The 57671-nt window shown below is 70.6% G+C and carries 46 protein-coding genes, 3 tRNA genes and 4 pseudogenes (1 of these 53 only partly in view); 26 read left to right on the top strand and 27 right to left on the bottom strand.

Translation table 11 applies throughout. The annotated features are described in order from the left end of the window. Positions 1-45: 45 nt before the first annotated feature. The 9 genes from ACTMVF_RS01015 to ACTMVF_RS00975 all read right to left on the bottom strand — a co-directional run bounded on the left by ACTMVF_RS01015 (position 46) and on the right by ACTMVF_RS00975 (position 10277). Positions 46-849, bottom strand: coding sequence for an HAD family hydrolase (locus ACTMVF_RS01015; protein ID WP_441269517.1), 804 nt, complete (start codon positions 847-849; stop codon positions 46-48). Between the two features lie 29 nt (positions 850-878). Continuing rightward, on the bottom strand, positions 879-2156 hold the full coding sequence (gene serS, locus ACTMVF_RS01010; RefSeq protein WP_441269032.1) for a serine--tRNA ligase: 1278 nt from the start codon (positions 2154-2156) through the stop codon (positions 879-881). Positions 2157-2745: 589 nt separating this feature from the next. Next, a complete protein-coding gene (gene pheA / locus ACTMVF_RS01005) occupies positions 2746-3678 on the bottom strand; it encodes a prephenate dehydratase (RefSeq protein WP_441269031.1) in 933 nt (310 codons plus the stop codon). 115 nt (positions 3679-3793) lie between these two features. Continuing rightward, positions 3794-5110: an iron uptake transporter deferrochelatase/peroxidase subunit gene (gene efeB, locus ACTMVF_RS01000; RefSeq protein WP_441269030.1), complete on the bottom strand. Its 1317-nt coding sequence runs from the start codon at positions 5108-5110 to the stop codon at positions 3794-3796. An 8-nt stretch (positions 5111-5118) separates the two neighbouring features. Beyond that, on the bottom strand, positions 5119-7233 hold the full coding sequence (locus ACTMVF_RS00995; protein ID WP_441269516.1) for a copper resistance CopC/CopD family protein: 2115 nt from the start codon (positions 7231-7233) through the stop codon (positions 5119-5121). A gap of 46 nt (positions 7234-7279) precedes the next feature. Then, positions 7280-7732 carry a copper chaperone PCu(A)C gene (locus ACTMVF_RS00990; protein WP_441269029.1) on the bottom strand — a complete coding sequence of 151 codons (453 nt, stop codon included), beginning with the start codon at positions 7730-7732 and terminating at the stop codon, positions 7280-7282. Continuing rightward, positions 7729-8385 (bottom strand): SCO family protein, encoded by a 657-nt coding sequence (locus ACTMVF_RS00985; protein ID WP_441269028.1) that lies wholly within the window; start codon positions 8383-8385, stop codon positions 7729-7731. Before ACTMVF_RS00985 ends, ACTMVF_RS00990 begins: the two co-directional genes overlap by 4 nt. A gap of 97 nt (positions 8386-8482) precedes the next feature. After that, the gene (locus tag ACTMVF_RS00980) at positions 8483-9220 is read right to left on the bottom strand and encodes a YcnI family copper-binding membrane protein (RefSeq protein ID WP_441269027.1); all 738 of its coding nucleotides are present in this window, start codon (positions 9218-9220) and stop codon (positions 8483-8485) included. Between the two features lie 199 nt (positions 9221-9419). Then, positions 9420-10277, bottom strand: coding sequence for a hypothetical protein (locus tag ACTMVF_RS00975; RefSeq protein ID WP_441269026.1), 858 nt, complete (start codon positions 10275-10277; stop codon positions 9420-9422). A gap of 259 nt (positions 10278-10536) precedes the next feature. Here ACTMVF_RS00975 and ACTMVF_RS00970 point away from each other — a divergent pair, with 259 nt between their 5' ends. From ACTMVF_RS00970 to ACTMVF_RS00960, 3 genes are all read left to right on the top strand, one after another. Next, positions 10537-10986, top strand: a complete 450-nt coding sequence (locus ACTMVF_RS00970; RefSeq protein WP_441269025.1) for an ATP-binding protein — start codon at positions 10537-10539, stop codon at positions 10984-10986. 345 nt (positions 10987-11331) lie between these two features. After that, positions 11332-12282, top strand: coding sequence for an intradiol ring-cleavage dioxygenase (locus ACTMVF_RS00965; RefSeq protein ID WP_441269024.1), 951 nt, complete (start codon positions 11332-11334; stop codon positions 12280-12282). Positions 12283-12292: 10 nt separating this feature from the next. Continuing rightward, a complete protein-coding gene (locus ACTMVF_RS00960) occupies positions 12293-13126 on the top strand; it encodes a triphosphoribosyl-dephospho-CoA synthase (RefSeq protein ID WP_441269023.1) in 834 nt (277 codons plus the stop codon). Here the strand turns inward: ACTMVF_RS00960 and ACTMVF_RS00955 are convergent. From ACTMVF_RS00955 to ACTMVF_RS00945, 3 genes are all read right to left on the bottom strand, one after another. Then, positions 13101-13481, bottom strand: coding sequence for a hypothetical protein (locus ACTMVF_RS00955; RefSeq protein ID WP_441269022.1), 381 nt, complete (start codon positions 13479-13481; stop codon positions 13101-13103). The two genes, ACTMVF_RS00960 and ACTMVF_RS00955, sit on opposite strands and share 26 nt — an antisense overlap. A gap of 179 nt (positions 13482-13660) precedes the next feature. Next, positions 13661-15127: an aminopeptidase P family protein gene (locus tag ACTMVF_RS00950; RefSeq protein ID WP_441269021.1), complete on the bottom strand. Its 1467-nt coding sequence runs from the start codon at positions 15125-15127 to the stop codon at positions 13661-13663. Positions 15128-15245: 118 nt separating this feature from the next. Then, on the bottom strand, positions 15246-16757 hold the full coding sequence (locus ACTMVF_RS00945; RefSeq protein ID WP_441269020.1) for a PP2C family protein-serine/threonine phosphatase: 1512 nt from the start codon (positions 16755-16757) through the stop codon (positions 15246-15248). Between the two features lie 500 nt (positions 16758-17257). Between ACTMVF_RS00945 and ACTMVF_RS00940 the strand changes: the two genes are divergently transcribed. Next, positions 17258-17917 carry a bifunctional DNA primase/polymerase gene (locus ACTMVF_RS00940; protein WP_441269019.1) on the top strand — a complete coding sequence of 220 codons (660 nt, stop codon included), beginning with the start codon at positions 17258-17260 and terminating at the stop codon, positions 17915-17917. 56 nt (positions 17918-17973) lie between these two features. Then, entirely contained in the window at positions 17974-18642 is a 669-nt protein-coding gene (locus tag ACTMVF_RS00935) for a hypothetical protein (RefSeq protein ID WP_441269018.1), read from the top strand. A gap of 243 nt (positions 18643-18885) precedes the next feature. Here ACTMVF_RS00935 and ACTMVF_RS00930 read toward each other — a convergent pair whose 3' ends face one another. From ACTMVF_RS00930 to ACTMVF_RS00920, 3 genes are all read right to left on the bottom strand, one after another. After that, positions 18886-19851, bottom strand: a complete 966-nt coding sequence (locus ACTMVF_RS00930; protein ID WP_441269017.1) for a DUF5926 family protein — start codon at positions 19849-19851, stop codon at positions 18886-18888. 147 nt (positions 19852-19998) lie between these two features. Next, positions 19999-20637, bottom strand: a complete 639-nt coding sequence (locus ACTMVF_RS00925; RefSeq protein WP_441269016.1) for an ATP-binding protein — start codon at positions 20635-20637, stop codon at positions 19999-20001. 277 nt (positions 20638-20914) lie between these two features. After that, entirely contained in the window at positions 20915-21742 is an 828-nt protein-coding gene (locus ACTMVF_RS00920; protein ID WP_441269015.1) for a glycerophosphodiester phosphodiesterase, read from the bottom strand. A gap of 277 nt (positions 21743-22019) precedes the next feature. On the opposite strand from ACTMVF_RS00920, the gene ACTMVF_RS00915 reads away from it, so the two are divergent. The 3 genes from ACTMVF_RS00915 to ACTMVF_RS00905 all read left to right on the top strand — a co-directional run bounded on the left by ACTMVF_RS00915 (position 22020) and on the right by ACTMVF_RS00905 (position 25771). Then, entirely contained in the window at positions 22020-23615 is a 1596-nt protein-coding gene (locus ACTMVF_RS00915) for a trypsin-like peptidase domain-containing protein (RefSeq protein ID WP_441269014.1), read from the top strand. Between the two features lie 363 nt (positions 23616-23978). After that, positions 23979-25556, top strand: coding sequence for a serine/threonine-protein kinase (locus ACTMVF_RS00910; RefSeq protein WP_441269013.1), 1578 nt, complete (start codon positions 23979-23981; stop codon positions 25554-25556). A gap of 128 nt (positions 25557-25684) precedes the next feature. After that, positions 25685-25771: transfer RNA gene (locus ACTMVF_RS00905), tRNA-Ser, on the top strand. Positions 25772-25945: 174 nt separating this feature from the next. Here ACTMVF_RS00905 and ACTMVF_RS00900 read toward each other — a convergent pair. Further along, positions 25946-26640 (bottom strand): annotated as a pseudogene (locus ACTMVF_RS00900) (GntR family transcriptional regulator). A gap of 528 nt (positions 26641-27168) precedes the next feature. On the opposite strand from ACTMVF_RS00900, the gene ACTMVF_RS00895 reads away from it, so the two are divergent. Continuing rightward, entirely contained in the window at positions 27169-27579 is a 411-nt protein-coding gene (locus ACTMVF_RS00895) for a hypothetical protein (RefSeq protein WP_441269012.1), read from the top strand. 625 nt (positions 27580-28204) lie between these two features. Further along, a pseudogene (locus ACTMVF_RS00890) lies at positions 28205-28438 on the top strand (hypothetical protein); the annotation flags it as partial. Between the two features lie 56 nt (positions 28439-28494). Here ACTMVF_RS00890 and ACTMVF_RS00885 read toward each other — a convergent pair. From ACTMVF_RS00885 to ACTMVF_RS00875, 3 genes are all read right to left on the bottom strand, one after another. Then, positions 28495-29028 (bottom strand): DinB family protein, encoded by a 534-nt coding sequence (locus tag ACTMVF_RS00885; RefSeq protein ID WP_441269011.1) that lies wholly within the window; start codon positions 29026-29028, stop codon positions 28495-28497. 140 nt (positions 29029-29168) lie between these two features. Next, entirely contained in the window at positions 29169-29600 is a 432-nt protein-coding gene (locus tag ACTMVF_RS00880; RefSeq protein ID WP_441269010.1) for a hypothetical protein, read from the bottom strand. Positions 29601-29779: 179 nt separating this feature from the next. Beyond that, positions 29780-30646, bottom strand: a complete 867-nt coding sequence (locus ACTMVF_RS00875; protein WP_441269009.1) for a bifunctional DNA primase/polymerase — start codon at positions 30644-30646, stop codon at positions 29780-29782. Positions 30647-31046: 400 nt separating this feature from the next. On the opposite strand from ACTMVF_RS00875, the gene ACTMVF_RS00870 reads away from it, so the two are divergent. From ACTMVF_RS00870 to ACTMVF_RS00845, 6 genes and pseudogenes are all read left to right on the top strand, one after another. Next, complete coding sequence (locus ACTMVF_RS00870) at positions 31047-31373, top strand: hypothetical protein (protein WP_441269008.1); 327 nt, start codon at positions 31047-31049, stop codon at positions 31371-31373. Positions 31374-31766: 393 nt separating this feature from the next. Next, the gene (locus ACTMVF_RS00865; RefSeq protein WP_441269007.1) at positions 31767-32807 is read left to right on the top strand and encodes a bifunctional MaoC family dehydratase N-terminal/OB-fold nucleic acid binding domain-containing protein; all 1041 of its coding nucleotides are present in this window, start codon (positions 31767-31769) and stop codon (positions 32805-32807) included. Positions 32808-32836: 29 nt separating this feature from the next. Next, a pseudogene (locus tag ACTMVF_RS00860) lies at positions 32837-33223 on the top strand (MaoC family dehydratase); the annotation flags it as partial. A gap of 170 nt (positions 33224-33393) precedes the next feature. Next, on the top strand, positions 33394-34560 hold the full coding sequence (locus ACTMVF_RS00855; protein WP_441269006.1) for a lipid-transfer protein: 1167 nt from the start codon (positions 33394-33396) through the stop codon (positions 34558-34560). Between the two features lie 146 nt (positions 34561-34706). Beyond that, positions 34707-35264, top strand: a complete 558-nt coding sequence (locus ACTMVF_RS00850) for a SigE family RNA polymerase sigma factor (protein ID WP_441269005.1) — start codon at positions 34707-34709, stop codon at positions 35262-35264. Positions 35265-35509: 245 nt separating this feature from the next. After that, complete coding sequence (locus ACTMVF_RS00845; RefSeq protein WP_441269004.1) at positions 35510-37186, top strand: long-chain fatty acid--CoA ligase; 1677 nt, start codon at positions 35510-35512, stop codon at positions 37184-37186. A 172-nt stretch (positions 37187-37358) separates the two neighbouring features. Here the strand turns inward: ACTMVF_RS00845 and ACTMVF_RS00840 are convergent, their stop codons facing one another. Next, positions 37359-38570: an MFS transporter gene (locus ACTMVF_RS00840; protein WP_441269003.1), complete on the bottom strand. Its 1212-nt coding sequence runs from the start codon at positions 38568-38570 to the stop codon at positions 37359-37361. Positions 38571-38698: 128 nt separating this feature from the next. Between ACTMVF_RS00840 and ACTMVF_RS00835 the strand changes: the two genes are divergently transcribed. Further along, positions 38699-39277: a TetR family transcriptional regulator gene (locus tag ACTMVF_RS00835; RefSeq protein WP_441269002.1), complete on the top strand. Its 579-nt coding sequence runs from the start codon at positions 38699-38701 to the stop codon at positions 39275-39277. Between the two features lie 4 nt (positions 39278-39281). Here the strand turns inward: ACTMVF_RS00835 and ACTMVF_RS00830 are convergent, their stop codons facing one another. Next, on the bottom strand, positions 39282-43790 hold the full coding sequence (locus tag ACTMVF_RS00830; RefSeq protein ID WP_441269001.1) for a PAS domain-containing protein: 4509 nt from the start codon (positions 43788-43790) through the stop codon (positions 39282-39284). Between the two features lie 317 nt (positions 43791-44107). Beyond that, complete coding sequence (locus ACTMVF_RS00825; RefSeq protein WP_441269000.1) at positions 44108-44635, bottom strand: SSI family serine proteinase inhibitor; 528 nt, start codon at positions 44633-44635, stop codon at positions 44108-44110. A gap of 189 nt (positions 44636-44824) precedes the next feature. Between ACTMVF_RS00825 and ACTMVF_RS00820 the strand changes: the two genes are divergently transcribed. The 3 genes from ACTMVF_RS00820 (at position 44825) to ACTMVF_RS00810 (ending at position 46032) form a co-directional block, all read left to right on the top strand. After that, positions 44825-44915 (top strand) — tRNA-Ser (locus ACTMVF_RS00820). A gap of 219 nt (positions 44916-45134) precedes the next feature. Further along, a tRNA-Arg gene (locus ACTMVF_RS00815) sits at positions 45135-45207 on the top strand. Positions 45208-45738: 531 nt separating this feature from the next. Then, positions 45739-46032: a hypothetical protein gene (locus tag ACTMVF_RS00810; protein ID WP_441268999.1), complete on the top strand. Its 294-nt coding sequence runs from the start codon at positions 45739-45741 to the stop codon at positions 46030-46032. A 90-nt stretch (positions 46033-46122) separates the two neighbouring features. Here the strand turns inward: ACTMVF_RS00810 and ACTMVF_RS00805 are convergent, their stop codons facing one another. Continuing rightward, positions 46123-47490, bottom strand: coding sequence for a TerD family protein (locus ACTMVF_RS00805; RefSeq protein ID WP_441268998.1), 1368 nt, complete (start codon positions 47488-47490; stop codon positions 46123-46125). A 265-nt stretch (positions 47491-47755) separates the two neighbouring features. On the opposite strand from ACTMVF_RS00805, the gene ACTMVF_RS00800 reads away from it, so the two are divergent. Beyond that, complete coding sequence (locus ACTMVF_RS00800) at positions 47756-49030, top strand: hypothetical protein (protein WP_441268997.1); 1275 nt, start codon at positions 47756-47758, stop codon at positions 49028-49030. Between the two features lie 72 nt (positions 49031-49102). Here ACTMVF_RS00800 and ACTMVF_RS00795 read toward each other — a convergent pair whose 3' ends face one another. After that, entirely contained in the window at positions 49103-52129 is a 3027-nt protein-coding gene (locus ACTMVF_RS00795) for a SpoIIE family protein phosphatase (RefSeq protein ID WP_441268996.1), read from the bottom strand. A 163-nt stretch (positions 52130-52292) separates the two neighbouring features. On the opposite strand from ACTMVF_RS00795, the gene rutA reads away from it, so the two are divergent. Both rutA and ACTMVF_RS00785 read left to right on the top strand, forming a co-directional pair. Continuing rightward, the gene (gene rutA / locus ACTMVF_RS00790) at positions 52293-53360 is read left to right on the top strand and encodes a pyrimidine utilization protein A (protein WP_441268995.1); all 1068 of its coding nucleotides are present in this window, start codon (positions 52293-52295) and stop codon (positions 53358-53360) included. Continuing rightward, positions 53357-54007, top strand: a complete 651-nt coding sequence (locus ACTMVF_RS00785; protein WP_441268994.1) for an isochorismatase family protein — start codon at positions 53357-53359, stop codon at positions 54005-54007. Before rutA ends, ACTMVF_RS00785 begins: the two co-directional genes overlap by 4 nt. A gap of 245 nt (positions 54008-54252) precedes the next feature. Here ACTMVF_RS00785 and ACTMVF_RS00780 read toward each other — a convergent pair. Beyond that, positions 54253-54669, bottom strand: a pseudogene (locus ACTMVF_RS00780) (GtrA family protein); the annotation flags it as partial. Between the two features lie 357 nt (positions 54670-55026). Next, positions 55027-55854: an NAD(P)H-binding protein gene (locus tag ACTMVF_RS00775; protein WP_441269515.1), complete on the bottom strand. Its 828-nt coding sequence runs from the start codon at positions 55852-55854 to the stop codon at positions 55027-55029. 116 nt (positions 55855-55970) lie between these two features. Between ACTMVF_RS00775 and ACTMVF_RS00770 the strand changes: the two genes are divergently transcribed. Beyond that, complete coding sequence (locus tag ACTMVF_RS00770; RefSeq protein ID WP_441269514.1) at positions 55971-56336, top strand: winged helix-turn-helix transcriptional regulator; 366 nt, start codon at positions 55971-55973, stop codon at positions 56334-56336. Here the strand turns inward: ACTMVF_RS00770 and ACTMVF_RS00765 are convergent, their stop codons facing one another. Continuing rightward, positions 56337-56819: a MarR family transcriptional regulator gene (locus tag ACTMVF_RS00765; protein ID WP_441268993.1), complete on the bottom strand. Its 483-nt coding sequence runs from the start codon at positions 56817-56819 to the stop codon at positions 56337-56339. It abuts the gene before it with no gap. 99 nt (positions 56820-56918) lie between these two features. Here ACTMVF_RS00765 and ACTMVF_RS00760 point away from each other — a divergent pair, with 99 nt between their 5' ends. Both ACTMVF_RS00760 and ACTMVF_RS00755 read left to right on the top strand, forming a co-directional pair. Continuing rightward, complete coding sequence (locus tag ACTMVF_RS00760; RefSeq protein WP_441268992.1) at positions 56919-57314, top strand: HGxxPAAW family protein; 396 nt, start codon at positions 56919-56921, stop codon at positions 57312-57314. 73 nt (positions 57315-57387) lie between these two features. Beyond that, positions 57388-57671, top strand: the 5' end (the start) of a protein-coding gene (locus tag ACTMVF_RS00755) for a DUF2797 domain-containing protein (RefSeq protein ID WP_441268991.1). The gene runs 601 nt beyond the window's last position; 284 of the gene's 885 nt are visible here — the first part of the coding sequence; its start codon is at positions 57388-57390; its stop codon lies beyond the right edge, outside the window.

Genomic DNA, 57671 nt, shown 5'->3' with positions numbered 1-57671 from the left:
CCAGCAACCGCCGGCCGGCGCCAGTCCAGCAACCGCCGGCCGCAGTCAGCCCAGCAACCGCTCCAGCACCACCGCGATCCCGTCCTCCTCGTTGGAGGACGTCACCTCGTCCGCCACCGCCCTGAGCTCCTCATGGGCGTTGGCCATCGCCACGCCCCGGGCCGACCACGCGAACATCGGGATGTCGTTCGGCATGTCGCCGAAGGCGATCGTGTCGGCGGCCTTCAGGCCCAAGCGGCGGGTCGCCAGCGACAGGCCCGTGGCCTTGGACAGGCCGAGCGGCAGCAGCTCGACGATGCCCTCGCCCGCCATGGCCACCGTGACGAAGCCGCCGGCAGCCTGGCGGGCGGCCTCTGCCAGCTCGTCGTCCGACAGGTCCGGATGCTGTATGTAGATCTTGTTCAGCGGGGCGGACCACAGATCCGACGCGTCCGTGAACGGAGTCGACGGGAGCGCGCCGGTCACCGCGTAGCCGGGTCCCACCAGGACAGCGCCGTCCAGGCCATCACGGCTCGCCGCCAGGAACAGCGGGCCGACCTCCGCCTCGATCTTGGCCAGCGCCACACCCGCCAGTTGGCGGTCCAGGGTCACCGACGTCAGCAGGCGGTGCTCGCCGGCGTCGTAGACCTGTGCTCCCTGGCCGCACACCGCGAGGCCCCGGTAGCCGAGGTCGTCGAGGATGTGCCGCGTCCACGGAGCCGAGCGGCCCGTCACGACGATGTGCGCGGCACCCGCCGCGGTGGCCGCGGCGAGGGCGTCACGGGTGCGCTGCGAGACCGACTCGTCGGAGCGCAGGAGCGTTCCGTCGAGGTCGGTCGCGATCAGCTTGTACGGGAAGCCCCCGGACACCTCGCCGGAAGCCTCGGGGGCCGCCTCGCTCACTTGGCCACCGGCTCCAGGACTTCCCGGCCGCCCAGGTACGGGCGCAGCACCTCGGGGACCCTGACGGAGCCGTCGGCCTGCTGGTGGTTCTCCAGGATCGCCACGATGGTGCGCGGTACGGCGCACAGCGTGCCGTTGAGCGTCGCCAGCGGCTGCACCTTCTTGCCGTCACGCATGCGGACGGACAGCCGGCGCGCCTGGAAGCCGTCGCAGTTGGAGGCCGAGGTCAGCTCGCGGTACTTGCCCTGGGTCGGGATCCACGCCTCGCAGTCGAACTTGCGGGACGCCGACGCGCCCAGGTCGCCCGAGGCCACGTCGATGACCTGGAAGGGCAGCTCGAGGCCGGTGAGCCACTGCTTCTCCCAGTCCAGGAGCCGCTTGTGCTCGTTCTCCGCGTCCTCGGGGGCGACGTACGAGAACATCTCGACCTTGTCGAACTGGTGCACGCGGAAGATGCCGCGCGTGTCCTTGCCGTACGTGCCGGCCTCGCGGCGGAAGCAGGGCGAGAAGCCGGCGTAGCGCAGCGGCAGCTTCTCGGCGTCGAGGATCTCGTCCATGTGGTACGCGGCGAGCGGGACCTCGGACGTGCCGACCAGGTAGTAGTCGTCCTTCTCCAGGTGGTAGACGTTCTCCGCGGCCTGGCCGAGGAAGCCGGTGCCCTCCATGGCGCGCGGGCGGACCAGCGCCGGGGTGAGCATCGGGATGAAGCCGGCCTCGGTGGCCTGGGCGATCGCCGCGTTGACCAGCGCCAGTTCCAGCAGGGCGCCGACGCCGGTGAGGTAGTAGAAGCGGGAGCCGGACACCTTGGCGCCGCGCTCGACGTCGATGGCGCCCAGCGCCTCGCCGAGCTCCAGGTGGTCCTTGGGCTCGAAGCCCTCGGCGCCGAAGTCGCGGATGGTGCCGTGCGTCTCCAGGACGACGAAGTCCTCCTCGCCGCCGACCGGGACGTCGGGGTGCACGAGGTTGCCGAGCTGGAGCGCGAGACGCTTGGTCTCCTCGTCCGCCTCGGTCTGCTCGGCGTCGGCCGCCTTGACGTCGGCGGCCAGCTGGCTCGCCTTCTTCAACAGCTCGGCCTTCTCGTCGCCGGAGGCCTTGGGGATGAGCTTGCCGAGGTTCTTCTGCTCGGAACGCAGCTCGTCGAAGCGGACGCCGGACGACCTGCGCCGCTCGTCGGCAGACAGGAGGGCGTCGACGAGCGCGACGTCCTCTCCACGGGCGCGCTGCGAGGCGCGCACTCGGTCGGGGTCCTCACGGAGCAGGCGAAGGTCAATCACGCGCTCAAGGCTACCGGGGCGGGGTGACAGCCCACGACTCACTATTCCGGACCACGGCTTACGTTCCGTTGTGAGCGAATTGCGAGCTGTGTCAATAAAAGGCGTCTCACTCCCTGGAACGGGGCAGGCGCGAGGCGGCCGGTTGACCCGATTCCCTTGTGCGGAACGGGATTTGGGCCGCCGTTGTCCACAGGAATCCCCAGCCGGGGAAGAGTTATCCACAGGGTGTGTGGATGGACTGTGGATGTCGGAATCGATCACTCCGCAACGTGCCGAGCGAGTCGAGGATTCCCAGGACAAACTCTATTCATCCGCACTTTCGAGTGGAAAGCGGTCGCTCCAAAGGATTGCCCAAAGGAAAAGAGTGGACGAAGGGTGACTTGCGCAAGGGTGGACGCTCAGGCGCCCCAGGGACCGATTTGTCGACAGGTTCACCCTTGCTTGTCGACTTGTCCCCAGGTCGAGATGAGTACCTGTGGATAACGCCTGTGGATAACGACAATCAGCTGGTAGTACTGGCGTGAACCTGTGCGAGAGCCGTCGGGACCAGCCGCCACCGGGCCGGTCCCAAGCGCTCGTCACGGGTCGCTCAGAATCGCCCGTCCTGGCATCGCGCCACCCAGTCCGCCGCCGACACGAACGCCTCGTCCGACGTCCCCAGGCGCGGCGGCCGCACATCTCCCGGCGTCATGCCCGCGCGCGGATACGAGCCCAGGAACCGCACCTCCAGGCAGATCCGCTTCAGCCCCATCAGTGCCTCGGCCACCCGGCGGTCGGAGATGTGCCCCTCGGCGTCGATGCAGAAGCAGTAGTTGCCGATGCCCGCGCCGGTGGGCCGGGACTGCAGCAGCATCAGGTTGATGCCGCGCGTGGCGAACTCGCCCAGGAGATCGCGCAGACCGCCGGGATGGTCGTCGCGCTGCCACAGCACGACGGAGGTCTTGTCCGCGCCGGTCGGCGCCGCGGGCCGGGCCGGCCGGCCCACCAGCACGAACCGCGTCTGGGCGTTCTCCGCGTCGTGGATCTCGGTCTCCAGGGCCTCCAGGCCGTACCGGGCGGCCGCGAACTCGCCCGCGAAGGCGGCGTCGTACTGGCCCTCCTGGACCAGGCGTGCGGCGTCCGCGTTCGAGGCGGCGGACTCCCAGTGGGCGTCCGGGAGGTTCTTCTGCAGCCAGTTGCGCACCTGTGGCTGGGCGGCCGGGTGTGCGGAGACCGTCTTGATGTCCGACAGCTTGGTGCCGGGCCTGACCAGCAGTGCGAAGGTGATCGACAGCAGCACCTCACGGTAGATCATCAACGGCTTGCCCGCGACCAGCTCGTCGAGCGTGGTCGTGATCCCGCCCTCGACGGAGTTCTCGATCGGTACGAACGCGGCCTCGGCCTCGCCGGCGCGCACCGCGTCGAGCGCGGACTGGACGGATACGTACGGGATCAGCTCCCGGGTCGCGGCCTCGGGAAGCGTGCGCAGGGCGACTTCGGTGAAGGTGCCCTCGGGGCCGAGATAGGCATAGCTCGCTGGCATGACCTCACCCTAATGGGCCTTGCGAAACGCGGCGGACATATCTCACCCGGCCGCACCAAGGGGATCTCCGCCCAGTCCAGGCAACCCAGCAGCCCGGCCTGCCCCGCCCCCGGCGTCATCCCTCCAGCAACCGCTGCCCCACGTACTCGCCCTCCGCCGCCCCGCCCGGCACCGCGAACAGCCCGCTCGCCTCGTGCCGGATGAACTTCGACAGCGCGTCGCCGCGGTCGAGCTTGCGCTGGACGGTGACGAAGCCGCGCAGAGGGTCGGCCTGCCAGCAGATGAACAGCAGCCCCGCGTCGGGCACCCCGTCCGCGTCGATGCCGTCGTGGTACGAGAACGGGCGCCGCAGCATCGCCGCGCCGCCGTTCTGGTCGGGCCGGGTGATGCGTGCGTGGGCGTTGAGGGGAACGACCAGGTTCCCCGCCTTGTCCGTCTTCTCCAGGTCCATCTCGGTGGTCTCGGTACCCCCGGACAGCGGTGCCCCGTCGGACTTGCGGCGCCCGATGACGTCCTCCTGCTCCTTGACCGAGAGCTGCTCCCAGTCGTCGAGGAGCATGCGGATACGGCGTACGACGGCGTAGGAGCCGTTCGCCATCCACGCCGGGTCCTTCGAACCGGACTCCGGCACGAAGACGCGCTGGTCGAAGTCGGCGTCCATCGGCTTCGGATTGCGCGTGCCGTCCATCTGGCCCATCAGGTTGCGCGCCGTCATCGGGTGCGCGGTGGCGCCCGGCGAGCGGTTGAAGCCGTTCATCTGCCACCGCACTTTGGCGGCCTGACCGGCGTCCTTCTGGATCGCGCGCAGGGCGTGGAAGGCGACCAGGGCGTCGTTGGCGCCGATCTGTACCCACAGGTCGCCGTTGCTGCGCGCCTTGTCGAGCTGGTCGGAGGAGAAGTCGGGCAGCGGGTCCAGGGAGACCGGCCGCTGCTTCTCCAGGCCGGTCCGCGCGAAGAAGCTGTACCCGAAGCCGAAGGTGATCGTCAGCGACGACGGCCCGGCGTCCCGGGCCACATCCGTGTCGTCCTGCTTGGCCGCCTCGCCCGCCATCAGCCGCTGTGCCGTCTCCGACCAGCGGCGCAGCAATGCCGCCGCCTCCTTGCGGCCCGCGCCCGCCGTCAGGTCGAAGGCGACGACGTGCCCGCGCGCCTGGAGGGGCTGGAGGATGCCGGGCTGATGTTTCCCGTGAAACATCACCTGATCGGCGCCCAGCGAGGCGAGCGGTGTCGCCTCGGCCGGCCGGGCGGCGTATCCCACGGCGCCGCCGGCCGCACCGAGCACCAGCCCGGTGGCACCGGCGGTCCCGAGCAGCCGACGCCGCGAGATGCCCTCCTTGGGGGAGGCGGCGTCGTCCATAGGGGCGTTTTCCAGAACGCCGTCATTAAGTGCCTTCTCGGGGCTGCGGGCCTCCGGAATGGACTGGTCAGCCATGGTGCGGTTCAGCCGATCTGCGCGTTCTTGGAAACGGTGGTCTGGTCGATGTCGGAGGTCCGCACGGTGACGGCGATCTTCCACTCGCCCGCCATGGGGATCTGCACTCCGTTCGCCGACCAGTGTCCGGTCGTGATGTGGTCGGGGACGACGGGCAGCGGGCCGATGTCCTGGGATTCGAGGGTGAAGGCGACCTTCACCTCGGGGACGTCGAAGGCGCGGCCGTTGGGCCGGTCCACGTAGACGTGCATCTCGTTGCCGCCCACGCGCGCGGGATCGAGGTCGATCCGTACGACGCCCTTGCCGTCCTCGCCACCGGTGTCGAAGGACATGTCCAGGGTCAGCGCCCCGGCCGCCGAGGCATCGGCGGAAGAGGCCGACGTGGCCGCCTTGGCCTCCTCCTCCGTTCGCCCCGGCTCGGTCGACGTCAGCATGGTGGTGACGGCGAGCAGGACGACGGCGACCCCTGCCTCGGCGAGCACCGAGCGGCGCAGTCCGAACCGGTTCGGGTCGGCGTCCCGCTGCTGCTTCTGCCGTGCCGTGTCGATCGCGGCCTGCTGTCGGGCGAGCTGAGCGGCGCGCCGGGAGTCGCCCGTCTTGGATTCGCCGCCCTTCTTGCCGGGGACGGCGGCCGAGGCGCTCTGCTTGTCGGAAGCGGGTGCGGAAGCGGCTGCGGAGGCGGAGGCCCGGTTGTCGGAGGCGGCAGCGGAGGTGGTGGCCCGCGCCGTGGCGTGCTCCCGCTCGCCTTCGACAGCCTCGCCTTCGACAGTCTTGTCCTCGCCCTCGACGCCGTCGACGGTGTCCGCCCCGCCCTCGACCGCTTCCTTCTCGCCCTCAGCCGCGCTCTTCGCCGTCCGCGGCTCCACCACGACTGCCTCGGCCAGCCGCGCCGTCCACCGCCGCGAGATCCACGCGATCCCGACCAGCAGCACCACGAGACCGATCTTGACCAGCAGCAGCTGCCCGTACCGCGTCCCGGTGAACGCCGACCACGACCCGAGCTGCCGCCACGACTGGTAGATGCCGGTCGCGACCAGCGCGAGCACGCTGCCGAAGGCGACGCGCGAGAACCGTCGTACGGCGGAGGCGTCGACCGGTGTGTCCGCGGGCGCCCGGTAGAGCGCCACGAGCAGTGCGCCGAGCCCGCCGAGCCAGCCCGCGACGGCCAGCAGGTGGACGACATCGACCGGCATCGCGATCCCCGCCTGGAGCCCGGTCGAGGCGTGCTCGGACATCGCCCAGCTCGCCGCGAGCCCCGCCGCCACCACGGTGCCGCCGATCGCGAGCCCGAAGGTGAGGTCCCGCTTCTCCTCGTCCTCCCGCTTGTCATACGCCCCGAACAGCACGGCGATGAACAGTGCCGCCGCGGCGAGCAGCAGCAGCCGGGAGACCAGCGCCGCACCCGTCTTGGTCTGCAGCACCTGCCCGAGCAGGTCCAGGTCGAAGATGTCGCCGAGCTTCCCGGTGCTGGTGTACGAGCCGCGCAGGAGCAGCAGACCGAGCGTGGCGGCGGTCAGCGCCAGCCAGCCGGAGACGACGAGCCGCTGCAGCGCCCGCACCCCCGACCCGCGCTGCCAGCAGGCGAGCACGAAGGCGGCGGCGCCGACCATGACGATGAAGCCGGCGTACGACACGTACCGCCCGAACCCGTAGAGCGCGCCGACGATCCCGCCGCCCGCCGTCTGATCGGAGACGGAGACGGTGGTCTGGGAGGGCGCGCCGATGGAGAAGGTGTAGGCGCCGGCGACGGGATGGCTGTCCTCGGACACCACCTGGTAGGTGACGGTGTACGTGCCGTCGGGCAGGCCGCTGTGGAGTTTCACGGCGTACGTCGTGCCGCTGAGGTTGGCCGGGTCGCCGCGGTCGATGCGCTTGCCCTTGGGGTCGAGCACGCGCAGGGAGTCGTCGGAGAGGGCGACCTTCTCCGAGAAGGTCAGCGAGACCTGCGTCGGGGCCTTGTCGACCACCGCCCCCTGCTGGGGGTCGCTGCCGGTCAGCGCGGCGTGCGCGGAGACCGGCCCGGCACCGGCGAGGAGCAGGCCGGTGGCGGCCAGGAACAGCAGCACCAGGGTCCGAACACGCGGGAGCAGCACCAGGGTCCGAACACGGGAGAGCGGCACCATGGTCCGGACACGGGGGGCGGTGGTCTGAGTCAAGGCGGTCTCTCCCTCAGTGTCCGGTCTTCGGGTTGTACGTCGCGGACTTCACCGGTATCTCGACCGTCACCGCGCCGGACTCGGCGAAGTGGAGCTTGACGGTCACCTTCTCGCCCTGCTTCGGCTTCCGCTTCAGGTTCTCGAACATCAGATGGCTGCCGCCGCTCTTGAACACGAGTTGACCGTGCGCGGGGACGTCGATGTCCTTGACCTCCCGCATCGACGAACCGACGGTCTCGTGGGCGGTCACCTCGCCGACGTCACTGGTGACGGAGGTCAACTCGTCCTTCGTACCGCCCTTGTTGGTGACGGTCAGGAAGCCGGCCGCCATGGAGTCGGAAACCGGCTGCGGCATGTAGGCGCCGCTGACGGACAGTTCGGCCTGGGAATCACCCGAGCCGGAGCCGCAGCCCGCCAGGACGAGGGTTCCGGTCAGCACCGCGGTCACCGGGGCGAACCGCCTCACGGCTTCTCCCCCTTGATGAGCTTGGGGAGGTCCTTGATGTAGTCGTCGACCTGGGCGTCCTCGGTGTAGAGGACATACCCGGCGTCGGTCTTCGGCGAGAACGCGACGACCTGGGTGCCGTGGGTGGAGACCATCTTGCCGTTCTTGTCCTTGTGCGGCGGCTCGATGGTGATGCCGAGGGTACGGGCGCCGGCCTGGATGGTGTCGAAGGCGCCGGTCAGCCCGACGACCTGCGGGTCGATGCCCTTGAGCCACTTGCCGAGCGCGGACGGGGTGTCGCGCTCCGGGTCGGTGGTGACGAACACGACGCGCAACTCGTCCTGCTGCGCCTTGGGCAGCTGCTTCTTGGCGACGGCGATGTTGTTCATCGTCAGCGGGCAGACGTCGGGGCAGTTGGTGTAGCCGAAGTAGATCAGCGTCGGCTTGCCCTGGGTCTCCTTGCGGAGGTCGTACTTCTTGCCGTTCGTGTCGGTGAGGACCAGGTCCGGCTTCTCGAACGGCTTGTCGAGGACGATGGCGGCCTTGTCCGAGCCGGTGTCCTCGGAGACCACGGAGACGGGCGAGTCGCCGCTGTCGGAGCCGCTGCCGCAGGCGGAGAGGGTCAGGGTGGCGGCGGCGATCAGTGCGGCCGCGGCGAAGGTCTTCTTACGCATGACGAGTCTTCTTACGCATAGAAAAAATGTCCCAGTTGTGAGAGCTCCGGCGCGCACCGGGGGCGTGCCCCGGCGCGCGCCGTGAACCTGAGGGGCGTCAGGCGTCGGTGCGCCGACGGCCGGCGACCACGCCGTACGCCACGCCCAGCGCGCCGACGACGATGCCGACCACGCCCAGGACGCGGGCGGTGGTGTCGCTGCTGTCGGCGGGCTCGGCGGCGGCGGTCTTCGCGGAGGCGGCCTCGGCGTCGTCGGAGTCGGAGGCCTCGTCGGCCGACGACGAGCCGTGGTGGCCGTCCTCGGCGGCGGACAGTTCGAGCACGGGGGCCGGGTTCTCCGGCTCCTCCTGGCCGTCCTGCGGGACCTCGATCCAGCGCACGACCTCCTTGTTGGAGTACGTCTGGATGGCCTTGAAGACGAGTTCGTCCGTGTCCTCGGGCAGGGTGCCGACGGAGACGGGGAACTTCTGGAAGAAGCCGGGCTCGATGCCCTTGTCGTCGGCGGTCCAGGTGACCTTGGTGACGGCCTCGGTGATCTTCTTGCCGTGCATCTCCAGCGGCTTGTCCAGCGTGGACTTGGTGACCTTGGCCGTCCAGCCGGGAACGGGCTGCGGCATCACGGAGGCCAGCGGGTGGTCGGTCGGGAAGGTGACCTCGAGCTTGGTGGTCGAGGCGTTGTCGCGCTCGTTGGGCACCTTGAAGTCGACGACCGCGTAACCGCCCTTGGCGGCGGTTCCCTCCGGCTGCACGCTGACGTGGGCGAAGGCGGGGACGGACAGGGCGAGCACGGCCGTGCCGGCGAGGGCGCCTGCGGCGGCGATGCGAGAGGCCTTCATTCGGAGCACTCCACTGTGGGTGAGATTCGAGATTCCGGTGGTGAAGAGGAGTACGCGTGTGCAGGGGTGCCCGATCAGGCGGGAAAGCAGCAAAACGGCGGAAAAGGAGCTGTCCCTCGATCGGAAACTCGGGCACACGCGCGTGCCGCACGACGGCGGCCCCTCGCCCCCACCTCAGTGGAGTGGCGGTCGCGTCGTGTCAGGCGGCGAGAACGAGTGCGGCGGCCGGCGGGCCGCGCCTGATCACTGTGTGCTGGAGTGCGAGGGTGCGGGGCTCGGACGGGCCGAACCAGCCGGCGCACTGGATGCGCGGGCCCGCCTCGGGCGCGCCCGGCAGCCCGGCACGCAGGGCGCGCACCAGCGCGAGCGCCCCGCGCAGGGATCGTACGGACGCCCCATCGGCGACCGAGTGCGCCGACAGCGCGGACATCTCGACGATGCGCAGCAGGGCCAGGTCCCCGCGCCGCAGCAGCCACCCCGCGACGACCGCCGCGAGAACATGGGCGAGCACCATGGGCAGGGACGGCAGCAGCGAAGTGCTGGATCCGGTGATGGAGTCGGTGACGGTGGACAAGGCGTCCATCGACGGGTGTGAGGCATGAACCCCGGCGCCCGGGCTGATCCGCGCCTCGGTGAGGAGCCGCTGGGCCTGGGCCGGGCTGATCGCCGCCGCGGCGGTCCCGCAGAGGAGCCGCGCCGCCTGCTCCACGAGCGCGGCGTCGGACACGGAGGCGGACGCGGAGGAGGCCCCGGTGGCCGCAGCCGCCCCGGCACTCGCCCCGTGCTGCCCGAGCCCGAACAGGGTGTGCAGAACGGTCTGGCCGACCGCGAGCAGCACCGCGATCCCGGGCAGCGAACGCTCGCGTCCCGCGAACGGCACCGTGACCAGAAGCACACCGAGGAACCCGGCGCCCAGCGTCCACAGCGGGATCGCGGCGCAGGACCCCAGCACGTGCCCCACCGCGGCCAGCACGACGCAGACCGCGGCGAACACCGCGGCCCGCAGGATCCGGAGATCACTTCCGGAGCGCGCCGTGCGCGGGTGGGGGGCAGTCATGGCGGGGTCATCATCGCACTGGCCTTCTGGCCGCCATACGGCAGGTCCGCAAGATGACGTACGGGCGGTTGACGACGTACGAGGCAATAGGAGCCGTACGACCGAAAGATCAGCCTCTGGTATGGACCGCCCCCACATACACCGATTCCCGTGTGGGCGCATCGACCATATGGGCGGCATCACGTCAATGATGTGCTTACAGCGGGGCACTCGCGGCAATACGTAACGGTATGTCGAGCCGCAGCCAGGAGGCTGGAGCATGAGCATCTGGTGGTCACTCCATCTGCGGCGGGAAGCCGCGAGCGTGCCGCTCGCCCGGCGGTTGCTGATCGGCACCATGGAGACCGCGGGCGTCGACCCCGATGTGTCGTACGACCTCTCCGTCGCCCTCAGCGAGGCCTGCGCGAACGCCGTCGAGCACGGCGGCGACACCGCGCCCGACGGCTCCCCCCAGGCCTACCGCGTCACGGCCTACCTCGACGGCGAGAAGTGCCACATCGAGGTCACGGACTCGGGCCCCGGCTTCACCGCACCGCCACGCGCCCCGCGCCCGGTGGCCACCGACGCCGAACACGGCCGAGGGCTCTGCCTCATCGAGGAACTCGCCGACCACGTCCAGATCGGCAACAACCCGGGGCGGGGCGGGGCGGTGGTGAGTTTCGACAAGATCCTCAAGTGGAGGGAAGACGCTCCGCTGGTGGCGGTGTAGCGCACGCCACCGCGTGCGGCCGCTGGATGCCGGGAGCTGGACCAGTTTGTCGGCGACCTGGCCGCGGGAGCGGAAGAAGCGTGCATCGGGCCGCGGATCCTCGCCCCGGCGGGCGTCGCGTCGATCGGCCGGACGAGCGGTGCGGCACCGGCCGCCGCACTGACCCCTCGAAGCGCGCCGGACTCGGGCGTACAGGCGAGTGGGTCAGATTAATCGGTGAGCTCTGCGGCTGACCGACCCGCCAACCGCCACCCCGCGCCGCCGACTTCAGCGTCCTCAGGACTCACAGCCCCCGCACAGCGCCACCCCATGCTCCTGACGGACGGCGTCCCTAATTTCCTGGTCATGACGGGAAACCACAAGGACAAGTCGATCACCCGGCGCCGCGCGATCGCGGTGACCGGAGGGACGGTCGCGGCGGGCGGTCTCGCCGTCGCCGGTTACCAGGCGGCCTTCGCCGACACCGGCACGACCACGGCCGACGCCGCGACGACGGCCTCCACCACCGCCTCGGAGAGCGCCGGCAGCTGCATGACGCTGATGTCGAGCGTCACCGAAGGCCCCTACTACCTCGATAACGCCCTGGTCAGGAAGGACATCACCGAGGGCAAGAGTGGTGTCCCGCTGACGCTGCGCCTCACCGTCGTCGACGCCACCGACGGCTGCACCCCGGTCCCCGGCGCGGCCGTGGAGATCTGGCACTGCGACGCCTGGGGCTACTACTCCGGCTACACCACGGCCAACCCCGGCGGCTCCGCGCCCGCCGAGAGCGAGGACGGATCGACCGCCAACGACAACACCTATCTGCGCGGCTACCAGATCGCCAACGCCAACGGGGTCGTCAAGTTCGAGACGATCTTCCCGGGCTGGTACACGCCGCGCACCTGCCACATCCACCTCAAGGTGCACACCGGCGGCCAGAAGGAGGACGGCACCTACGAGGGCGGCAAGGTCAACTACACCGGCCAGCTGTTCTTCGCCGACGACATAGCCGAGGAGATCTTCACGCTGGAGCCCTACTCGAAGCACTCCGGCAGCTACACCACCCTCGACAACGACATGGTCTACGACGGCGGCGGCGCCTCCAGCGGCCTGCTCACTCTCAAGGCCGTGCACAAGAAGGACCCGTCCAAGGGCTACAAGGGCTTCCTGACCATCGGCGTCGACCCGGACGCCGAGAACACCGGCGCGGGAAGCGGCGGCGGTGGCGGCGAGGGCGGTACGCCGCCGAGCGGTGCACCGACGGGCGCCCCGCCCAGCGACGCCCCGTCAGCCTCCGCCTCGGCCTCCTCGTAGGGGCACGGCCATGAGCAGCCGCGAGGACGAGGCCCTGGCGCAGGCCGCCGTGACCGCGCTGACCGGGCAGCTGGCCCTGGCCCCCAAGCCGGGCCTGCCCGACCCGCGCGATCTCGGCGCCCGCGCCACCCGCCGCGACCACCGCCTGCTGCGCTGGTCGGCCAAGGCGCTCGCGCCGGGCCTCGCGGCGATGGCCGCCGCGGCCCGGCGCACGGGCGAGCCGACGCCCGCGCTCCGCGGCGAACTGGGCGCGATCGGCCGGTGCACCGAGCACTCGGTGCACCTCGCGGGCGGCGGCCACCGGGGCGCGCTGTGGGCGCTCGGCCTGCTGGTCGCCGCGGCCGCGCTCGACCCCCGGGCCGGGGCGCGGGACGTAGCCGCCACCGCCAAGCGGATCGCCGCGCACACCGACAAGCGCGCCCCGCGCAGGCCCTCCCGGGGCTCCTCGGTGTCCGCGAAGTACGGCGCCGCCGGGGCCCGGGGCGAGGCCCGGGCCGGATTCCCGCACGTACGGCGGGCCCTGGACGCGCTGGCCGGCGCCCGCTCGGCCGGCGCCACGGAGGAGCAGGCCCGCCTGGACGCCCTGCTCACCGTGATGTCCACCCTCCAGGACACCGAACTGCTCTACACCGCGGGCCCCCTTGGCCTACGGCAGGTCCAGGCGGGAGCCCGCGCAGTCCTGGAAGCGGGCGGTACGGCCACCGAGGCCGGCGCGGCGGCCCTGGTCGTCCTCGATGCCGACCTGCACGCGCGCGCGTGGAGTCCGCGGGGGAGCGCGGGGCTGCTCGCGGGGGCGCTGTTCCTGGACGCGCTGCCCGTCACGGCACGAGCACGGGCCGCCTGACGGCCTCTCGCGCCCGGCGACCGGCGGCCCACCGAGCCGCCGGTCCCATCGCGTACGACGCCGCCAGCACGGCCCCGCCCAGCAGCAGCCAGCCCGGCGTCCCCCACTCCACGAGCAGGGCCGTCAGCAGGAGCGGGCCGAGGGTGCGGGCGATCGTGACGCCGGTCCCGAACAGGCCCTGGTACTCCCCGACGCGACTCTCCGGAGCCAGGTCGAACGACAGCTGCCAGGAACCCGCCGACTGCCCCATCTCGGCGACCACTTGAAGCACCGCACCCACCACCAGGAAACCGGCGGCCACCCACAGCGAGGCGCCCGCCGACAGCGCGAACACCACGCACGCGGCGAGCATCACCCAGCCCGCACGCCGTACCGCGCGCGTGGCGGTGGACAGCGGGGCGACATGGGTTCCCGAGCCCTGCCGAGCGCTCAGATACCCTCGGCGACGAGCTGGTCGTAAGGGCGACAGGCCCCCACAACCCGCAGACGCAATGATGGCCGGACACCCTTCGGTATCCGGCCATCAAACAGACGTCAGCCCTTCAGGGACGCCATCCAGCTCTCTACCTCATCCGACCGCCGAGGCAGCGCAGCCGACAGATTCCGGTTCCCATCCTCCGTCACCAGAATGTCGTCCTCGATCCGCACACCGATACCCCGGTACTCCTCCGGCACGGTCAGGTCATCGGCCTGGAAGTACAACCCCGGCTCAACCGTCAGCACCATCCCCGGCTCCAGCACACCCTCCACATACGTCTCCGTCCGCGCCGCAGAGCAGTCATGGACGTCCATGCCGAGCATGTGCCCCGTCCCGTGCAGCGTCCACCGCCGCTGCAGCCCCAGCTCCAACACCCGCTCCACCGGCCCCTCGACGAGCCCCCACTCGACGAGCCGCTCGGTCAGCACCCGCTGGGCCGCGTCATGGAAGTCCCGGTACTTCGCACCCGGCTTCACCGCCGCGATACCGGCCTCCTGGGCCTCGTACACGGCGTCGTAGATCTTCTTCTGGATCTCGCTGTACCGGCCGTTGATCGGCAGCGTCCGCGTGACGTCGGCGGTGTAGTACGTGTGCGTCTCGACGCCCGCGTCGAGCAGCAGCAGATCACCCGACCGCACGGGCCCGTCGTTGCGCACCCAGTGCAGCGTGCAGGCGTGCGGACCGGCCGCGCAGATGGAGCCGTAGCCGACGTCGTTGCCCTCCACGCGCGCGCGGAGGAAGAACGTGCCCTCGATGTAGCGCTCGGAGGTCGCCTCGGCCTTGTCGAGGACCTTCACGACGTCCTCGAAGCCGCGCACGGTCGAGTCGACGGCCTTCTGCAGCTCGCCGATCTCGAAGTCGTCCTTGACCAGCCGCGCCTCGGAGAGGAAGACCCGCAGCTCCTCGTCCCGCTCGGCGGTGACCTTGTCGGTCAGCGCGGCCTCGATGCCGGCGTCGTAGCCACGCACGACGCGCACGGGGCCCGTCGCCTCGCGGAGCTTGTCCGCCAGCTCGCGCACGTCGGCGGCCGGGATGCCGTACAGCTTCTCCGCCTCGGTCAGCGAGTGCCGGCGGCCGACCCACAGCTCGCCCTGGCCGGACAGCCAGAACTCGCCGTTCTCCCGGTCGGAGCGCGGCAGGAGGTAGATCGTCGCCTTGTGACCGTCGGCGACGGGCTCCAGGACGAGGACGCCGTCCTCGGTCTGGTTGCCGGTGAGGTACGCGTACTCGACCGACGCCCGGAAGGCGTACTCGGTGTCGTTCGAGCGGGTCTTCAGGTTGCCCGCGGGAATCACCAGACGCTCACCCGGGAAGCGCGCGGACAGCGCGGCGCGCCGCGTGGCGGTCTCGGCGGCCTGGGGAATCGGCTCCAGGTCGCGCAGCTCCGTGTCGGCCCAGCCGGACTTCATGTTCTCGGCGAGCTCGTCGGACACGCCCGGGTACAGGCCGTTCTTGCGCTGCTTGATGGGTTCCTCTTCGGCAGTCTCCGGGGTCTCCGAGAGCTCTTCTGCCACGGCGGTCATCCTCCTCGATACGGCACTGGACCCCGTCCATCGTACGGTCGTACAGAGGGGAGCCCAGGGTCGAATGACCGTTACGCAGAGGTGCTATGGCCACGGTCCCGGAACCCGTTATGACTGCCTAGTCGAACCGAGCCGCCAGCAGCACCACGTCCTCCTCGCTGTCCGCCCGGTCCAGCCCGTTCGGCAGGACCGTCCGCAGGACGTGGTCGACGACCGCGTCCGGATCGTGCCGCAAGGCCCTCGGCACCCCGGCCGCCGCCGAGTGCAGCCGGGTGAACGCTCGGTCGGTGGGGTCGCCGGTGCGGTGCAGCAGCCCGTCGGTGTAGAGCAGAACCGTCTCTCCGGCTTCCGCCGTCAGCTCCACGCTCGGTGCCTCCCAGCAGGCCAGCATGCCCAGCGGCGCGGACACGGAGGTCTCCACGAACTCCGTGCGCCGATCGCCGATCAGCAGCGGCGGGGTGTGCCCGGCGCCGGCGAGCGTGATCTTGCGCAGGGCGGGCTCGCAGTAGGCGAACAGAGCGGTGGCGCAGCGGGCCGGCTCGGTGAGTCTGAGCAGCAGTTCCAGGTCGGACAGGACCGCGACCGGGTCCTCGCCCTCCATGACGGCGTACGCCCGCAGACTGGCCCTCAGTCGTCCCATCGCGGCGATGGCGCTGGGCCCGGACCCGGTCACCGAGCCGACGGCCAGGCCGAGCGCGGCGTCCGGCAGCGGCAGCGCGTCGTACCAGTCGCCGCCCCCGCGCGGGCCGGTGCGGTGCCGCGCGGCGAGCTGCACGCCGGCCATGCGGGGCAGGCGGGAGGGGAGCAGCTCCTCGGCCATCGTCTTCATGCACGCGCGTGTGCGCTCGACTTCGAGGAGCCGGGCCAGGTGCTCGGTGGCGTAGCGGGCGTACAGGCCGACGAGGTGGCGTTGGCGTTCGGCCGGTTCGGCGGGCTCGTCGTACAGCCACACGGCGGCGCCGAGGCGGCCGGCGGTCTCGGTGGACAGCGGGAGCGCGTAGCTCGCGGCGTAGCCGAGGCGTGCGGCCACCTCGCGATGGCGCGGGTCGAGTCCGTCCGCGGCGAACAGGTCGGGCTCGGCGATCTCGCCGTCACCGCCCGGGAGGCCGTCGAGGATCCTGCCGAACGACAGGGAACTGCGCGGGACGGTCTCGAGGTGGCCGAGGTCGGCGCGGGCGAGGCCCAGTCCGATCGTCTTGTCCGGGCCCAGCCCGTCAGCCGGTTCCAGCACGACGAGGCCGCGCCGGGCACCCACGAGGGCGGCTCCGGCGCGCAGCAGTTCCTGGAGGGCTTCGGCGAGTGCGTCCGTGCGGGCCAGGCGCTCGGTGAGTTCGTGGAGTGTCGTGAGGTCCGAGACCCAGCCGGCGAGACGGTCCTGAAGCAGCGCCCCTGGTGCGTGGGGTGGGGGGACCGCTGAGGTTCCCGAGGCCACGGGCGCGGGCGCGACAGTGTGTGCGGGCGAGGGAACCGTTGAATCGATTCCGGCCACTTTCGGAGGGTGAGGGGCGTTCATGGCGTCCGGCTTTCCAGCCGGTGCGTATTGCTCAAAAGCATCGCAAACCCCCATGTCATTCTGCGCCGGTAGCAGTGTCTCCACATGTACACGCACTCGTGAGGGGATGTCCAGCATTGTCCTGCCGGGATTCCTGGTGTCCGTGGGTAACCAGAGCACTCGGCGTACACCTCTTGCATAAAGGCAAAGTTGGCCTAAAACTGCCTCAGGGAACGGGGTATTGCGGTCGACTGGTTTCGCTCCACAGAGCGTCACAGCGGTCGTGATGGGTACGTACTCGGTGAAGACCAGGGGTGGTTGACAACCACCCGGAACCTGGTGACGGACCCGGGCGTCTTAGCCACCGACGGCCGGCCCCATCCTCCCGCGGCGGAGGCGAAGAGAAATACGCGCGACGCTAAACGCCAGACTTCGCCACCCCACGCCACGCCCATGCTTTTGATAGACGCAGTACGGGCGAGGTCGCCGCGGAAGCAGTCAACGTTCGGCCCATAGGGGTTTCCCCTGCCCAAGGCAGGGGTGTGATGCGCCAACAGGTACGCACAGTGAAGTGATCGACACATGGTGTGATGTGACCACGGTGTTGCCAGCGGTGCAACGGAAAGGAACGAGCGCTCATGCGCGAGATCCTCGGAAGGCGACGCAGGCTCCTGCGCGGCGACGGGAGGCCTGAATTGATCAGCGCGGCCCTGTCCTTCGCGACGGAATGGCGCTGGCCGGTACTCCCAGGCGTGACGACGCACCCGCAGGGGCATTCCCGCTGCGGCTGCCCCGACCCGGAGTGCACGGTGCCCGGCGCCCACCCCTTCGACCCCGGCCTCCTCGCGGCCACCACCGACGAGCGCATGGTGCGCTGGTGGTGGACCAACCGGCCGACGGCGCCGATCATCCTCGCCACCGGCGGCACGGCACCCTGCGCGGTCAGCCTCCCCGCCCTGCCGGCCGCTCACGCACTCACCGCACTCGACCGCATGGGCATGCGCCTCGGCCCGGTCGTCGCCTCGCCCGCCCGCTGGGCGATCCTGGTGAAGCCGTACTCCATGGAGCAACTGGGCGAACTGCTCTACGCCAAGGACTTCGTCCCCGGCTCCCTCCGCTTCCACGGCGAGGGCGGCTACCTCGCCCTTCCCCCGTCCGAGACGGGTCAGGGCCCCATCACCTGGCAGCGCGCCCCACTGCCCGGCTCGGCCTCCCCGTGGGTGCCGGACGTGGAGGCGGTGGTGGACGCCGTGGTTGAGGCCCTCACTCGTACGGGTGTGAGCGCGCCCGAGTTGTAGGGCCGAACGGCGCGCGCGGAACGGCACATGCCCGAGCGGTCGTTACATTCCGCTGTATGCCGCGTCAAAGCAGGGGAAATAGGGCACCGTCGTCGCATCGCCGCGGGCCGAGTCGTAGAAGAATCCGTCTGATCGCCTTCGCGTCCGTCGCGGCGGCCGCGGTCGCCCTGCCGCTGGCCTGGGCGGCCGCCGGCCAGGTCGTCGACGCGAGCCGGGCCGCCGGACGCACGTCCGCGCGTGAGGCCGTACGGCCCTCACCCCATGCTCCGAAGGACGGTGCCGTACGCCCGTCCCGCCCCGCCGACGCCAAGGCGCCCGCCGCCGAGTCCGTCGACTCCTCGCTGCTGCTCGGCCTGGGCCTTGCCACCGCCGCCCGCTGCGGTCCCGAACTCACCTCCCCCGAAGGCGTCGAGGCGCAGACCTGCGTCCTCACGCAGGGCGACGAGACCTGGGCGCGCACCTACTTCCGCAACGCGACCGGCGGCGCGCTGGACTCCGTGCTGAGTCTCATGGGGCCCGGTGGGCGCACGGTGCAGATGCGCTGCGCCGGGGGCGCCGAGGACGAGCCGGGGACGTGCGAGACGCCCCGGGAGCGCACTCGGGGGAATCTGGACGCCTACACGGCGGTCGCGGAGTTCGCGTCCCGGGCCGGGAGCGGTCCGCTGCTGCTGCGCTCCGCGAGTAACTCCTCGCCGGACAATTCCGGGACCGCTGCGGGCGGTTGACAGGCGGCGCCATTCCGTAAAGGAGTGCGCACATGGAAAGACCCGGTTGCTGGCGACGGGGGATGCACCAGCAACCGGGCTACTGGAACGGTAACAAGAGATCGGCGGTTCGCAAATTCGATCCGGGCTTTCCAGTCACGGATTCCCTTGCTCCGCATGGGAGTTGTGAGGGGACTCACCCTTCCCGGGCGGACCGGTTCGGCTGAACGGCCGTTCAGCCGAACCCGATCTCCGCACTGCTCGTCAGCTGAGCGTGACCTGCCGGTTGGTCAGGCCGCCACGCGCGCGACGTTCGTCCGCGGTGAGCGGCGCGTCGGTGGCCAGGGCCGCGGCGAGGCGCTCGGCGAACTCCGCCGCCGGCTTCTCCACGTCCTCCGCGCCGACGCCGCTGGGCAGGTCCCAGACCGGCACGGTGAGGCCGTGAGCGCGGAAGGAGCCCACGAGACGGGTGCCTTCGCCGAGGTTCGACTTCCCTGCCGCGTGCAGCCGCGCGAGGGCGTCCAGAAGTTGCTCCTCGGGGTGCGGCATGACCCAGCGCAGGTGGTTCTTGTCCGGCGTCTCGCACCAGTAGGCGGAGTCCACGCCGTTCAGTCGCACGGTCGGGATGGCCGCGGCGTTGGCCCGCTCCAGGGAGGCGGTCACCTCCGGAGTGGCGTTTTCCGCGTCCGGCACCCAGAACTCGAAGCCCGTGTGCACAACTGGCTCGAACGCGCCTTCGGGGTCGAGCAGATCCTGCAGCCGCGGACCGTCGACCGGGGCACGGCGTCCCTGCACCGGGGTGCCGGGCGGCGCGGTGAGGGCCTGCTGGAGTGTGTCGGCGAGGTCGCGGCTGATGTCGCCCGATGCCGTGTCGTTCTGTAGGCCGAGCAGGACCGAGCCGTCGTCGCGGCGCAGGGCCGGCCAGGCCATCGGCAGGACGGTGGCCAGGGTGACGGACGGGACGCCCTCGGGGAGGCCGCCCTTCAGGGTCAGCTCGACCGTGGCGGCCGGCACCAGTTCGCGCAGTGCCACCCAGTCGCACTCGCTCGGCAGCCCCTCGAACGGGCGGTGCACCAGCTCGGTCACCGCGTGCGCGGCGGCCCGGCCGTGGCAGGCCTTGTAGCGACGGCCGCTGCCGCAGGGGCACGGCTCGCGTGCGCCGACTACCGGGATCTCTCCATCGTTGAGCTGCGGGCGCTTGGCCTTGGTCTGGGGTCGCTTCTTGGCCATCGTGGGTGTCTCCCGGTTACGGCTCGTCTCGTACGGCGCGAGCCTAGCCGTTCACGCCATGCGGGACGGGAGCCTGTGGACAACCCACCGGGTCGTGCCGGAAGCAGCGCCTCTGGCGGAGCAGCGCCTTCGCCGGAACCCGTGCCGTCAGTCCAGGTCGTCGAAGGCGTCTGCGAAGTCGAGGCCGGATATCGCGCCCACCGTCGGCGCTGCGACGCGCGTAGCGAAGTCGTCGCGGCGGTGCCCGGCATCCGGATCATGAATGGCGTCGTGGACCACGACCCAGACCGTGACCTCTCCCCGGGCGTCGTCCCGCACGCCCCAGTCGTCGGCAAGGGCGGTGATGATGTTCAGCCCGCGGCCGCCGTGTGCGGTGACCGAGGGCGTGGCCGGAGCGGGGCGGGTGGGCCCGCCGCCGTCCGTCACCTCCACGGTGAGCCTGCCGCCCGCGTCCACGCGCCAGGCGGCCCGCACATCACCGTCCCCGGACAGTGCGTCACCGAGCGGCCGGCCGTGTTTGCAGGCGTTGCTCAAGAGTTCGGAAAGAATCAGTACGGCATCGTCGATGACCGATTCCGACACCCCGCCCCTGCGCAACTGAGAGCGCATACGGTGTCTCGCTTTCCCCACGCCCGCAGGGCCATGGGGTACGGCCATGCTCGACGACGTGGGCACCTCCTGTGCCACCACCAACGCCACCCCCGAGACCTCCTTTGCCCCACGCCACGGTGTGGATGCCCCATTGGCCTGTACCGGAAACCGGCCAATCAACGTCCGGTGACGCACTCGCAACGATCGAATACGGACCGAACGCGCCGGAGCACTCCCTGTAATCGAGATGGCTGGAATTCGACGGTGTGACCGGGAGTGGAGGATGGGGCTCAAGGGGCTGCGGGGTCAAGAGGTTGTGCAGGGATTGATGAGGTTTTAGGGGTTTCCGGGTGTGCGGTTTGCTGGGGCCACTTGCTCCCGGCCGTGCGTCGACCGTGCTCCGGCCCGTGCGTCGACCGTGCTCCGGCCCGTATGCCGACCATGCTTTGGCCGCGTCGGCCACGCGCGCGTGTCAGCGGCCGAGCTGGCTCAGCACCGCGCGGGGGCGGTTGGTGATGATGGCGTCGACGCCCAGTTCGACACAGAGGTCGACGTCCTCGGGCTCGTTCACGGTCCAGACGTGCACCTGGTGGCCGGCCCGCTTCAGGCGCTCCACATACGCCGGGTGACTGCGCACGATCCGGATCGAGGGGCCGGCGATGCCGACGCCCGCAGGCAGCCGTCCGTCCCGGAGCCTGGGTGAGACGAACTGCATCAGATAGACGGTCGGCAGCGTCGGCGAGGCGGCACGCACGCGATGCAGTGAGCGCGCCGAGAAGCTCATGACGCGCACTGGGGACTCGTCGGCCGAGGCGGGCGCGTCGAGCCCGAACCGCTTCAGCAGGACCAGCAGCCGCTCCTCGACCTGCCCCGCCCACCGGGTCGGGTGCTTGGTCTCGATCGCCATCTCCACGCGCCGCCCCGCGTCGGCGACGAGCTCCAGCAGCCGCTCCAGGGTGAGTACGGAGGTGTCCTCGGGGTCCTCCGGCCGGAACTCCCAGTCGGGCTCCTCGGTCCGGTTCTTCCACGAGTCGCGGTTCTTGCGGGAGCCGAAGTCCAGGGCGGCGAGCTCGGCGAGCTCCAGGGCGGAGACCGCGCCGCGGCCGTTGGACGTACGGTTGACGCGGCGGTCGTGGACACAGACGAGATGACCGTCCGCGGTGAGGCGTACATCGCACTCGAGGGCGTCCGCGCCGTCCTCGATCGCCTTCTTGTACGCGGCCAGGGTGTGCTCGGGAGCGTCTTCGGAGGCTCCGCGATGGGCGACGACTTGGATCTGCTGCTGCCGTGCGTGGGTCACCGCGTCATGGTCCCACCGCAGGCGGGTAGACGTGCGGCCGGAGCGGTCTTGAGGATGCTGGGATTGCGCCTGTTTAGTCGTAAGTGCCCTATATAAAGAGTGGCCGTGGACCCACAGCCACCGCTTATGGTGCTCTGACGGCTTGTGGGAAAAGCTGACGGCATACAAAAAGACATGCACAGCTGAAGCGCACCCACCGCCGACGAATACTGGTCGGCGTGAACGGGCGTGACCGAGTGCGACCGAAAACTACAGCCGTGGATCGAGGAGAGAAGCTGTGAGCACCGAGAACGAGGGCGCCGCGGTACCCCCGGCCCCGTCCGCACCTCCCGTGCCGGTGGATGCTCCTGCTGCTCCGGCATCCCAGGAGCGCCCGGCGTCCGAGGGCGATGCCGCCCCGACCGCTCCGCTCCCGCCGGTGCCGAACGGCGCCCCGGCGAACTCGAACGGCACTCAGCCGTACGCCGCCGAGGCTGCCGCGAACGGGTCCCAGCCGTACGCCGCCGAAGGGGCTTCGAACGGCGCCCAGCCGCCCGCCGCCCCGGCCGCCTCGAACGGCCCCCAGCCGCCCGCCTCTCAGGGCTCGGCCCCCGACGCCTCCTGGCCGCCTCCGCCGCCGCCCACCCCGCCGTACGCCGACAGCGGCGCCGTCGCAGGGGGTGCCGGTGCCGGTGCCGGTGCCGGTGCCGGTTCTGGTGCTGGTGACGGTGCGGGCTCCGGCTGGGGTGCCACCTACCAGCAGCCGGCGCCGAAGTCCGGCCGTGGGCGCGGCGGACTGCTCGCCGCGGTCCTCATCGCCGCGCTGGTCGCGGGAGGACTCGGCGGCGGCCTCGGCTACACCCTGGCCAAGAACGACGACAACAGCTCCTCGACGACCGTCTCCGCCGCCGACAGCGGTGGCGACATCAAGCGTGACCCGGGCACGGTCGCGTCCGTGACCGCCAGGGCACTGCCGAGCACCGTCACCATCGAGGCCGAGAGCAGCAGCGGCGAGGGCGGCACCGGCACCGGCTTCGTCTTCGACACCGAGGGCCACATCGTCACCAACAACCACGTGGTGGCCGACGCGGTGGACGGCGGCAAGCTCACGGCGACGTTCCCGAGCGGCAAGAAGTACGACGCCGAGGTCGTCGGTCACGCGCAGGGCTACGACGTGGCGGTGATCAAGCTCAAGAACGCCCCGTCGGACCTCAAGCCGCTGACGCTGGGCAACTCCGACGACGTGGCGGTCGGCGACTCGACGATCGCGATCGGCGCCCCCTTCGGCCTCTCCAACACGGTCACGACGGGCATCATCAGCGCCAAGAACCGCCCGGTGGCCTCCAGCGACGGCACCGGCAGCAACGCCTCCTACATGAGCGCCCTGCAGACGGACGCCTCGATCAACCCCGGCAACTCCGGCGGCCCGCTGCTGGACGCGCAGGGCAACGTCATCGGCATCAACTCCGCGATCCAGTCCGCCGCCAACGGCCTGGGCGGCACCAGCCAGTCCGGCTCGATCGGCCTCGGCTTCGCCATCCCGATCAACCAGGCCAAGTACGTCGCGCAGCAGCTGATCAAGACCGGCAAGCCGGTGTACGCCAAGATCGGCGCCTCCGTCTCCCTGGAGGACACCACCGACGGCGCCAAGATCACCGAACAGGGCGCCAGCGGCTCGGACGCCGTAGAGGCGGGCGGCCCCGCCGCCAAGGCCGGCCTCAAGCCCGGCGACGTCATCACCAAGCTCGACGACAGGGTGATCGACTCCGGCCCCACCCTGATCGGCGAGATCTGGACGCACAAGCCCGGCGACAAGGTCACGATCACCTACGAACGCGGTGGCCAGTCCCACACGGTCGAACTCACCCTGGGCTCCCGCACGGGCGACAGCTGACGCCACGGCCACGCGCGCGTGTACGTCCGGCTCCGACCAGAGCCGACGGCACGCGCGCGTGTTCGTCTGTTGATCCTGTTTGCTGCCCTTGCTCTGGGGAGGGGCGGGCGTATTCGGGATCGGCGGGAACCAGGACGCGACGCACCGGCGTCCTCGCCGCCGGGAGGGCGCCCGCCGCACTGTCGTTCGCCGAGGTGATGGCCCGGCCGGACGGCCAGGGAGCTGCTCGCCGGCCGGCAACGGGTGTGGATGGCGTTGCGCGCACGGGGAGTTGCCGTTCGAGGGCGACCGTGTCCATATGTTCGGATGGGCTATGGTGCCTTCTCGACCTCGACTGTTCGCGAATGGGAAGCGGAGCCGCGAATGGTGATCAGACAAGGGGGCGGTCTCGCGGTGTCCGATCTCGGGCGGCTCGTCGCCGGCAGGTATCTGCTGGTGGAGCGGGTGGGCAGCGGCGGTATGGGTACCGTCTGGCGTGCCGAGGACAAACTGCTCGGCCGCCACGTCGCCGTGAAGAAGCTGCACATCCCGCCCCACCTGCAGGACGACGAGATCCGCACGCTCCACGAGCGCACCCGCCGCGAGGCCCGCAGCGCCGCCCGGATCACCCACCCCAACGTGATCGTGGTGCACGACGTCGTCGATGACGAGGGCCTGCCGTGCATCGTCATGGAGTACATCCCCTCGGTCACGCTGAGCGACGTACTGGATCGGCGCGGTGCGTTGCCACCCGAGGAGGCCGCCCGGATCGGCAGGGCCATGGTCGCCGCCCTGCGCGCCGCCCATGACGCCGGGGTCCTGCACCGGGACGTCAAACCCGCCAACGTTCTGCTCGGTGACGACGGGCGGATCGTCCTCACCGACTTCGGGATCGCCATGGAGTCGGGTACGTCCTCGCTGACCAAGCCTGGCGAGTTGATCGGCTCCATCTGCTACCTGGCCCCCGAACGACTCAGGGGCGCGCATCCCGAGACCGGTCCCGCCAGTGATCTGTGGGCCTTGGGTGCGACGCTGTACCAGGCGGTCGAGGGGCGGGACCCGTTCCGCCGCGACACCCCGATCGAGACGGCGTACGCCATCGCCACCGATCCGTACGAGCCCTCGCGCAGGGCCGGGGAGCTGACTCCGGTGATCGAGGGTCTGCTCGTCAAGGATCCCGAACAGCGCATGGACGTACACGAGGTCGAACGCCGCCTGGGCGAGGTGACCGGTCCCCGGACCGCCCGCCTCGATTCACCCACGCGACCGGACCGTGCCGAGGGTCTCGCGCCTCCCGGCGACAAGGGCGTGGGCAAGGGCAAGGGCAACCGCCGCCGTACGGTGATGCGGTCGGTCCTGGCGGTGACACTCGCCGCCTGTCTGGCGGGCGGCGCGCTGTGGTGGCTCAAGGGCAGCGCCGACGATCCGAGCACGCATGCGTCCGGCTCCGGGGCGTCCACTCCCTCCCCCACCGTCAGCCCCCGTCCCAGTCCCAGCCTCACCGTGCCGCCGGTGCCGGCCGGGTACCACCTCAAGGAGCCGGACACCGGCATCTCCGTGCCCGTGCGGGACGGCTGGACCCGCAAGACGTTGCCCGGCGGCGAAGTCGGCTACATAGACCCGTCGGAACTGGTGGGCCTGCGGGTGAACGTCGTCGAGTTCGCGGGCACCGATCCGCTGCGGCACTGGCGTGAGACGGAAGAGGAACAGACCGCCCGCGACAATCCCGGCTACGAACGGGTGAGGATGGCCGAGACGACCTTCCGGGGACGGCCTGCCGGGTACTGGGAGTTCACCTTCGACGGCAGAGCACGCAAGTACCGCGCGGCGGAGCTGGCCTTCGCGAGTTCCGACGGCACCCAGTACGTGATCTACCTCTCCGCGCCGGACGAGCAATGGCACGAGTACCGGCCGGTCTTCGACACCGCCGTCAAGGGAGTCCGCCTGAGCGACGACACCTGACGGCGAGCCCTTGCGTCCCGCCCAGGCCCCCGGCACTGAAGCAACCGCACCCCATACGGACCATGTACCCCGCGACACGCTCACGGCCGGTACGCTGTACCCGCTCCGCCCCTGGTGGGCCGGGGCGAGGTGGGTTGCCCGAGCGGCCTAAGGGAACGGTCTTGAAAACCGTCGTGGCAGCGATGTCACCGTGGGTTCAAATCCCACACCCACCGCGCGATGAGCAGTGAGAACGGCCCCTGACCAGGTCATATGGTTGGGGGCCGTGGTTCTGTGCGGTGCCCGCTCGTAGCCGTGTCTGCCCGTGGTTTCCCGTGCGATCGGGCACGGATGGGGCACGGACAGGGGCACGGATGAGCCGCGAGATGACCACGGCATGAGTTGGCCGGCTAACGGTTGATCGGAATCTCGTAGACGATCTCGCAGTGAGCAGCGGGCACCACGATGTCCGCCGTCTCCACGGGGCGCCCCTGGTCGCTGTAGTAGCTCCGGCGGATGTGCGTGACCAGGGCGGCCTTCTGGATGCCGAGAAGCGATGCTTCCTCGGCGGTCGCTTGCCGCGGTTCCGGCTGCTCTACGGCGTGGCTGACGGCGACCCCGATCTCCGCCATCCGGTTCACGACGCCGGCTCCGGCGTGCGGCCCTCCCTCGGGCAGGACGACGAGAGTGCCGGCGGTGAGGTCGTACGGTTCCCAACTCGTCGACAGCTGCACCGGCCTGCCCTCGGCGAGGAACTCGTACTCGGTACGGACGCACAGGTCGCCCTCGGCGATACCGAGACGAGCCGCGATTTCTGCCGGCGCCGGGACCTTGTCATCGGTCCGGCTCTCCCAGTCCCCCTGCCTGCCCACAGCCTTCATGTCCGCGCGAAACGGGGAGCTCTCGGGCCGCTCGCGCGCCGATGAACGGACGACCCGCACACGCTGCCGGGGCTCAGCGACGTAAGTGCCGGACCCTGCCCGACGCTCCAGTACGCCCTGGGAAATCAGCAGCACCGACGACCGTGACGGCTGCATGTCCCGCCTGGCGGACAACATTGAGTCGGTCCAACTCGGGATGACAGCCGAACTCCTGGAGCATGCACAGGAAGTACTCGGCGACGAGACCGTGAAGTTGGGGGAGCTGCGACCTCTGACGAGACAGCTGACGAAGCCTTGCAGGACGTGCTCCGTGTCGCGACGAGCCGTGGGCTCCTCTTGGCAGTGAGCGATTCTCACCACTCGTGAAGCGGCCCTTCCACTCTCGATCTGATGCGCTTGTGGTGCGAGGTGTGGTGTGGTGCAGTGTGCCACCACACCCTGCGCCCTTCTGATCCGTAGCTCCACAGAGATCGGTCAGTGAAGCTCATACAGGTCGTCTCACGGTCTGGGACAGGCGTTGCTGGACCGGGGCGGTTGATGTGGTCGCTGTACTTCGCTGCTGTACCACCACAGATGCCAGGCGTGCCACAACGGCGGTCCGTTGGAACACCCGACGCCTTTGACCTTTCCTCGGCCCAAGAAGATCACGATGTCGCGCCGGCGGCTGTGGTGTAGGGCGGCTGACGCCGTACGACAGCATGCGAGGCGCCACGGACGGGATAGTTCCGCCAACGGAGGGGCAAGGAGCTCCCATGGGGGATTCAACCGCCGGGCCAGACGAAGAACAGGCAGCGGCCAACCGACTGTGGCAGCACTGGCTCCATGAAGACAACGTCCGCTACCAGCAGGGGAACCTGTTCTTGGTGGCGCAGTCCCTCTTGGCCGTGGCCTACGGCACCATCCTGACCGCTGGTGACACAAACCTCCCTTCAGCTCGCGTGATCGCGGCGTTCGGAATCGTGTTCACACTGACCTGGCTGTATGTCGCACACCGCCACTTCAGGTACTTCCGAGCGATCCAACGCCGCGCAACCGCGATGTTCGCTGAGTACGCGGAGACCCTGACGTGCCGACCACCAGGTTGGAGCTCTCTGCCGCTGATCGTTTACGCACTACCCTCATTTGCCGCCCTGATGTGGCTGGTGTTGCTAGTGATCACATAGCCGATCGTGCGCTGCCTCCTGGTTTCCAGCGCGCCGCCCTCAGCTTGGGAAGCTGCGATCACTCGTGGTCAGATTGAGTGCTGACCTGGGAAAACGGCTGAGCGCCGGTGTTGGCTGCGGCGCCTGTGTTCCCAGTGATTCCCCGCTGTTCCCCGCTCGATCTGGCGCGGTTGGGGTGCGCGGCCGACCGGCTGCACCGAACGGTCGATCAGCGTAGGGTCCGCTGTCAGTGCCTGCGGCTATGGTCTCGAACGCGCGGTCGGCTTCCGGGGGTTCCAGCTCTGAAGGGAATGGTTGCATCCCTGGCCTGTCTGGGGGCGGCCCGGAGACTCGTCCGGGACCTAACCGACGGCTGGGCTTCGTTGATGGCCAAGCGATGACCTGCCAGCGCCGACCGCGCACCACCTCTCGCCAGGGCCGACGGCAGGAGCACGCTTTCCAACTGTGGTGGTGGTCCTGTGGGTCTCGGACGGGGCCTTCACCTGCGTTCATGGGCGGCCGTCCGCCTGAGCGGATACCGCCTTGGGCCTCGCCTGAACGGCCGTGAACGGCGCTGAATGAGACGGAAACTGAGACGGACGGCGGGGCCAGGCCCGCTAGCATCTCCGCTGTTGAAGCGGGAGTCATGGCACTGGTCCGCAAGGGATCACGACTGATCGTTGTCGACGGCACGGCCTACCGATGGCGGCTGCGAGGCAGGCCTACGTACTTCCAGGGGCTGGCCTGGTCGCCGTGCACGTTCGCGGTCGAGCATGCAGACACCCCGGGGGCAACGCTGGTGGTCACCACCGACCAGCCGCATCCGAGCAACTGGATCGGTCGCGAGGCTGAGCCTGTACTGCCGTCCGGTGTTGCCGCCGGATTTCCGGGCGCCCCTTCTCGCAGATCATGAGGACGGCCGGCCCTTGGCGCGTCTCACGAGTTCTTCTTCTCCGGCGCCCGTAGCAGCCTCAACTGCCCGATCTCCGCGACGTTCTTCATGAGTTCGGCGTTCACCCAGCCGATCATGTGGGCGACGGTGTACTGCGCGTCGTTCGGCCAGGGGAACGCCGCCGGGGCGTCCAGGTCCGTGTCGTCGAGCCGTTCCAGCGCGGCCAGCCAGTCCGCGCGCAGGTCCCGCAGCCAGGTGACGGTCGCCATCCCGTCGCCGGGCCAGGTGATGTCGGTCCGCTCCCGGGGCGGGCGGCCCCCGAGATGGTCCGTGGCCACGCTCCACCACCAGCCGATGTGCCAGCTCACCCACGCGATGGTCGGCACGGGGACGGGATCGGGTTCGGTGTCCGCCCAGTCCGGTACCCAGGTGCCGTCTGCGGCCGGGCGCACCGTCCAGCAGTGCGGCCCCGGTTCCCACAGGAAGTCCTCGGGGCGGAGCCGTTCGAGGTGGTACTCGAACAATGCCCAGGTGAGATCGAACTGCCAGCGCACCAGGTCACGTCGGGAAGTGCTCATCGGCCGACCCTGGCAGACGGGGACCCCTTCGGGGCAAGTCGATTTCTCCGCCACGGCTGTCGTTGGAGGGACGTGGGGCCAGAGTTCGTGGTCCCGTTCCAGGCCGTAGGCCCGTTCTGGAGCTCGTAGCCGTGGTCCGGCTAGAGCTCGTAGTCCCGCGCCAGCCCCTCCCAGTCGACCTCCCGCAGTGCCTCCTCCGCGTCGCAGCCGGACGGCACGCGCGCGGTGGGCTGGAACCAGATGATCGTGAGGGCGGAGCGATACAGGACCGGGTCGTGGTCGCGGTCGAGGGCCGTGGAGTGGAAGGCGCCCACGCAGGCCACCGACGGCAGTACCTCGACCGGGCCGAACGCGCCCGCGTACTGGTCGGGATACTCGCGCCGCGGCGGGACGAGGTGCACCGGCACGGCGGGGTGGGCGTGCTCCGCGGCGCGGAAGAGGCCCTTGATCGTCATGTCGTTGACCGGCTTGCACGGGTAGCCCTCCAGCATTCCGCCGTACGTCGAGGAGAGCCGCAGCTCGGAGAGGTCGAGCGAGCGGCCGGATGCGAGGACGACGCGGGTCAGCGACATGGTCGGCACTCTAGGGCGGTGGTGCATCGAGCTCCCATGAATTTCAAGGTGCAGGTGCCTGTCAGGCGCCTGCGGGCACCGGACGTCCAGTCGGGCGCCTGCGGGCACCGGACGTCCAGTCAGGCGCCTGAGGGCACCGGGACGCCTCGTCGGGCGCGCGCCGAGGCCCGCGCGCGCCGTCAGGGCCGGTGCCCCGTCATCCGGGCAGCCGACGCGATCGTCGCGCGGGCCTCGCGTTCGGTCAGGCCGGTGTTGAGGGCCGCCTCGACGAGGGGGTCGGCGAGGGCGGGGCCGATGCCGTCCTCGTAGGCGCGGCAGGCGGCCCAGAACAGGCGGGTGTTGCGCTGGCCCTCGTGGGCGGCGAGCACGAACTGGACGAGTCCCTGCCCGTGACCGCCGGTCGACGGGGGCGTGGGGTGGTGTGTGCGGGGCGGAGGGAGCAGAAGGCGCAGGAGGGCGCGCGGACAGGGCGCGGGGGCGATGTGGGAAGTGCCGGGGGCGGTGCTGTAGACGCCGTGGTCGGTGCGGGAGCCGGGGCCGACCAGGTAGCCGCCGGCGCCGCGGATGTCGATGCCGGGTGCGAGGCGGCCCGCCGAGTTGGGTACGACGACGTCGGGCGGGCCGGTCAGCCAGAGGTGGCGGCCGCCGCTGGGGGTCAGGACGACCACCGTGGGCGGAATCGTGAACAGGTGACGCAGCGCCAGTTCGCGCAGGGCGGTAGAGGAGTCCGTACCGGATTTGGTGTCGAGGTCGATGCCGATCAGGTGGTGCGGGGGCAGGCCGCATGCGATGCCGTAGCCCGTGGCCCAGGGGGCGGCCGCGAAGAGTTCGCGGATGCGGGCGGGGTCGGTGGAGGCGTCATAGACGCCGTGTCCGAGGCGGCCGCATTCGCCGTGGCAGGGGGCCGGGCCGGGGTCGTCGCGGTGCGGGGAGCGCAGGGCCGGGAGCTTCGTCCGGGACAGGGGGATGACGGCCAGTCCGCGTTCGGCGGCTGACAGGGCGTGTGCGAGGGCCAGCGTCGTGGCCTGCCGGTCGGTGGTGGCCATGACTCCATGTTCGTACGAATGTTCGAAAAAGGGAAGGGGGGAGGGGTGTGACCCCCGGCGACTCGCCGGGCGACTCGCCGGGCGGCTCGCCGGTCGGGGGAGGTTTCATCGGCGACCGTCTGGAGCCTTTCGTCCCTGGTGGGGCTTGAGGTGGAGCTGTCCGTACCACCCCGTCTTGGATGGCTAGAAGTGACGAAAGGGGTTTATCGACTTGTCATCACGCTTCAGGGCGAATAGCGGCTTCCGGGGTGGTTCGCCGGGGATTCGGTGGGCAACTCTGATCTCGCGACGTCGTGCACGGCTCCAGGGTGGTCGGCCAACTGCCTTGGAACGAGCAGTACTTCTGCACCACCTATGCGTCCGGCGGGGAGCCTGGGCGCACCTGTTCTGGAGGAACAACATGGCAAGCATCCGTACCGCCCGCGTCATCGCAGCCGTCTCCGCACTCCCGCTCGCCGCCGTACTGTTCACCGGCGTCGCGACGGCGGACAGCGGCGCCTTCGCGGACGACGGATCCAGCGCGGCCGTCACGAACGCCGCCCAGGGCCTCATCGGCAGCGGGGTCGGCGGCGACAACTACGGCACCTCGTCCACCACACAGCAGCAGGCGACCGGCTCCGGTGCCTCGAACCAGAGCAACACGGCCCAGGTCAACGGCTCCGCGTTCACGGCCGTCAACCAGGGCAACGACAACACGTCCGTCAACTTCACTCCGCTCTGGTGGTGAGCTGAGGGGGCCGGCGCCCCGGTGCTCACGCGCCGGCCCTCTCGGATCTGTGGGGTGTGCTGTGGGGTGCAACGCGTCTGCGCGGCGGTACTTCGGTGCCGCCGCGCAGGCGTTTTTCCGTGTTCCTGCTGGATTTTCCACGGCCTTCGGGTGGCCTTTGGCGGCTTTCCGGTGGCCTTCGACGGCCTTCTGGTGGCCTTCGGCGGCCCATGGCAGCCTTGACAGTGATGCATATCTGACGGACAGTCAGAAACCTTCGTGGGGGGCCTGGGACCCGGGACGCCCGGTGCCTCGTGAAGTTCCCAAAAACTCGTGGGAACCGGATCGGCGGTCGCGGTGTACCAGAAGTGTCAGTGCGATGCGCCGTGGGGCGATGAGGACGAGGGGGCGACGGTGAGCTACGAGCCCGTGGTGAGCCATGAGGCGGAAGCACGCGAGGAGTTCGAGACGCGGCTGAATGCCTACGAGGGGCAGCGCGCCGCTGTGTCGCGCGTGGGCAAGGACCCCGTCAACGCGCCCATGATCCGGCACTGGTGCGAGGCCATGGGCGACACCAACCCGGCGTACTCGGGACCCGACGCCATCGCTCCGCCCACCATGCTCCAGGCGTGGACCATGAGCGGCCTCTCCGGCCATACGGGACGCGCGCACGCGTACGAGGAGCTGCTCGGCCTGCTCGACGAGGCGGGCTACACCTCGGTGGTCGCCACCGACTGCGAGCAGGAGTATCTACGGCCACTGCGGCTCGGGGACGAGATCACCTTCGACTCGGTGATCGAGTCGGTGTCGGAGAGGAAGACGACGAAGCTCGGCACGGGGTACTTCGTCACGACCCGCATGGACATCCGCGTCGGCACCGACCTGGCGGGCACCCACCGATTCCGCATCCTCAAGTACGCACCCATACGCCAGGGCGGCCAGTTACGTCAGGCCGGTCAGTCACGTCAGGCCGGTCAGTCACGTCAGGCCGGTCAGTCACGTCAGGCCGGTCAGTCGGGGCCACGCAAGCAGCCTGCTCGCCCCCGCCCCGTGGTCAACCGTGACAACGCCGCCTTCTGGGAGGGCGTCCAGCGGCACAGCCTGCTCATCCAGCGCTGCACCGGCTGCGGCACCCTGCGGCACCCCTGGCTGCCCGGCTGCAACGCCTGCGGCGGCCTGGACTGGGACAAGGTCGAGGCGAGTGGCGAGGGGACGGTCTATTCGTACGTCGTGATGCACCACCCACCGTTCCCCGCCTTCGACCCGCCCTACGCGGTCGGCCTGATCGAACTGGCCGAGGGCGTGCGGATGATCGGCAACGTGGTGGGAGTGCCGTACGACAAGGTGCGGATCGGGCTGCCGGTGCGGCTCGAATTCCAGGAGTACGACGAGGGGTTGGCGCTGCCGGTCTGGCGCGCTCAGGAGTCTCAGCACATTCGGGAGGTCGTCGCATGAGGGCCGGTGAGGGCGTGGCGGGGAAGCGCATCAAGGCCGGTGACGAACTGCCGCCGCTGGAGGTCCCGATCACCCGCACCCTGATCGTGGCCGGGGCCATCGCCTCGCGCGACTACCAGGACGTGCACCACGACGCGGAGTCGGCCCGCCAGAAGGGCTCTCCCGACATCTTCATGAACATCCTCACGACCAATGGCCTGGTCGGCCGCTACATCACCGACCACTTCGGACCGACGGCCGTGCTGCGCACGGTGGCCATACGACTCGGGGCGCCCAACTACCCCGGAGACACGATGGTGTTGAGAGGCGCGGTCGAGAAGGTCGACGGCGACACGGCGACGGTACGGGTGGTCGGCGCGAACGGCATCGGCAGACACGTGACCGGCACGGTGACGGTGACCGTCCCGGCTGGGGCTGCGGGCACCGTCCCGGTGGGGGCGGCGGACAGTGCGCCGGTGGGGCCAGCGGACAGCGTGCCGACGGGGGCGGCGGACAGCATGCCGGTGGAGGCGGCGAGTGTGGCGGTGGGGGCGGCGGGCAGCGCGCCGACGAGGGCCACGGTCACCGCATCGTCGGAGGGCCCGGCATGAGCGTTCACGCGCGGGACGCCCTTGCCGGTCGGGCGGCGATTGTCGGTGTCGGGGCCACCGAGTTTTCCAAGGACTCGGGCCGCAGTGAGCTCCGGCTGGCCGTGGAGGCGGTGCGGGCCGCGCTGGACGACGCGGGGCTGACGCCCGGGGACGTGGACGGGATGGTGACGTTCACGATGGACACCAGCCCGGAGATCACCGTGGCCCAGGCCTGCGGAATGGGTGAGCTGTCCTTCTTCTCCCGGGTCCACTACGGCGGCGGCGCGGCCTGCGCGACCATCCAGCAGGCGGCGCTCGCGGTGGCGACGGGGGTCGCGGAGGTGGTGGTCTGCTACCGGGCGTTCAACGAGCGGTCGGGGCGGCGCTTCGGGTCGGGGGTGCAGCACCGGGAGCCGTCGGCGGAGGGCGCGGCGCTCGGCTGGTCGCTGCCGTTCGGGCTGCTCACGCCGGCCTCCTGGGTGGCGATGGCGGCCCAGCGATATCTGCACACGTACGGGCTGACGCCGGAGGTGTTCGGGCATGTGGCCGTCGTCGACCGCAAGTACGCGGCGACCAACCCGGCCGCGTACTTCCACGGCAGACCCATCACCCTCGCCGACCACGCGGCCTCGCGCTGGATCGTCGAGCCACTGCGGCTGCTGGACTGCTGCCAGGAGACGGACGGCGGCCAAGCGCTCGTCGTCACGTCCGTCGAGCGGGCCCGTGACCTGCCCCGTCCGCCGGCCGTCATAGCGGCGGCGGCCCAGGGCGCCGGCCGAGGGCAGGAGCAGATGACGAGCTTCTACCGGGACGACCTCACCGGTCTGCCGGAGATGGCCGTGGTGGCGCGGCAGCTGTGGCGGACGGCGGGGCTGGGGCCGGGGGAGATCGACGTGGGGATCCTGTACGACCACTTCACTCCTTTCGTGCTGATGCAGTTGGAGGAGTTCGGGTTCTGCGGAAAGGGGGAGGCCGGGGACCTCGTCGCCGAGGAGCGGCTGCCGCTCAACACGCACGGGGGCCAGCTGGGGGAGGCGTATCTGCACGGGATGAACGGCATCGCGGAGGGGGTGAGGCAGGTGCGGGGGACGTCCGTGAACCAGATACCCGGGGCGGAGCGGGTGCTGGTGACGGCGGGTACGGGCGTGCCGACGTCGGGGCTGGTCCTTGCCGCCGACGGATGACCCCCAGGGGTAATCCCGCAGTATGTGTCCCTCGCTCGTCCACCTTCAGGAGGTGGAGTCAGCCCCAGCCCTACAACCTGAGGCGGACGTTGCTTCGGCACCTGCGGCCGATCCGCTGGAGCAGGGGCCGCTCATAGCGTGGAGCCATGACCACACCCGTCTGCACCAGCGCTTCCGACGCCGCGACGCGGTCCCGGCCGAATGCGACGTATCCCTCCTTCACGTCGTACGTGCGGGCCCGCCAGCCGGTGCTGCTGCGTACCGCCCGCTCGCTGACCGCGAACCCGAGCGACGCGGAGGACCTGCTGCAGACAGCGCTCACCAAGACGTACGTCGCCTGGGAGCGCATCGAGGACCATCGCGCGCTCGACGGCTATGTGCGCAGGGCGCTGCTGAACACGCGGACGTCGCAGTGGCGCAAGCGCAAGGTCGACGAGTTCGCCTGCGACGAGCTGCCCGAGCCGGAGCCCACCCCCGGCCACGACGACCCGGCGGAGAAGCAGGCGCTGCACGACGCGATGTGGCGCGCGATCATGCGGCTGCCGGCCCGGCAGCGGGCGATGGTCGTCCTGCGGTACTACGAGGACCTCAGTGAGGTCCAGACGGCCGAGGTGCTCGGGGTCTCCGTCGGCACGGTGAAGTCGGCGGTGTCACGAGCGCTCGGGAAGCTGCGCGAGGACGCTGAGCTGGGGCTGGTCCGCTAGTACCGGCGCAGGGCTGACGGCGAGGTCCTGAGACCGGGGCCCCTGTCGACCACCGCGCCGGCCCTGTAACCCACCTTCATCCCCGTTGCCTCCACCCCGTCCCCCGACTCAGCCCGATCGAACCCGCCTCCCCGTTATCGTCACGCCACCATGAACGCAACGTGACATGATCGATCACTCTCCCCTAGTGACATACCGCGCGGTATGCGCGCAGAATCTCCGCAACCCTTACTACCGCGTAGGCAATGTCGCCCCGGGAGGACGCCGTGCTGAGCACCATGCAGGACGTACCGCTGCTGATCTCGAGGATCCTGACCCACGGGTCGACGATCCACGGCTCATCGCAGGTCATCACCTGGACCGGAGAGGCCGAGCCACACCGCCGTTCCTTCGCGGAGGTCGGTGCGCGTGCGGCGCAGCTGGCGCACGCCCTGCGTGAGGACCTGGGCGTGGCCGGTGACGAGCGGGTCGCGACCCTGATGTGGAACAACGCCGAGCACGTCGAGGCGTACTTCGCGATCCCCTCCATGGGCGCGATCCTGCACACCCTCAACCTCCGCCTCCCGGCCGAGCAGTTGGCCTGGATCGTCAACCACGCGGCCGACCGTGTGGTCATCGCCAACGGTTCGCTCCTCCCCCTGCTCGCCCCGCTGCTGCCGCACCTCAAGACGGTGGAGCATGTGGTGGTGTCGGGGCCGGGTGACCGTTCCGCGCTGGCGGGCGCGTCCGTGCAGGTGCACGAGTACGAGGAGCTGATCGCCGGCAAGCCGACCACGTACGACTGGCCGGAGCTGGACGAGCGTCAGGCCGCCTCCATGTGCTACACCTCCGGCACGACCGGGGACCCGAAGGGCGTCGTCTACTCCCACCGCTCGGTCTACCTGCACTCCATGCAGGTCAACATGACCCAGTCGATGGGCCTGACGGACCAGGACACCTCGCTGATCGTGGTGCCGCAGTTCCACGTCAACGCCTGGGGACTGCCGCACGCCACCTTCATGACCGGCGTCAACATGCTGATGCCGGACCGCTTCCTGCAGCCCGCGCCCCTCGCCGAGATGATCGAGGGCGAGAAGCCGACCCACGCGGCCGCCGTGCCCACCATCTGGCAGGGCCTGCTCGCCGAGCTCACCGCGAAGCCCCGGGACGTCTCCACCCTGGGCCAGGTCACCATCGGTGGCTCGGCCTGCCCGCCCTCGCTCATGGAGGCGTTCGACAAGCTGGGCATGCGGGTCTGCCATGCCTGGGGCATGACGGAGACCTCCCCGCTCGGCACGGTCGCCCGGCCGCCGGCGCATGCGGTCGGCACGGCGGAGGAGTTCGCGTACCGGCTGACCCAGGGCCGTTTCCCGACGAGCGTCGAGGCCCGCCTCACCGGCCCCGGCGGCGAGCGCATCCCCTGGGACGGCGAGTCGGCCGGTGAGCTGGAGGTGCGCGGCCCCTGGATCGCCGGCGCCTACTACAACGGCCCGGACGCCGACCCCCTGCGCCCCGCCGACAAGTTCAGCGAGGACGGCTGGCTGAAGACCGGTGACGTCGGCACCATCTCTCCCGACGGCTTCCTCACCCTCACCGACCGCGCCAAGGACGTCATCAAGTCCGGCGGCGAGTGGATCTCCTCGGTCGAGCTGGAGAACGCGCTGATGTCCCACCCGGACGTCGCCGAGGCCGCCGTGGTCGCCGTCCCCGACGACAAGTGGGGCGAGCGCCCGCTGGCCACCGTCGTCCTCAAGGAGGGCGCCACCGCGGACTTCGAGACGCTCCGCGCCTTCCTCTCCGACGAGGGCAAGATCGCCAAGTGGCAGCTCCCGGAGCGCTGGTCGGTCATCCCGGCGGTGCCGAAGACGAGCGTCGGCAAGTTCGACAAGAAGGTGCTGCGCAGGCAGTACGCCGAGGGCGACCTGGACGTCACTCAGCTCTGACACGCATACGGCGGCCGGGACGAGGCGGGTTCGTCCCGGCCGCCGAGCACTTCACCCGGCACGACGCCTTCACCGCCGTACGCTCCACTGACGTCCGGCACCTTCACCGCCGTACGCTCCGCCGACGTACGGCACCTTCCTCGCCGTACGACTCACGCCCCTTCCGGCGTCGTCACCGCCGCCCGGCGGTCAACCCCCACCCCACCACGAGCCAAACCCCGGCCACCGCACACACTCCGCCCCAGCCGAAATGCCCGAAGGCGAAGCCGGCCAGGGCCGAGGCGGTCGCGCCGCCTGTGAAGCCGGCGACGACATAGGCGCTGTTGGCGGTCGCGGGGGAGGTCGTGGTCGTCAGGGCCAGCGTCTGGTTGGCGACGTGGGAGGCGACCAGGGCGGCGTGGATGGCGACGGCGGCCACGAACAGCGCGACCATCACGCGCCCACCCAGCCAGAACAGTGGCACGGACACGGCGGCGAGCAGGTACGCGGACCGTACGACCCTGGCGGCGCCGAAGCGGTCGACCAGGCCGCCCGCGAGCGGGGCCACGACACTCGCGGCCAGCCCGAAGAGGCCGAAGAGCCCGGCGGTCGCGGTCGAGAGGGCGTACGGCTCACCCGTCAGCAGCAGGGCCAGCGAGGTCCACAGGGCGCTCCAGGCGCCGTACATTCCGGCCTGCCGTAGGCATGCGCGCCACAGGTCGGGGGAGCGGCGCACCAGGCCCGGCATCGCGGTGAGGCCCGAGAGGAGACCGCCTGGGCCACCGGTGCGGCGGGAGCGTTCGGCAGGCAGGACGGCGGCCGTCAGCAGGCCGAGCACGGCGGTGAGTACGGCCGCCCCCACGAACACCCACCGCCAGCCGAAGGCCTGCCCGGCGAGGCCGCCGAGGACGCGGGCGGCGACGATGCCCGTGAAGAGCCCGGCGATGAGGGCGGCGACATGGCGGGCGCGGCGTTCGGCGGGGGCGCGTTCGGCGACGAGCGGGACCAGGAGCTGCGGGACGACGGTCGCCGCGGAGGCGACGAGGACGGCGGCCGCGAGCGCGGTGGTCCCGGTCGCCGCGGCACCCACGGCCAGGGCCGCGGTCGTGGCCAGCGACAGCACGGCGACCAGTCGGCGCCGGTTCACGCGGTCGCCGAGCGGGGCGAAGAAGAGCAGGCCGGCGGCGTAGCCGAACTGCGCGACCGATGCGATCCAGGCCACCGCCGAGGGAGCGGTGCCGAAGTCCTGCGCGATGACCGAGAGCAGCGGCGCCGCGAGATAGATGTTGGCGGCCGTGACGGCGGAGCACAGGGCGATGAGGGGGAGGAAGAAGCGGGACGGGACGGCCGTACCCGTCGGCTGGCGGGCGGGCCTGACCTGCTGTTCTGTGGTCGCCTGCGACATGAGCGGAGTGACTCCTTCGAGTCGGCTCTAGTAACTAACTGGTTGGTTGGCTATCTGTGAACAGTCTGCGCGGGGCACCCCTTCCCGTCAACCAAACAGTTGGTTATTTGCCCCGCTACCCTGAACCCATGGCAGTGAGGGACCCCGAGGCCACAAAGGCCCGGATCTTCGACGCGGCGGTCGCGGAGTTCGCCCGCTACGGCATCGCGGGCGCCCGCGTCGACCGCATCGCGGCCGAGGCGAAGGCCAACAAGCAGCTCATCTACGCCTACTACGGCAACAAAGCGGAGCTGTTCACCAAGGTCCTCGGGCAGGTCATGCTCGACCTCGCCATCGCCGTCCCCGTCGACCCTGACGACCTCGACGGCTGGATCGACCGCCTGATGGACTACCACGAGGCCCACCCCGAGGTGCTGCGGCTGCTCCTGTGGGAGGGCCTGGAGTACGGCACCGACGAGTTGCCGGACGAGACCGAACGCCAGGAGCACTACCGCCACAAGGTCGCCGCGCTCCAGGACGGCCAGGACCGCGGCGTCGTCACCGGCGCCATCCCGGCCCGCGACCTGCTGTTCCTGCTGATCGCGGTGGCCGACTGGGTCACCGTCGTCCCCCAGATGGCCCGCATCCTGGTCGGCGGAGACGACACCGACCGCGATCGCCTGCGTGCCTCGGTGAAGGAGGCCGCGCGGCGGATGGTCGCCAGGTAGGGGGCTAGTTGGTCCCGATGCGGGACAGCAGGTCCACGATCCGGGACTGCACCTCACCGCTGGTGGACCGCTCGGCGAGGAACAGCACCGTCTCGCCGGAGGCCAGCCGCGGCAGGTCGGCCTGGTCGACGGCGGCCGTGTAGACGACGAGCGGGGTGCGGTTGAGCTGGCCGTTCGCACGCAGCCAGTCCACGATCCCGGCCCGGCGCCGATGCACCTGCATCAGGTCCATCACCACCAGGTTCGGCCGGAAGTCACCCGCCAGTGCCACCGCGTCGGCATCACTCGCGGCCCGCGCCACCTGCATCCCGCGCCGCTCCAGCGTCGCGGTCAACGCCAGCGCGATCTCCGCGTGCTCCTCGATGAGCAGGACGCGCGGCGGATGCTGCTCGCTGTCCCGTGGCGCGAGCGCCTTCAGCAGTACGGCGGGATCGGCGCCGTACGCCGCCTCCCGCGAGGCCTGCCCGAGCCCCGCCGTCACCATCACCGGCACCTCGGCGGCCACCGCCGCCTGCCGCAGCGACTGCAGCGCGGTCCGGGTGATCGGCCCGGTCAGCGGGTCGACGAACAGCGCGGCCGGGAACGCCGCGATCTGCGCGTCGACCTCCTCGCGCGAGTGCACGATGACGGGCCGGTAGCCGCGGTCGCTGAGCGCCTGCTGGGTCGTCACGTCCGGCGCCGGCCACACCAGCAGCCGCCGCGGGTTGTCCAGCGGCTCCGGTGGCAACTCGTCGTCCATCGGCTGCGGGCGCGGGGTGTCGGCGACCTCGACGGCCCCGCCCGGCCCGTCCAGCGGCTCGGGTCCCTCGGCGGCGTTCTCGTCCGGCGCGCCTATGGCGTACGACCGCCCGGCGCCCTCGGTCACCGGCGCCAGCCGCGACTGCCCGGCCTGCGAGGGCTGGGGCTGCCCGCCGAGTGACGGCTGCGGCGACGGGGAGGGAACCGGCTGCGCGGGCACCGGCTGCTCGGCCTGCGGATGCGGCCGTGCCGCCTGTTCCGCCGGCGCGCCGGTCCGGGTGGCGGGGTCGGGTGGCGTACCCAGCTTGCGGCGCCGTCCACCGCTGGTCTGATGCGGGGGAGGCGTCGTCGACGGCTGCTGCACCTGCGCCGCCTGCCGTGTGAAGGGCACCCCCTGCCCCAACGTCCGCACACTGATCGCCCGTCCCTGCGTCGAGTTCGGGTCGACGGGGGCGCCGGGAGCGGCGGCGGCTTCGGCAGGCAGAGGCTGCGCCGCACGCTGCTGGGTGGCCTGGGCCGCCGCGGCCGCCTCGGGAGGCAACGGGGTGCCCGGAGCCGGCGTACCCGGGGCGGGCTGGGGCTGCGCCTGCTGAGGGGCGTTCGGATTCGGCGGTACGGGGGTGGCGGAGCCCTGCGGCGGGACGGGAGCGCCGGCCGTGTGCGGGGGCGCGGGGGTCGCCGCAGCAACGTTCGCCGGTACGGCTGTCCCGGCGCCGGAGGTGTCGTCGGCAGCGGGCCACGGCTGGGGGGCCGGGGTGCCCTGCCCGGGGGCCGCCTCGGTGGGGAGCGGCTGGCCCGGCACCGGCTGCACGGGGGCGGGGTGGCCAGGCACCGGCTGGGGCTGACCCTGCTGCACGCCCTGGTCGGCGGCAGCCTGCGTCGGCGCGCCCTGCGTCGGCGCCCCGGCGGCTTCCGCCGGCTGGCCCACGGCCCGGCGACGACGCCCGGTCGGCGCGCTGGTCGGATGCGGCTGCGGCGGGGTGTGGTCCTCGGACTGGTCGTGCGGCACGGCATCGTGCCGACCGTCGTCGACGCGTACGTCACCGGGGGCCCCCTGACCGGGAACCTGGACCTGGCCGGGAACCTGGACCTGACCCGGAACCTGGACCTGACCCGGACTCTGGGCTTGGCCCGGGGCCTGCCCCTGCACAGGAGCCGGCACCTGACCCGCACCCGGGATCGCACCCGGAACCGCACCCGGAACCGCACCCGGGACCGGAACCGCATCCGGCATCTGCCCCGGAGCCACAGGCGAAGCCGGAGTCATGGCCGCCCCCGCACCCGCGCCCGTGGTCGGAGTCATGGCCGAACCCGAACCCGAACCCGGCGCCGGAGTCGGCTCCGCGCCGCCCTGCCCCTCCACACCGTCCACACCGTCGGCGGCGGCAGCCCGGTCCGCCGCGGCGGGCGGCAGCGCGAACACCTGACGAGGCCCCGCCTCCTGCGCCCGCGCCTGCGCGGCACCCCGCTCGGCCGCCGCGGCCAGGGCACGCCGCCGACGCCCGGTCGGCTGAGGACTCTCACCCGAACCGGCCGTACCGGCCTCGGAACCCGGCTGGGCGGCGTCACCGCCCGCAGGCAGCGCGGGCGGCAGCGCGTGCTGCTCTCCGCCGTCACGTCGGGCACGTCGCCCACTGGGGGCGGGCACACCTTGCGGGGGTACGGTCCCGCCGAGCCCGTTCCCGGCGGCCGCGGTCCCCGCAGCGTGCTCGGCGGCCATGACGACGGCTCCTTCGGCGACACCGCCCTGGCCGTCCAGGCCACCCTCGCCCCCGTCGCCACTCTCGGCCGGTCGCGCGCGCCGCCGCCCGGTACCGCCGGATGCCTCGCCGCCGGCGTCTCCCGCACCCTGCGGGAGCTCCGGCGCAGGCGCGGCCGCGCGCCTGCGCCGCCGTCCGGTGGGCGCCGCGCCCTCGGCGTCGGGGGCCTCGGCCTCGGCACCGGGCGTGTCGCTCTCCAGGAACGCATCGACGGAGGACCGCCGGGCCCGCCGCCGACCGCCCCCGGCACCCTGCTCGCCGCCCTCGGCGGCAGCCTCGGTCCCGTCACCGGCCTCAGCCGCGGCGACCGCGGCGACCTCGACGGCAGCGGCGGGAACGGCGGGAACGGCCCCGGCCCCACCGCCGATCGGCACTTCGAGGACGTACGCACTGCCGCTCATCCCCGGCACCTCGTGTGTCTGCAGCACACCGCCATGAGCCCGCACGATCCCGCGCACGATGGGCTCGTGCACCGGGTCTCCCCCGGTGTACGGCCCACGCACCTCGATCCGTACGACCTCACCGCGCTGCGCCGCCGCGACGACGACGGTGTTGTCCATGTAACCGCCCGCCGACACGGGCGAGTTGCCGGTCGCGTCGACGCCGGCGACATCGGCGACGAGATGCGCGAGCGCGGTGGCGAGGCGCTGCGGGTCGACCTCGGCCTCGATGGGCGGTGCGTGCACGGCGAACTGCACCCGCCCGGGTCCGATGAGCTCGACGGCCCCGTCGACACCCGCGGCGACGACGGCGTCGAGCATCACCTTCGTACGGGTGACGCCTTCGCCACCCGAGTCGAGCCGCTGATACCCGAGGACGTTGTCGATCAGTGTCGTGATCCGCGAGTACCCGGCCGACAGGTGATGCAGCACCTGGTTGGCCTCGGGCCACAACTGCCCCGCGTCGTCCGCGGCGAGCGCGGCCAGCTCCCGACGGAGTTCGTCGAGCGGACCGCGAAGGGAACGCGCGAGCAGCGTCAGCAGCTGCTCGTGCCGACCGGCGAGAGCCTCGTACCGGTCCTTCTCCCGCTCCCCGAGCGCGGCGTACCGCTCCTCACCGGCGGCGAGCTCCTCCTGGTGCCGCTCCTGCAGCTCCTCGGCCTCGGCCACGTGCTTCTGCCGCAGGGCGGTCAGCTCGGAGGCGTGCTCCTCGGCGAGGCGCTCCAGTTCCTGGGCGTGCCGCTTCTCCGCCGCCGCCTTCTCATCGGCGAGGGCGTCGTAGGACCGCCGGTCGGTGAAGGTCATCACGGCGCCGACGAGCTGGTCGCCGTCGCGCACGGGCGCGGTCGTCAGGTCGACGGACACCTTGTCCCCGCCCTTGGACCACAGCACCTGCCCACGCACCCGGTGCTTGCGCCCCGAGCGCAGGGTGTCGGCGAGCGGAGACTCCTCGTACGGGAAGGGGGACCCGTCGGCACGGGAGTGCACGGCGAGCGTGTGCAGCTCACGCCCACCGAGCTCACTGGCCCGATAACCCAGTATCTGAGCGGCGGCCGGGTTGACGAGAACGATCCGCCCCTCGGTGTCGGTTCCCACGACACCTTCCGACGCCGCCCGCAGGATCATCTCGGTCTGCCGCTGCGAACGCGCCAGCTCGGCCTCGGTGTCGACGGTCCCGGAGAGATCCCGCACGACGAGCATGAGCAGCTCGTCACCGGTGTAGCCGTAGCCGTCGTAGGCCTGCTGGCCGTTCTCGAGATTCGCGGACGTGACCTCGACCGGGAAGTCCGTCCCGTCGGTCCGCCGGGCCATCATCCGGGTCGGCTTGGTCCGCCCCTGCGGATCCATGTGATCGGGCCGCCGCATGGACCCCGGGATCAGCTTCGAGTCGAAGTGGGGCAGCAGATCGAGCAGCCCCCGCCCGACCAGAGCGGTCCCCGGCGCCTCGAAGGTCTCCAGGGCGATGGTGTTGGCGTTGACGACGGTCCCATTGGCATTGACCAGCACCAATGCGTCGGGAAGCGCGTCGAGTATGGCTGCGAGGCGAGCAGCGCCTCGGGATGGCCTGCTGCTCACGAGACGCTTCCTCCCTGTTACCGCACCTTGCCGACCGCTCGAGCCATCTTGCCAACCGGCCCGCAGCGTGTCACGCGAGGGAGTCTAAGGGCTGAGGTTGCGCTCGCGACGCCGGATGAGAGGGACGTCGCACGACGAAGTGACCCAGAACGTATGACCGCCTGTGCAGACGTCCCCCCAGCTCCACTTCGGCTTCCCTCCAGCTTTTGCGAGACCTTCGCGGGAGTTTTACGGACTCGGTGCGTCCGGTATGGAAAGTCCGTGCGACCGATGACGAACGTGGGTACGCCGACCGCACATCAGCCCTCATCCCCGAGCTACGACCGCTGCCCTTCCGCCCGCAGGTCGGGAAGGAGCGGCACGAGCCGGTCCCAGCGGGCGATCTGGCACCCGTCACTGCGGTCGTACCGCGCGTCGACGGGGCGCCCGGCCCAGGTCCCGGTGACATGCGCGGTGGCCGGCCCGCCGTACTGCATGGTGCAGAAACCGTCCTGAGGCGCGGGCGCGAAGACGTCCCTGCCCCACCGAGTGCTGCGGTCGAGCGCGGCACAGGCGCCGTGGGCATCGGGATGATCGCCGCTCGCCGGATGGCAGGACAGCGAATAGGTCCGATCACCGCCACCGGTGCCTCCGCCGCTGCCGGTGTTGCGGACGGTGACGGTGAGGTGATCGCCGGAGCGGCCCAGGTCCTTGAGGGCCGGGAGCGCGAGGGGAAGGGGCGCGGCCTGAGCCTGCGCGGAGACGGGCACGACGGCGGTGGAGCCGACGGCCGCGAGGGAGCCTGCGGCGACGAGGAGCACCCGGCGAAGGCGCCGGGCCGGGGCGGAACGGTTGGCCTGCAACATGACCTGACTAACGCCGTACGCCTCCGGATGTTGCGCACCGCCCCACCGGCCCGAAGTCTCCCGACGCACGCCGGAAGGGCTTTGCCCTGCGGCCTCCCTGCCTAGTACCGTGGGAGCCGATTGGTGACACCACGCTCGACTGTGTCATCATCTGCACGCACCACTCGCGCTCGCGCGAGCGGCTGTGCTGGAGGCGTCGCCTAGTCCGGTCTATGGCGCCGCACTGCTAATGCGGTTTGGGCCTTAAAGCCCATCGAGGGTTCAAATCCCTCCGCCTCCGCGCCTGATCACGAAGCCCCGGTCCCTGGACCGGGGCTTCGTTGGTTTCGTTCGTTCGGCGGTGCGACGCCATGCCGCCGATGAGGGGCTCTTCGGGGCATTTCCGCAGGTCACAAGGGGTGTGGCAAACGGATTTCACATGGCGGCGGCAGTCATGTAATGTTCTTCCTGTCGCCGCGAGCGGGCCGAAAGGGCCGGGAGCGGCGGGAAAACAGAACAAGCACTCGTAGCTTAACGGATAGAGCATCTGACTACGGATCAGAAGGTTGCAGGTTCGAATCCTGCCGAGTGCACACAGGTGAGAGGCCCCGGAGAGATCCGGGGCCTCTTGCATTTCCGGGGCGTGCAGCAGCGAAGTACAGCAACCGGCTGAAGCCCGAGGGCTGTCGAGCACGCCGCTAGGGTGTCCACGCATGTCGCACGTCGACAGGGGAGTCGAGAGATCCGTGCGACGTCTGGGAGGGGCGCTCATGAAGGTCAGGGCTGGAAGAGCAGTGGTCACGGGCGTGCTGTTCGCCGCGATCGTGGGGTGCGGTGCCGGGAGCACAGAATCGACGGCAACGGAGCATGAAGCGGCTTCTGCTTCTCCAGCGGCGTCATCGGCACAGGAGCGCCTCTCCGCTGAGGATCTGCAGAGCCGGTGGTGGACCTGGGCGGCCTCGGAGCCGCAGGGGACGAATCCTGTCGCCGATCAGGACGGGAGCTCGTGCGGGCGCAACCAGGCACCAGACGTCTGGTTCTTGGCGGGCTCTTTCGGCGGGCAGGTCAAGCGGTCGTGCAGTATCCCCGGTGGAGTGCCTCTTGCGTTCCCCTTGGTGAACCTCATGGCGGAGCCCTCGGACTGCGCGGCCTTCATGGATGCGGCCGAGGGGACCGCGGTGCTGGACGGCAAGGAGCTCGACCCGGAAGAACACCGGGGGGTGACGATCTCCGTGCGGGGCGCTGCGGACAACCCTGTCACCCAATCCGCAGGAACGTTCACGGCTACCGGTTGCGGGCTGTGGGTCCAGATGCAGCCGTTGGCCCCCGGGCAACACACCCTGACGATCAGTGGTCAGTCCGGCGACTTCTCTCTCGGGGTCGACTACTCCCTCAGCGTCGAGGACGTATCGAAGTAGCCCAAAGGCGCGGCGCGTACGTCTTCCGGGTCGCTTCGGCGTACACCTCCGACGTCATGGCGATCTGCGAGTGCTGGTGTTTCGGGGCCGTCAGCGTCTCTTGAACTCCACTGGTCCCGCGTTCATCGCGACGGTTCCGTCCGGGTGGAGGACGGGGCGGCGTTCGGTCATGCGGGCGCTGTAGGCCTCGATGTGGTGGATCGCTGCTCCGTCGGGCCCGGTGAAGTCGACGAGGGCGATGGCCACCCAGTAGCGGGTCTTGGTGTTCTCGAAGAGTGGGACGGTGACGGTGGAGCCGCGTCCGTCCGTGATGACGACCTTTGCGCCGAAGCTGCGGAAGGAACCGAAGCCGTTGCTGAGTGCGGAGTAGGCGCAGAGGAGGACGTAGCCCTGCTGGTCGGGGCGGACGATGCGAAGTGACTCGCGTCCTGGGACTCGCGCATCGCCGTCGAGGCGAATGTAGGGGCGGGTCTTCGCCGAGCCGAGGCGCTTGTAGTAGATGACGTCGGCGCCTTTGCTCTTCTTCGCAGTTGCTGGAGCGGCTGCGGCTGCGTTTGTGGCTGCCGCGGCTCCGGGGTGGAGCGGTTCGCCTCGTGCGATGTGGTCGGACTTGACGAGGGTGCCGGGGGGCTTCGTTCCGCGCAGGGCCTTTGACGCAGGGACGAAGAGGGCGTACAGGTCGAGGTCCGCGCCCAGCCTGCGGCGCCGATCGCTGCCGCCGTCCCACTCCAGGGACGCTGTGACCACCAGCTCGCGGTCGTTCCTGTCCAGGCCCATGGAGACCTGGCCGCCTTTGTCGAGGCTGATGTTGCCGAGCGGGGGCTTGCGCAGGCTCGCCGGGCTCGCGGTTGTGGTGACCGGCGTGACCGGCGTGGATCCGCTTTCTTCCGGCGGTCCGCTTTCTTTGGCGGTGGATTCGTCGGCTGTGGAGGGGGCTGGTGACTCCTCCACCTCTATCCCGAAGTCGGTCGCGAGGCCGGCCAGTCCGTTGGCGTACCCCTGGCCGATGGCACGGAGCTTCCATGCCGGGCCCCGGCGGTAGAGCTCCATCAGGAGTACGGCGCGTTCGCCTTCGGTGAGGGCGGGCGGGCGGAAGTGAACCGGATCGGCGCCCTGCTGGGTGGCACGTACCAGCACCTCCTTGACCTCACGAAACGTGCGCGTCGTGTCGTCGGGATCGCAACTGCCGACCAGCACGACCCGATCCACGTCCGCGGGAAGAGCGGCCGGGTCCATCTCGATGCGTTCCGGGCCCTCGGCGTCGGCGGTGCGGTGCCGGACGCCACCGGACTCGGCAGTGGGCTGGTTGTAGAAGACCAGGTCGTCGTCGGACCTGACCTTGCCGTCCGTACCGATCAGCACGGCACTGAGGTCGACCGGATCGCCCAGGGCGTGCAGTTCGGCGGTTATGCGTCCCGAGCCCACTGCCGTGTTCTCGCCCTTACGGAGCTCCGTCACGCGGTCCACCCCCACGGACTCCCCCAGCACCTTCCGGCATTACCTTCCGGCCACCTTGTCACATCCGGTCCGGAACAGCCCGTCCTCCGGATTCTTGCGGAGCGCCATGTGCGCCGCCTTCACGGCACCGCGGTGACGGGCGTTCATCGCGCGGCGATCGCATGCGGCGGTGCGGGCCTGATGGCGCCGCCGCGTGTTCGGGCCCCAGCCTGCTGGCGAACAAGCGTATTTGTGTCATGTGTTCGGTTTCCTCTAGCTTCCGCGCATGACCATGTCACGAAGAACGATCATCAAGGGCATAGCGGCCTCCCCCTTCGCCGCAGCCGCCGGCACTGTGCTCGCGACTCCCGCCCAGGCCGCCACCATTGACGCCGGCCAGTTCGCGCTCGCCAGCCGCTCCTCCAACAGCCACGGCGAATTCGCCGCCCTCACCGCCGGGTTGGCGACCAGGCTCACCAAGGTGGATGCGACCGCCGTCGTCGCCGACACCAACCGCAGCGCCACCCGGCTCACCAGCGCCCCCAGTACCGCGGAGGCGTTCCAGGCCGGCTTCGCCTTCGACGCCGACGACCAGGCCGTCGACTACTGGATTCCGCAGGGCGTCACCACCAGCGCCGACGCCTACGGCAACGGGCTCTACCCGGAGGGCGGCAGCAACAAGGTCGTTCTCGTCTCCTGGTACTTCGAGACCAACCCCGACGGCGAGGGCGCGGACGAGTACGCGCTCGACAAGGGCCTGCGGCTCACCTTCGTCGACTACAACACCCCCACCGCGCCGACGTATCGGCACGTGCTGCTCGTCGAGCCCGTCAGGACCAGCACCGGCGAGTACTCCTTCAACCCCATCCGCAAGCACGCGGGCGGGATCATGTGGTACGGCAACCTGCTGTACGTCGTCGACACGTACAAGGGGCTGCGGGTCTTCGACCTGAACACCCTTTTCACGGTCGCCACCGGTGAGAAGGACGTGTGCGGTCTGCACACCGACGGGGCGTACTACGGCTACGGCTACCAGTACGTCCTGCCGCAGAGCCACGCCTACGACAACGCCGGGAAGTACCTGCGCTACACGACCATCGGCCTCGACCGCGCCAGCACGCCGGACAGCTTCGTCATCAGCGAGTACTCCCTCTCCGGCACCGTCAGCTACACCGACGGCACCTTCAACGGCACCGGCGCGCCCACCACCACGCCCAAGGTGGTCCGTTGGGAGCTCGACTACACCGACCGGCACCCGGGCTCGCTCACCGCCAAGGAGGCCGTGACCGTCGCCCAGCAGAAGATCCAGGGCGTCGTCTCCCGCAACAGCAAGCACTACCTCGCGGCCAGCGCCGGACCGTCCACCAAGGGCACCCTGCGCACCTTCACATCCGGAGCCTCGACCGCGAGCGCCGTCTGTGACCTGGCCATCGGTTGCGAGGACCTCAGCTATCACAGCAGTGGGGCGTCCGGCTGGGCCTTCGCCGAGTCCGTGATCTGGAACGTCAGCGAGTACACCGGCAAGCGGTACGTCTACGCCGTGCGCGCCGACGGTTCCTAGTCAACAGGGGCCCTGGAGTGATCCAGGGCCTCTCCTCCGTCGTACCTGCAATCGCGGCGCACAACCGCGTACTCAGAGCTCCTGGTCCCCGAACGCCAGTGAGTCCAGGTCGCCGCCGAAGTCCTCCCCCAGGTCCGCCAGGCCCAGGAACATCCGCTCCGGCGCGTGGTCGGACGGCCGCTCGTCCCGGATCGCGTCCGGCGTCGTCTGCACGGCCTGTTCCGTCCAGATGCACTTGCCTGTCGGGGTGTACCGCGTCCCCCACCGTTGCGACAGTGCGGTGACCAGTTGCAGCCCTCGGCCCCCTTCGTCCGTCTCCGTCGCCCGGCGGATGCGCGGCATCGTCAGGCTGCCGTCGAAGACCTCGCAGATCAGGTCGGCGCCGTGGAGGAGCCGTAGGCGCAGGGGGCCCTTGGCGTGGCGGATGACGTTGCCTATGAGTTCGCTGGCCAGGAGTTCCGTGGTGGGGGTGAGGTCCTGCAGGCCCCAGGCCGCCAGCTGGTCGCGGATCAGGCTGCGGGCGTGGCCGGCTGCCCGGGGGTCGTCGGGGAGGGGCCAGGAGGCGATGCGGGCGGAGGGCAGGGCGTGCAGCCGGGCCAGGAGGAAGGCTGCGTCGTCGGCTGCCTGCTGGTCGGCGGGGAGGAGGGTGGACGTGACCCGTTCGCAGAGCTGCTCCAGGTCCTTCGCGGTGCCGTCCGCGTGCGCGGTCCGCAGGACTTCGGCGAGGGCCGCCATGCCCTCGTCCATCTCGCGCTTCGACGACTCGACCAGGCCGTCGGTGTACAGGGCCAGCACGCTGCCTTCGGGGACCGGGATCTCGGTCGTCTCGAAGGGGGGTTCCGCCGCGCCCAGGGGTGGATCGGCCGCCAGGGCCGGGAACCGCACGGTGCCGTCGGGGTGGAGCAGGGCGGGGGGCGGGTGGCCCGCCCTGGCTATGGAGCAGATGCGTGTCGTGGAGTCGTACAACGCGTACAGACACGTCACGTACGACTCCTCGCCCATGGCGCCGACGATGTCGTTGAGGTGGCTCATGATCTCGTCGGGGGGCAGTTCGAGGTCGGCCAGGGTGTGGACCGCCGTGCGCAGGCGGCCCATCGTGGCGGCCTCCGGCAGGCCGTGCCCCATGACGTCACCGACGACGAGGGCCACCTGGCCGCCCGACAGCGGGATGATGTCGTACCAGTCGCCGCCCACGTCCATCCCCTGGCCGGCGGGCAGGTAGCGGGCCGCCGCCGTGCAGGCGGGGACGGTGGGCAGGTCGCGGGGGAGCAGGCTGCGCTGGAGTTCGCGGGACCGGGTGTGCTCGGCGTCGAAGAGGCGGGCCCGGTCCAGGGCCTGGGCCACCAGGGCGCTGGTCGCGGTGAGAAGGGTGCGTTCCTCGTCGGTGAGGCGGCGGGGGTGGTCGAAGGTGACCGCGCAGATGCCGAAGGTGTGGCCCGAGGCCGTCAAGGGGAGCAACGCCCAGGCCTGCTTGCCGGCACGGGCCGGGAGGTCCGCGAGTTCGGGGTAACGGGCGGCGAACTCGCGGGGGGAGGAGAGGAACAGTGGGGCGCCGGCCAGTATCGCGTCCCAGAGCGGGCTGGGTTCCGTGCGTTCGCGGCCGTCGAGTATCGCGAGGATGTCCTGCGGGTAGCCGACCGAGCCCACGGTGTGGAGGCGGTCGCACTCCACCGTCTGCACCACCAGTCCCGTCGCCTCGAACGGGGGCAGTACCCGGCGGGCGACCGCGTCCACCACGTCCTTCGAGGTCGTCGCCTTGGCGAGCGCTGCCGTCAACTCCCCTATCCGCGCCGCCCGCTCGGCGGCGGCGTGCTCGGCGGACCGGCGGTCCTCCTCCAGGCGCCGCTTCTCGGTGACGTCCGTGAAGTAGATGGTGCGGCCGTCGGGGCCCGGCACCAGCCGCAGATGGCACAGGCGCCCGTTCGGCAGCCGTACGTCGAAACTGACCGACTTCTCCGCGGCCGCGGCCTGCCGGCAGCGGATCTCCAGGCCGGGCACCTGCTGGGCGGTGGGCAGGTCCCACAGCAGGCATCCGAAGAGCTCCTCCTCGGAGTAGCCCAGGGTGCGCTCCGCCTCCAGGTTGGCGAAGGTGATCCGCCAGTCGTCGTCCACCGCGAGGAAGCCGTCGCTCATGTGGCGCAGGGCCCGGCCGAGCGCGTCCCGGGCGGAACGGGGCTCGTTGCTGTCCCAGCCCACGCCGATCATCCGGTGCGGCTCGCCGTTGTCGTCGTACGTCGCCCTGGCGCGGGCCTGGGTCCAGCCCCAGCCGCCGTCCAGTTTCCGTACCCGGTACTCGGCCTCGAAGACGCCGCCCTCCCGGATCGCCCGGTCCGCCGCTGCCAGCGTCGGCGCGAGGTCGTCGGGGTGGACGCACCGCATCCAGTCGTCGACCCTGCCGGTGAAGTCCTGCGGCCGGGTGCCGTAGAGCTCAAGGGCCGCCTCGTCCCAGATCAGCTCGCCGGTGCGGATGTTCCAGTCCCAGGAGCCGACGCTGACCTCCTTCAGCGCCTGGCGCACGCGTTCGCTGCTCGGCGCGTCCATCTGCGAGGGACCCGTCGGGGGCCGTGCGTGGACCATGCGGTCCTGCGCCCACGCCATCACCGCCCGAAGGAACTCCCAGTGTTCGGGGGTCGGCTCACCCCCGTCGCCCATCAGGACGCTGAGCGAGCCGGTGGTGCGGTTGCCGCTGTACATCGGTAAGGCGGCGAGGCCGGTGCCGGGCCAGTCGGCGTCCGGGGTGTGCGAAGCACTCAGGGCATCAGGGTCATTCAGGATGGTCGAGGTGCTCGGGGCATTCGGGCGAAGGGCGGCTGTGGCCTGCTCGGCCGGCTTCAGCGGTACCCACACCCCACTGCCCTCGTGCAGCGCACGGGCCGGGGCCAGCGGGCCCTCCTGGTCGATGATCTCCCAGGCGCGGGTGAGGGCCGCGGGGAGCCCAGCCGTCGACACCAGGCGCAGCGCGGACATCGGGCCGCGGAGATGGATCATGCCGCCCAGGGCACCCAGCTCGCCCACCGCATGCTGCAGGGCCAGCCGGAAGACCTCGCTTTCCGCGACACCGGGAGCCACTGTGCCGAGCAGTGCCAGCCGAGCGTTCATGCCGGGGACCTTACCGTCACCGCCGTAACGGAATGGATGGTTCGCAAGATCCTCACGCCTCTCACCCGGCCGGTCGGCAGGACGTCAACAGCCAAGCCTTAACGCCGAGTTGATGCCGACGGCTTAGCATCACCCGGGACCCCCGACCCCCTTGAGGAGCGGCATGGACATCGGTGTCTTCATCCCCATCGGCAACAACGGCTGGCTCATATCGAAGAGTTCCCCGCAGTACCTGCCGACCTTCGAACTCAACAAGGCCATCGTGCAGAAGGCCGAGGCTCACGGTCTCGACTTCGCGCTGTCGATGATCAAGCTGAAGGGGTTCGGGGGCGACACCGAGTTCTGGGACCACTGTCTGGAGTCGTTCACGCTGATGGCGGGCCTGGCCGCGGTGACGGAGCGGATCAAGCTGTACGCCTCCACGCCCATCCTCGTCCTGCCCCCGGCGATCGTCGCCCGTATGGCCACGACGGTCGACTCGATCGCCCCCGGCCGCTTCGGTGTCAACATCGTCACCGGCTGGGCGCCCGGCGAATACTCCCAGATGGGCCTGTGGCCCGGCGACGAACACTTCGGCAACCGCTACGACCGGGCCGTCGAGTACGTCACCGTGATGAAGGAGCTGTGGCGCGAGGGCGTCAGCAACTTCAAGGGCGAGTTCTACGAGATGGACGACTGCGTGCTGTCGCCGCGCCCGGCGAACGGGCACATCGACATCGTTGCCGCGGGCCAGAGCAACACCGGCATGCGGTTCGCCGCCGAGCACGCCGACTACAACTTCATCCTCGGCAGCGGCGTCAACACTCCGCTCGCCTTCTCGGACAGCACCGCCACGCTGGTGGAGGCGGCGCGGGAGACCGGCCGGGACGTGGGCGCGCTCTCCCTCTTCATGGTCATCGCGGACGAGACGGACGAGGCCGCCCAGGCCAAGTGGCGGGACTACCACGACAACGCCGACCACGCTGCACTGGCGTACATGGCCGGGGAGTCCGCATCGGACACGACCGCCGACGACTCCTCGACCGCCCGCACCATCGTGCTGCCCGAGGGCGCGGTGAACTTCAACATGGGCACGCTCGTGGGGTCGTACGAGAGTGTCGCGCGGATGCTCGACGAGGTCGCCGACGTCGACGGCACCAAGGGGATCATGCTGGTCTTCGACGACTTCCTGGAGGGCATCGAGAACTTCGGCACGCGCATCCAGCCGTTGATGAAGTGCCGACGGGCATGAGCGGTTTACAACAGCGCGAGGACGACTACGAGCAGGCCGGCTTGGGCGGCCGGCTCACCCCCGGCACCTCCCCGGCCCTGCTCCTGGTGGACCCCGCCCGGGCCTACGTCGACCCCGACTCCCCTCTCTACGCCGGGGTCGAACCGGCCGTGGAGGCGATGAAGGCGCTGCTGGCGGGCGCACGCCGCGCGGGTATCCCCGTGGTCGTCACGCGGGTGCGGTTCCGGCCCGACGGCAGCGACGGCGGCGTCTTCTTCCGCAAGGTGCCGACGCTGAAGGTGTTCACCGAGGGCAGTCCGTACGGTGACTTCATCGACGGACTGGCCCCCACGGCAGCCGAGTTGACGGTCACGAAGCAGTACCCGAGCGCCTTCTTCGGTACGTCCCTGGCGGCGTACCTCACCGCCAACCGCATCGACACACTCCTCATCGGCGGGCTGTCGACGAGCGGTTGCGTGCGCGCCACCGCGCTCGACGCGATGCAGCACGGGTTCGTCCCGGTCGTCGTGGAGGAGGCGGTGGGCGACCGGGATCCGGACGTGCACGCGGCGAACCTCTTCGACATCCGGCACAAGGTCGGTGAGGTGTGGCCGATGGGGCGGGTGGAGGAGTACCTCGGCGGCGTGCGGTGGGACGAACGGCCGTGACGACGGCGGTGGTTGAGGGTATGCCGAGACCCGCCTCGCGCAGGCCGGTCATGGGAAGGTCGGTACGTGGAGCGCTCGGGGCCGGTGCTGAGGGTGCCGATGGTGGGGGACTGAGCCGAGGCTGACGTGGTGGCCGTGGTTGCTGTGGTGGCCTTGGTGGCCTTGGTGGGCTTGGTCCCAGTGGTCCCAGTGGTCCCAGTGGTCCCCGTGGTCCCCGTGGTCCCCGTGATCACCGTGACTGCCTCCTTCTTCCGCTCCGCGAACACGAACAGCCGCAGGACCAGGAACCGGCCGATGCCGGCCAGCCCGGAGGCGGTGAGGTAGACGGCCTGCTCGCGGAGCATGGTGGGCGACGGCTGTACGGCGTGCAGTACGAGCATCGCGGCGGTCGTCGCCAGGTACGCGGCGACGGCCGACCCCGAGGACTGCAGGTGCCGGCGCCAGCCGGGGCGCCCTCCGGTGCCGAAGGTGAACAGGGCGTGCAGCTCGGTGCACAGGAGGGTGGAGGCGACGGTGATCAGGGCGTTGGCGAGCGCCCAGGGCATCGCCGCGGCCAGCAGCGGTACGGCTGCGCTGGAGAGGAGCCCGACACCGCCGCCGCACACCACGAACCGGGCGAAGGAGGAGAAGGGACCCGGCTTCGACGGGCGCTGCGACTCCATGGCGGCTTCCTTCCGGGCTGACCTGAACCTCTGACGGATTCAGCTCATCCCGGCACGGCTTCAGCAGGGCCTCAGTCGGGCTTCAGCCGGTATCGACCGGGCTTCAACCCGTATCGACCGGGCTTCAGCCGGTGCCGACCGCGCCTCAGCAGGGATTCGGCTGGGATTTCATCCGGGATCAACTGAGGCCAACGATGCCGTTGTTCGCCCGTCGGAACCATGGAGTGACCTACCGGACCAAGGTAGGGCAGGCTCCACCATGCGAGGTCGGGGCAGCGCCCAGCTCCACTCCGCGGCCCAGCTCCACTCCGCGGCCCAGCTCTACTCCGCGGCCCCGGTCCAGCACTGCTCCGCAGGCTATGCGAAGGCACTGACATTGCGTCCGGCCCAGTCCGCGAACGCACGGCCCGGCCGCCCGAGGACGCGCTCCACGTCCGGGCTCACCCGCCGCAACGCGGCCGCCGGAGCCCCCAGCATGTCGAGGGTGCTCTCCACGACCGGCTCGGGCATGAGCCCCAGCATCCGCTCCCGGGCCTCAGCGCGGGTCAGTTCGACGAATCGGACGGCCTCACCCAGGGCCTCCTCGAGCGCGGCCGTCTGCTGCCGGGGCGAGACGGGCGCGGGGCCGGTCAGTTCGTAGACCTCGCCGTCGTGGCCCGGCTCGCGCAGCGCCACGGCCGCGACCTCCGCGATATCGGCCGGGTCGATGGTCGGCAGGGCCACGTCGCCGAAGGGAGCGGCCACCTCCCGCCGGGTGCGGATCAAGTCGGCCCACTGGAGGGCGTTGGAGTGGAAGCCGCCCGGGCGCAACACCGTCCACTCCAGGCCCGATGCCTTGACGGCGTCCTCCAGGAACGGGGGATGCTCCCCGGTGCCGACCCCTTGGGACGACAGCAGGACCACACGCCGTACGCCGGATCCCCGTGCGACATCCAGGACGGCCCCGAGGTCACCGCCGGCCGCCATGAAGTCGCCGGAGGTCAGCAGGAACAGGGCCTTGGCCCCGGCGAGCGCGGACTCCAGGCGGGCAGGGTCGGTCAGGTCGGCCTGGTGGTGGCGGGTTCCCGTCGGAACGTCCCGTGCGGAGATGCGGCGGGAGACCGCGGTCACCTGCTCGCCCGCCTCGACGAGGGCCCGCACAAGTGGCCGTCCGACATTGCCCGTTGCTCCGGTCACCACGATCATCATCGGTCTCCGTTTCCGAGTTCGGATCTCGTACGGCGACGCTACTGTTGTCGAGGTAGTAGGTACCTAGAGGAAAGTATTGGCGGACAGGGGCAGTTGTGACCGAGGACACAGTGATGCGGGTCCCGCGGGGTGCGGACCCCGAGAGCGCCTGCCCGGTCTCCCCCGTCGTCGACATCGTCTTCAGCCGCTGGACCACCCCGATCCTGTGGGCGCTCCACGAGTACGGCCGGCAGCGCTTCGTGGAACTGGAACGCCGGATCGCCACGATCACTCCGAAGGTGCTGACCCAGCGACTGCGGCAACTGGAGCGGGACGGCCTGGTCGTACGCACGTACCACCCCGAGGTGCCGCCCCGCGTGGAGTACGAGATCAGCGAACTCGGCCTCAGCCTCGCGCCGTTGTTCGCCGCGCTCTCCGAGTGGTCCGTCCGTCTGCCGGAGGTCGAGCGGGCACGGGCGGCGTACGACGCCCGTCGCTGATCAGGCCTTGTCCTGGTCGCGCAGTTCGTCGATGTAGGCCTGCGCGATTCCCGTCGTACGGGTGAACCAGTCCGTGAGTACGGCGATCTCGTCGGCGGAGTAGTCGGCGAAGAGGGTGTTGAGGCGGGCGTAGTAGGGGCCGTAGAGCTCCTCGACCCTGGTGACCGCGGCGGGGACGGCGGCCACGCGGACGCGGCGGCGGTCGGTCGGGTCCGGGCGGCGGGTGATGAAGCCGGCGCGTTCCAGACGGTTGAGGATGCCGGTCATCGCACCGGTCGTGACGTGGGCGTGTTCCGCGAGGTCGCCCGCTGTGAGCAGGTTCTCGCCGGCTTTCAGCACGCAGGCGAAACAGAGCAGGTCGGTGATGTTCAGGCCCAGCCGCTGGGCCATTTCCTGCTGGCCGAGCAGGTGGGCCGCGATGAGGGAGTCCATCGCCTCCAGCGCCTGGGCCGGGGTGGCGATGGGACGCGGCTTGGCTTGCATCTTCCTGATTACCTTAGCTTGTGAGAGGTTAAGCGCCTAAACTCCTCACGAGGTGAGAGATTCTCGGAATGCTCGGGAGAACGCTCGGGAGGTGGGCACGTGAGTCAGTATGACGAGGGGCACACGGTCGCGGGGTGGACCGGAACCGCGATCGCGAGCGTCGGCGCCGCTGTGCTGGGTGCGGGGATATGTGTGGTTTCGGCTGCGCTGATGGTGGGTGGGCTGGGGATCCTGGCGGCGAGCGTCCTCGTCACCTGGGCCCTGCACCTGTCCGGTTGGGGCAAGCCACCGGGCGTCCGGCCTCGCGGTCAGTGGCGTATGGGGGCGCGCGACCTGACCGCACGGGACGGACATGCGGACTGTTGGGGGTGCCGACTGGCGGGGCGCGGTCGGCGTATGGCTGCGGTGGCGTCCGAGGCGGCGTCCGAGGCGGCGGCCGACGTGGTTGTCGTGACCGGGGATGCCGAGCCCGCCGCCGCGGAAGCCGGCCGCTGACGTCGGTCGCGGAACCGGCGCCCCCAGCCGCCGAACCGCCGTTGTCAGTGCCTGCCTCTAGTCTCGAAGAGCGATGGCACAGGCATGGAGATGCTCGGGGCTGCGGTGGTCCGCGGACGGCCCCGCGCTGGCGTGGGAAGGCGGTCGGCGCTCCGCGCTGACCTGGGGGAAACGGGTGGCCTTCGGGGTTGCGGAAGGGCGGGTGCGGACATGCGTGGGAGCGCGAGGGCATGCGTGTCCGGTCCGGGCGGTCGTGCCGGGGCGGAGTACGGGGGCGCGGTGCGAGGAGTGCGCGCGGCTGGACCGGGCGCACTCGGTGGCGGCCGACACGATCGCGGACGATCCCCGGCCGTACCA

The sequence above is a fragment of the Streptomyces sp. SD31 genome (assembly GCF_052068475.1).
In the GTDB taxonomy this organism is placed as follows: Bacteria; Actinomycetota; Actinomycetes; order Streptomycetales; family Streptomycetaceae; genus Streptomyces.
The sequence above is the reverse complement of the archived record's forward strand: the minus strand, read 5'-3'. Positions and strand labels throughout refer to the sequence as shown.

Bases quoted from the DNA above. Each gene is read 5' to 3' on its own strand.
- ACTMVF_RS00895 (WP_441269012.1), top strand. From the start codon at position 27,169: ATGGGGGATTCAACCGCCGGGCCAGACGAAGAACAGGCAGCGGCCAAC.
- rutA (WP_441268995.1), top strand. From the start codon at position 52,293: ATGGACATCGGTGTCTTCATCCCCATCGGCAACAACGGCTGGCTCATA.
- ACTMVF_RS00935 (WP_441269018.1), top strand. From the start codon at position 17,974: ATGCCGCGTCAAAGCAGGGGAAATAGGGCACCGTCGTCGCATCGCCGC.
- ACTMVF_RS00980 (WP_441269027.1), bottom strand. From the start codon at position 9,220: ATGAAGGCCTCTCGCATCGCCGCCGCAGGCGCCCTCGCCGGCACGGCC.
- pheA (WP_441269031.1), bottom strand. From the start codon at position 3,678: ATGCCAGCGAGCTATGCCTATCTCGGCCCCGAGGGCACCTTCACCGAA.
- ACTMVF_RS00995 (WP_441269516.1), bottom strand. From the start codon at position 7,233: ATGGTGCCGCTCTCCCGTGTTCGGACCCTGGTGCTGCTCCCGCGTGTT.
- ACTMVF_RS00965 (WP_441269024.1), top strand. From the start codon at position 11,332: ATGACGGGAAACCACAAGGACAAGTCGATCACCCGGCGCCGCGCGATC.
- ACTMVF_RS00870 (WP_441269008.1), top strand. From the start codon at position 31,047: ATGGCAAGCATCCGTACCGCCCGCGTCATCGCAGCCGTCTCCGCACTC.
- ACTMVF_RS00810 (WP_441268999.1), top strand. From the start codon at position 45,739: ATGGCGGAGCCCTCGGACTGCGCGGCCTTCATGGATGCGGCCGAGGGG.
- ACTMVF_RS00845 (WP_441269004.1), top strand. From the start codon at position 35,510: ATGTCGCCCCGGGAGGACGCCGTGCTGAGCACCATGCAGGACGTACCG.
- ACTMVF_RS00840 (WP_441269003.1), bottom strand. From the start codon at position 38,570: ATGTCGCAGGCGACCACAGAACAGCAGGTCAGGCCCGCCCGCCAGCCG.
- ACTMVF_RS00880 (WP_441269010.1), bottom strand. From the start codon at position 29,600: ATGTCGCTGACCCGCGTCGTCCTCGCATCCGGCCGCTCGCTCGACCTC.
- ACTMVF_RS00850 (WP_441269005.1), top strand. From the start codon at position 34,707: ATGACCACACCCGTCTGCACCAGCGCTTCCGACGCCGCGACGCGGTCC.
- ACTMVF_RS00770 (WP_441269514.1), top strand. From the start codon at position 55,971: ATGCGGGTCCCGCGGGGTGCGGACCCCGAGAGCGCCTGCCCGGTCTCC.
- ACTMVF_RS00775 (WP_441269515.1), bottom strand. From the start codon at position 55,854: ATGATCGTGGTGACCGGAGCAACGGGCAATGTCGGACGGCCACTTGTG.
- ACTMVF_RS00945 (WP_441269020.1), bottom strand. From the start codon at position 16,757: ATGCTGGACATCCCCTCACGAGTGCGTGTACATGTGGAGACACTGCTA.
- ACTMVF_RS00910 (WP_441269013.1), top strand. From the start codon at position 23,979: ATGGTGATCAGACAAGGGGGCGGTCTCGCGGTGTCCGATCTCGGGCGG.
- ACTMVF_RS00885 (WP_441269011.1), bottom strand. From the start codon at position 29,028: ATGAGCACTTCCCGACGTGACCTGGTGCGCTGGCAGTTCGATCTCACC.
- ACTMVF_RS00825 (WP_441269000.1), bottom strand. From the start codon at position 44,635: ATGTTGCAGGCCAACCGTTCCGCCCCGGCCCGGCGCCTTCGCCGGGTG.
- ACTMVF_RS00875 (WP_441269009.1), bottom strand. From the start codon at position 30,646: ATGGCCACCACCGACCGGCAGGCCACGACGCTGGCCCTCGCACACGCC.
- ACTMVF_RS00985 (WP_441269028.1), bottom strand. From the start codon at position 8,385: ATGCGTAAGAAGACCTTCGCCGCGGCCGCACTGATCGCCGCCGCCACC.
- ACTMVF_RS00800 (WP_441268997.1), top strand. From the start codon at position 47,756: ATGACCATGTCACGAAGAACGATCATCAAGGGCATAGCGGCCTCCCCC.
- ACTMVF_RS00930 (WP_441269017.1), bottom strand. From the start codon at position 19,851: ATGGCCAAGAAGCGACCCCAGACCAAGGCCAAGCGCCCGCAGCTCAAC.
- ACTMVF_RS00950 (WP_441269021.1), bottom strand. From the start codon at position 15,127: ATGACCGCCGTGGCAGAAGAGCTCTCGGAGACCCCGGAGACTGCCGAA.
- ACTMVF_RS00975 (WP_441269026.1), bottom strand. From the start codon at position 10,277: ATGACTGCCCCCCACCCGCGCACGGCGCGCTCCGGAAGTGATCTCCGG.
- ACTMVF_RS00970 (WP_441269025.1), top strand. From the start codon at position 10,537: ATGAGCATCTGGTGGTCACTCCATCTGCGGCGGGAAGCCGCGAGCGTG.
- ACTMVF_RS00765 (WP_441268993.1), bottom strand. From the start codon at position 56,819: ATGCAAGCCAAGCCGCGTCCCATCGCCACCCCGGCCCAGGCGCTGGAG.
- ACTMVF_RS00855 (WP_441269006.1), top strand. From the start codon at position 33,394: ATGAGCGTTCACGCGCGGGACGCCCTTGCCGGTCGGGCGGCGATTGTC.
- ACTMVF_RS00795 (WP_441268996.1), bottom strand. From the start codon at position 52,129: ATGAACGCTCGGCTGGCACTGCTCGGCACAGTGGCTCCCGGTGTCGCG.
- ACTMVF_RS00940 (WP_441269019.1), top strand. From the start codon at position 17,258: ATGCGCGAGATCCTCGGAAGGCGACGCAGGCTCCTGCGCGGCGACGGG.
- ACTMVF_RS00785 (WP_441268994.1), top strand. From the start codon at position 53,357: ATGAGCGGTTTACAACAGCGCGAGGACGACTACGAGCAGGCCGGCTTG.
- efeB (WP_441269030.1), bottom strand. From the start codon at position 5,110: ATGGCTGACCAGTCCATTCCGGAGGCCCGCAGCCCCGAGAAGGCACTT.
- ACTMVF_RS00835 (WP_441269002.1), top strand. From the start codon at position 38,699: ATGGCAGTGAGGGACCCCGAGGCCACAAAGGCCCGGATCTTCGACGCG.
- ACTMVF_RS00960 (WP_441269023.1), top strand. From the start codon at position 12,293: ATGAGCAGCCGCGAGGACGAGGCCCTGGCGCAGGCCGCCGTGACCGCG.